The organism is Marinobacter sp. Hex_13 (assembly GCF_001566815.1).
GTDB lineage: Bacteria > Pseudomonadota > Gammaproteobacteria > Pseudomonadales > Oleiphilaceae > Marinobacter > Marinobacter salarius.
In genome coordinates this window covers 1-57,671 of the sequence record NZ_LSMM01000029.1, presented here as the reverse complement: position 1 = coordinate 57,671, position 57,671 = coordinate 1, and the positions used below count along the sequence as shown (strand labels likewise).

Sequence of the window (57,671 nt, the reverse complement as noted above, 5' to 3'; positions counted from 1 at the left end):
TGATGAGTATCTGCCGCAGGCGCTTTTCATCCGTGGTCACCAGTTCGGGTAAGCGGGTAGGGCCGTGGTAACTGAAAGCCAGCCCTTTCTCTTCCGCTTGCAGCCGGAACATGTGCACCAGTTGCTCCATCAGCAGGTCAATACGCACTTCGTCCCGGTGCAGGTCCAGCCGCCCGGCTTCGATCTTGGAGATGTCCAGCAGGCCTTCGATTAGGTCTGCCAGATACTCACCGCTGCGGCGTATGACACCCAGTGCGTCCTTGCGGTTGTCGGGGATAGCGGTGTCGTTCTCCATCAGCTGGGCGTAACCCAGGATTGCGTTCAGCGGTGAACGCAGCTCGTGGCTGATGCCAGTCAGGTAGCGGCTCTTTGCGCCGTTGGCCGCTTCTGCGTGCTCCTTGGCCTGTTGCAGGGCCTGATCCGTGCGCTCGTGGGCCACGATTTCCTCAGTCAGAAGACGGGTCTGTCGCTGGGACTCCTCCTCGGCCACCACGCGGCTTTCATGGGCCAGCACAAACAGCCAGCACACCACGCCGGTGATAATGATCAGCACGAAGAACACCTTCCACAGGGTGATCGACAGCAGCGCGGCTTCGGTGGGCGAGTTCACCGGTGTCTTGGCGTATATCAGTGCCAGAAGAAGCCCGGACAGACCGTTGATCAGGAACAACAACGTCAGGAAGTGGCCAATGCGCGAGTGTAGTTTTGAGAGCACTGACTCGGGAATAAACAGGCCAAAAAACTGCTGCAGCTGATGCCGATAACCTGCACCGGGTTTACAGAAATCGCCGCAGCGGGCATCAAGGGAGCAGCACAGCGAGCAGATATTGCCGGCATAGGCCGGGCAGCCAGTCACGTCTTCCGGCTCGAATTCGTGTTCGCAGATACAGCAGGCGACAAGTTGTCGGTCAGTGGCGATGGGCACGAATGGGCGTGCGGTATAGAAGCGCCCACGAGTACGCCAGGCAATGACGGGCGCGATCACCAATGCTGAACCCAGGGTAATGAAGTGTGACAGCGCCTGGGGTACGTCGCCAATGGCGCCACCGTGGCACACCATACCAATGACCGAGGCCAGTATCATGGCACCGACACCAACGGGGTTGATGTCGTACAGGTGTGCCCGCTTGAACTCGATGTGCTTCGGGCTGAAGCCCAGTGGTTTGTTGATCACCAGGTCGGCCACCAGGGAGCCCACCCACGCCACCGCTACGACGCCATAGAAGCCCAGAGTCTCTTCCAGGGCGCGATAAACACCCAACTCCATCACCAGCAAGGCAATGGTCACGTTGAAGACCAGCCACACCACACGGCCCGGATGGCTGTGCGTCAGACGTGAGAAAAAATTCGACCAGGCAATGGAGCCTGCATAGGCGTTAGTGACGTTGATCTTGACCTGGCAAAGAATGACAAAGATGCCCGCGATGGCCAGCGCCACTTCCGGAGACGACGAGAGATAGCCGAATGCCACCATGTACATGCGGGTGGGGTCGGAGGCATCCAGTGCCGACACGCCATGGTTCAGGGCCAGTACAGCCAGGAACGAGCCCGCCAGGATTTTCAACGCACCAATGACGATCCATCCAGGCCCACCGGCCATCACCGCCGTCCACCACCGCAAACGCTGCCCTTGCTCAGGCTCAGGCACAAAACGCAGGAAATCGACCTGTTCGCCAATCTGTGCAATCAACGAGAACACCACGGCCGACGCTGCCCCAAAAAGCAGCAGGTTGAACTCGCCGCCCTGATTGGGGGCAGTGCCCTCAAACTGCGTCCAGTCTGACACCGAGCCGGCGTCCATGTAGATGATGAAAACAAACGGCAGCAGCTGCAGCACAATCCACGCCGGTTGGGTCCAGAGCTGGAACTTGCTGATGGCGGTTATGCCGTGGGTGACCAGGGGGATAATCACCACCGAACAAATGAGATAACCGATTACCAACGGTATATCCAGCAGCAGCTCCAGCGCCATGGCCATGATCGCCGCTTCGATTGCGAAAAAGATAAACGTAAATGAGGCGTAGATCAGCGAGGTGATGGTGGAGCCGATGTAGCCGAAGCCGGCGCCTCGAGTAAGCAGGTCTATATCAACACCATAGCGAGCGGCGTAGTAGCTGATGGGTATAGCGGTCAGAAAGATGATCAGCGCTACGGCGCAGATGGCCGCGACTGCGTTGTTGAATCCGTAGTGGATAGTGATGGCCCCACCGATGGCTTCCAGCGCCAGAAAGGAAATCGCTCCCAGAGCCGTATTAGTAACGCGGGCGGCGGACCAGCGCCGGGCACTCTTTGCGGTAAACCGCAAGGCGTAGTCTTCGAGCGTCTGGTTAGCCACCCACTGATTGTAATTGCGCCTTACACGGAAAATGCTTTGTCGTGCGGCCATCGTTGTGTTGCCTGTGTCGCTGGATAAGGAGTGCCCGAAAATAAGTGCGGTTGCGTGGCGCGGTGCACCGGACCTGAAAACACCAACAATTTTCGTGCCATGGACAGGAACGCAAGAAAAAGCGGACACATTTAAATCGTGTACCCGCGTTTTAGCCTGTATTGCCGGAATCAGGAATGCGTCAAATGACGTAGTGTGCTGGGGTGATTGCCGAATGGGCTCCCTTAAAGGGCGCAAGCAGAATGTTTGATGTGGACGCTGTGCTTTCGATGAAAAGCGCGGTACCGGATTTCAAACACTGCGAGGAATCACCATGGGTACGACAGATAAAAACGCCAGCATACGATCGCCTGGCAAGAGGCCAGGGTTTAGAAAAAGTCTGATGACACTGGCGGCGTCCGTTATGCTGGCTACCTCCGCGCAAGCGGCGACACCCAGTACGGCAGAAGTCAATACAACCGATCTGGCGGTGACGGATGACACCGTTACGGTTGGTATACTGCACTCTATCACCGGCACCATGGCAATCAGTGAGATTGGCTCGGTGCAGGCGGAAAAGCTGGCGATTGAACAGATAAACGCGTCTGGTGGTGTTCTGGGTCGCCAGATAGAGTTTGTTCAGGAAGACGGCGCCAGCGACTGGCCAACGTTTGCCGAAAAGTCCCGCAAGCTTCTGCGTCAGGATAATGTGGCCGCGATCTTTGGCGCGTGGACCTCCGCGTCACGCAAGGCCATCCTGCCGGTGATCGAACAGTACAACGGCATGCTGTATTACCCTACCTTCTATGAAGGTCTTGAGCAGTCCCCGAACGTGGTTTACACCGGCCAGGAAGCTACCCAGCAGATTCTTGCGGGTATCGACTGGGCGGTAAAGGAAAAGGGCGCCAAGAGCTTTTACCTGCTCGGATCCGACTACATCTGGCCGCGAACCTCCAACAAGATCGCCCGCAAGCACATCGATAAGCTGGGCCTGAAAGTTGTGGGTGAAGAGTATTACCCTCTGGGCCACACCCAGTTCAACTCGGTGATCAACAAGATCAAGCTCAAGAAGCCCGACGTGATTTTCGCTTCCGTGGTGGGCGGTTCCAACGTGGCCTTCTACAAGCAGATGAAAGCCGCCGGTGTTGATTTCACCGACGAGAAACCGCTGCTGCTGACGATCTCCGTAACCGAGGACGAAATCCGCGGTATCGGCGGCGACAACGTGGAAGGTATCTACGCCTCCATGAAGTACTTCCAGAGCCTGGACAACCCCAACAACAAGGAGTTTGTTGCGGCCTTCAAGGAAACCTACGGCGATGACATGGTGATCGGCGACGTTACCCAGGCCGCGTATCTCGGTCCCTGGTTGTGGAAAGCGGCGGTTGAAAAGGCCGGCTCTTTCGACATCGACAAGATTCGCGAAGAGTTCGCAGGCATCGAATTCACCAAGGCGCCGGAAGGTTACGTACGCATCCACGAAAACCATCACCTGTGGTCCAAGACCCGGATTGGCCAGGCCCAGCTTGATGGTCAGTACAAGGTGGTTCACGAAACAGAAGAGCTGATGGAGCCAGACCCGTTCCCGGAAGGTTACCAGTAAAACGGAATGGCCGGCGCCACCGCGCGCCGGCCTTCATCGCCTCCGCAACGCAAAGCATGTTGGTTTGAAGGGGAGAAGGGTCATGTTCGATGGCTACACCAGCAGTGAATTGATGTCGATATTTGCCATGCAGGGGTTTGCCGGGCTCTCCCTGTTTTCAGTGTTCGTACTGATGGCAATGGGCCTGGCCATCATTTTTGGTCAGATGGGCGTGATCAACATGGCCCATGGGGAATTCATGATCCTCGGTGCCTACACCACCTACCTGACGTCGAGTTTTTTCCAGTCCTACCTGCCCGGACTGTTTGGCGGTTACTTCTTCTTCGCCATCATCCTGGCCTTTTTGATATGCGCTGCCTTGGGAGCACTCGTTGAGTGGCTGATGATACGGCATCTCTACCACCGGCCACTCGATACCTTGCTGGCCACCTGGGGGTTGAGCCTGATCATGCAGCAGGCCTACCGCTCCATCTTTGGTGCCCGCGAAGTGGGCGTTGATCTTCCTGAATGGATGATGGGCGCCTTCCAGGTGACCGATTTGGTGGAACTGCCGATCAACGGCTTGTTCGTGATGATCATCGCGCTCTCCATTGCAGTCGCCGTTTACTTGCTCATGTACCGCTCCGGCTGGGGCAAGAACGTGCGGGCTGTGGTTCAGAACCGTCCTATGGCTGAGGCTGTTGGTATCAACAGTGCTGGTATCGACCGCGCAACCTTTGCCCTCGGCTGCGGTATCGCCGGGATTGCTGGTGCCGCGTTCACCATGATCGGCTCCACCGGGCCGTCGTCCGGGCAGGCCTACATTGTCGATACCTTCCTGGTGGTGGTCTTCGGCGGCGCCCAAAGCCTGATTGGCACCATTATTTCCGCCTTCGGCATTTCCCAGGCCCAGTCCACCATGGAGTTTTTCCTGAGTGGTTCCATGGCCAAGGTACTCACCCTGCTGGTTGTCGTCGGCATTCTGATGCTGCGTCCAGAAGGACTCATGGCCCTCAAGGTCCGTCGCTAGGAGATTGTCATGAAGAGTTCATCCCCCCTGAAATGGTTCGGCTCCCGCGAGGGCCTGTATTACCTGGCGCTGGCGTTTCTGCTGGTTGTCATCCTGCCGCTGGTTCTGGACCCGTTCCGGCTGAACATGGTGGGTAAGTACCTGACATACGCCTTCGTGGCGATCGGACTGGTGATGTGCTGGGGTAAAGCCGGCATCCTCAGCCTGGGCCAGGGCGTGTTCTTCGGCCTGGGCGGATACTGCATGGCGATGTTCCTGAAGCTGGAAGCCTCCACGCCAGAGGCGACGGCGATCCAGTCCACCCCGGGCATTCCGGATTTCATGGACTGGAACCAGCTCACCGAGCTGCCGTGGTTCTGGGAACCGTTCCATAGCTTCTCGTTCACGTTGATCGCGGTTATTGGCGTGCCCGTTCTGCTGGCTTTCGTGATCGGTTTTGCAATGTTCACCCGCCGTGTAGGTGGCGTGTACTTTGCCATCATCACCCAGGCCATTGCCGCAATCCTGACCATCCTGATTATCGGACAACAGGGTTACACCGGTGGCGTAAACGGCATTACCGATCTGCAGACCCTGATGGGCTGGGATATCCGCACCGATGAGGCACGGACCGCCCTGTACTTCGTCTGTGTCGGAATGCTGTTCCTTTGCCTGTTCGTGGCACGGCTTGTCCAGAACCGGAAACTGGGCCGCATTCTCGTGGCGATGAATGCCCAGGAAATGCGGGTGCGCTTTTCAGGCTATGACGTGGCTGCCTTCAAGATTTTCGTGTTCTGCCTGGCGGCGGCCTTCGCTGGTATCGGCGGCGCAATGTTCACCCTGATTGTTGGCTTCATGTCGCCGTCCTTCATCGGCATTGTTGCCTCCATCGAGATGGTCATCTTCTGTGCGCTTGGAGGCCGGTTGTCCATTCTCGGAGCGGTTTACGGTGCCTTGTTGGTGAATGCCGCCAAAAGTGGCTTTTCCGAATCCTTCCCGGAACTCTGGCCTTTTGCCATGGGGGCTCTGTTTATTGGTGTGGTGCTGGCATTCCCGAACGGCCTGGCAGGACTTTACCGCAGCTATGTCATGCCCCTGGAAGAGCGCTTGTTCAAACGCAAAGCGCCTGTGGCTAACGCCACCGCCGAGCCTTCGGCCACCAAGCCTGGTGCTGAAAAGGCTGACGATTATGATCCGATGATCAATACCTACAGCCCGGAGAAATCCTGATGAGTGCAGCCAAAAGCAAAGGCACGGATTTTCTGCTGGCGGTTGAGGGCCTGACCGTATCATTCGACGGCTTCAAGGCCGTGGATGACCTGTCTTTCTACCTCGACCCCAAGGAAATCCGGGTCATTATCGGCCCCAATGGTGCTGGCAAAACCACCGTTCTCGATCTGATCTGCGGCAAAACCAAGGCGACTGCCGGTTCGATCAAGTTTGCCGGCAAGGAGCTGACCAAACTCAAGGAACACCAGATCGTTCATTCCGGTGTGGGCCGGAAGTTTCAGACACCATCGGTGTTTGAAGATCTGACTGTGTTTGAAAACCTCGAGGTGTCCTACCCGCAGGGCCACAGCGTGATGGGGGCGCTGGCCTTCAAGCGGGACCGGGCGGTAGTTGAGGCTGTGGAAGAGGTGGCAGAAACCATCTTCCTGACGGACGCCCTGAACGAACCGGCGGCCTCGCTCAGCCACGGTCAGAAACAGTGGCTGGAGATCGGCATGCTGCTGATCCAGAAGCCGGATCTGCTGATGCTGGATGAGCCGGTGGCCGGAATGTCGGTGGCCGAGCGCAAGAAAACCGCCGAACTGCTCCGGGTGATCACCCGGGACCATACGGTACTGGTGATCGAGCATGACATGCAGTTCGTTGGTGACATCGCCGACCGGGTGACCGTGATGCACCAGGGCAAGGTTCTTTCGGAAGGGTCCATTGAGCACGTGAAGTCGGACCCGAAAGTCATCGAAGTCTATCTGGGGCACTGAACATGCTGAGCGTCAAACATCATTCGGTGGCCTATGGCCAAAGCACCATCATCGGGGACCTGAACCTTGAGGTGGGAAAAAACGAGATTGTGGCCGTGGTGGGCCGCAACGGCATGGGCAAGACCACGCTGATGAAATCCCTGGTAGGCATGACCCCCACCAAAGGCGGTGAGGTCAGCCTGGATGGTTCCAACATTTCCAACCTGAAGAGCTTCCAGCGGGTAAGGGCTGGCATTGGTTTTGTGCCTCAGGGCCGGATGATTTTTCCAACCCTTACGGTAAGGGAAAACATTGAAACGGCCCTGTCCGCCGTGGGTGAAAAGAAGGTACCGGAGGATCTGTACGAGATGTTTCCGGTACTGAAGGAAATGCAGAACAGGCGCGGCGGTAATCTGTCTGGTGGTCAGCAGCAACAGCTCGCCATTGCCCGCGCACTGGCCACGCGGCCCAAGGTGCTGCTGCTTGACGAACCCACCGAAGGCATTCAGCCCAATATCATCAAAGAGATCGCTCAGACACTACGGCGTATCCGCGATGAGCGCGGTTTGTCGATAGTTGTCTCTGAGCAGGTCCTGAGCTTTGTGATGGACGCGGCGGACCGGATTCTGGTGATCGAGAAGGGAACCATCGTGCACGAAGAGAACAGGGCTGAAGCAGACCAGGAAAAGATTGCCAGTTACCTGGCGGTTTAACGAGGAGCGAATTAATGAGACACGGTGATATTTCCAGCAGTAACGACACCGTCGGTGTGGCGGTGGTGAACTACAAGATGCCCCGGTTGCATACCAAAGCCGAGGTATTGGACAACGCCCGCCAGATTGCCAACATGATCAAGGGTATGAAAGTGGGCCTGCCCGGCATGGACCTCGTGGTGTTTCCGGAATACAGCACCATGGGCATCATGTACGACAATGACGAGATGATGGAAACGGCTGCCACGATTCCCGGCGACGAAACCGCCATCTTCTCTGCCGCCTGCCGTGAGGCCAATACCTGGGGTATCTTCTCACTAACCGGCGAACGGCATGAGGATCACCCCAGTAAGGCACCCTATAACACCCTGATTCTCATCAACAATGAAGGTGAGATCGTCCAGAAATACCGCAAATGTATTCCCTGGTGCCCGATTGAAGGCTGGTATCCGGGGGACACCACTTACGTCAGCGAAGGCCCCAAGGGTATGAAGATCAGCCTGATCATCTGCGATGACGGCAACTACCCGGAAATATGGCGGGACTGTGCAATGAAAGGTGCCGAGCTGATCGTTCGCTGCCAGGGCTATATGTATCCGGCCAAGGAGCAGCAGGTGATGATGTCCAAGAGCATGGCGTGGGCCAACAACTGTTATGTGGCCGTGGCCAACGCCTCCGGTTTTGATGGGGTGTATTCCTACTTCGGCCACTCCGCCATTATCGGCTTTGATGGCCGCACTCTCGGAGAGTGTGGCGAGGAAGATATGGGAATTCAGTATGCCCAGCTTTCGATCAGTCAGATCCGCGACGCACGCCAGAATGACCAGTCTCAAAACCACCTGTTCAAACTGCTGCACCGGGGCTACACCGGTGTTCACAACTCCGGCGATGGCGACAAAGGCGTAGCCGACTGCCCGTTTGAGTTCTATCGCACCTGGGTGATGGACGCTCAAAAGGCACAGGAAAACGTTGAAGCAATGACTCGCAAAACCGTGGGCACCGCTGAATGTCCGGTGGGTGAGCTGCCATTCGACGGTAAAGAAAAATCTGCAGGCGCTTAATGCCGGGAGTTGCTGATGCCGTTTATCAACGAACGGCTGGAAGCCAACCGGGAGTCCATAGAACAAAACCGGGCTGCCTCAGGCCCGGTTCGTGCTTCCCGGTTTCGCTTTGAGCCAGATGCCGTCATGTCCCGCCTGCGGGAGAACATCGTTGGCCAGGACGATGCCCTGACAGCCATGGAATCCATGCTGGTGCGAGTGAAAGCCGACATCGGCGAGGAAAACCGGCCACTCTCGGTGCATCTATTCCTTGGGCCCACAGGTGTGGGTAAAACCGAAACCGTTCGGCTGATTGCAGAAGCCATTCATGGCAGCCGGGATGGCCTGTGCCGCATCGATATGAACACCCTGGCTCAGGAGCACTATACCGCCGCTCTTACCGGCGCGCCGCCGGGCTACGTGGGCAGTAAGGAAGGCTACAGCCTGTTTGATCTAGACAAAGTACAGGGCTCGTTCAGCAAGCCCGGCATTGTGTTGTTTGATGAAATCGAGAAAGCCAGCCGGGAAGTCGTCCGCGCCCTGTTGAACGTTCTGGACACCGGTCGGCTGATGTTTCCCTCCGGTAACCGGGAAATCGATTTCAGCAACACTCTGATATTCATGACCAGCAATGCCGGGGCTCTGGATGCTGAGGCGCACCAACAACGTTATCAGAAAGGTTGGCGCCGCTGGCTCGGGTTGTCGGCCGGTGAGGGTGGGTACTTGCGAGATGTTGCTCTGCGTCGGCATTTCGACCCTGAGTTTCTGAACCGTATTGATCAGATCCTTACCTTCAACAGCCTTGCTGATAACTGGCTCGAAGCACTGTTGGACATCGAGTTGGTGGGGCTCAACCGGCGGCTGGGCAAAAAACACGCAGTGCTGTCACTGTCAACTAAGCTTAGGGGCGAACTGTGCTGTGGCTACGATGCCCGTTATGGAGCCCGGGAGATGTTGCGGGCTTTTCGCCAGCGTCTGGAGCCCGCGGTAGCCAGAGCACTGTTGGCGCATCCTGACTGTCAGCGGTTTGAGGCCGATGCGCAGAATGGGGCGGTCACCGTGCACCAATACGTCGAATGACGTAGGTGTGGGGGGCATTTCGCGAATACCTCCGGGGCGCGGGATCTCGGATAGTAAAACCGTTACCAAATTGTGCAAGCCAACACCAAGGAGCGCCCGTTATGGCTGAAACCATTATCAAGATTGATCTGAACAAGTCGGCTTACGAGAACGACAAAATCCACAACCGCTGGCACCCGGATATTCCGCTGGTGGCCACCGTTAAACCCGGTGATGACTTCATCGTGGAATGCTATGACTGGACCGGTGGCCAGATCAAAAATGACGACAGTGCAGACGATGTGCGCGATGTAGACCTCAGCCAGGTGCACTTCCTGTCTGGCCCGATCGGGGTGGAAGGCGCCGAGCCGGGTGACCTGCTGGAAGTGGATATTCTCGACATCGGCACCTTTGAAGAAAGCCAGTGGGGGTTCAACGGCTTCTTCTCCAAGCAGAACGGCGGCGGCTTCCTGACCGAACACTTTCCGGACGCCCAGAAGAGCATCTGGGATTTCAACGGCATGTTCACCAAATCGCGCCATATTCCCAACGTGGAATTTGCCGGCCTGATTCACCCGGGGCTGATAGGCTGCCTGCCCTCTAAAGACCTGCTGGATACCTGGAACAAACGTGAAGCAGGACTGGTTGCGACAGACCCGGAGCGGGTGCCGGAACTGGCCACCTTGCCCAACGGCGATACCGCCCACATGGGCCAGCTGAAAGGAGACGCCGCCAAAGCGGCCGGCGCTGAGGGCGCTCGCACCGTACCGCCCCGGGAACATGGTGGTAACTGCGATATCAAAGATCTTTCCCGCGGCTCCAAGGTTTACTTCCCGGTCTACGTGGATGGTGCGGGCCTGTCGGTTGGCGACCTGCACTTCAGCCAGGGCGATGGTGAAATCACCTTCTGTGGTGCCATCGAAATGGCTGGATGGATTCACCTGCGGGTGAACCTGATCAAGGATGGCGTTAAGAAATACGGCATCAGGAACCCGGTGTTCAAACCCAGCCCGATCAAACCCCGTTACGACGATTACGTGATCTTTGAAGGGATCTCGGTTGATGAAGACGGTGGCCAGCATTACCTGGACGTGCATGTGGCCTATCGCCAGGCCTGCCTGAATGCCATCGAATACATGACCAAGTTCGGCTACACCAAGGCCCAGGCCTACGCGATTCTTGGTTGCGCACCGGTAGAGGGCCACATCAGTGGCGTGGTGGATATTCCAAACGCCTGCGCCACGCTTTGGCTGCCCACAGGCATCTTTGATTTCGACATCAATCCATCCGCAGAGGGTCCGAAGAAAATGACCAGTGGCGGAATGGACGTACCTCTGTCGAAAGACAAGGAGTAGTCACCATGCCCGTATACGACTACAAATGCCGGGAACACGGTTTGTTCCACACTCTGGCAACGATAGAAGACAGCGCAAAACCGATGGCATGTCCCACTTGCCAGGTGCTTTCGCCACGAGTGATTGTGCTACCCCCGGAAATCGCAAACATGGACCCTGCCAGGCGCACTGCCCAGGACCGCAACGAAAAGTCCCGCCACGAACCGGTGTTCTCCACCGCCGATCGCCGGGAGCAGGACCCTGAGCACAGCCGCAGCTGTGGCTGTGGCTCACCAAAACCCGGAAAGTCGATGCTGTTCTATACCGCTGACGGGAAGAAAATGTTCCCCTCCATGCGGCCCTGGATGATCAGCCACTAACTTCGGACCAAACCGAAAGTCACTGTCACGTGTTTGCCCCCACTTCGGGGGCTTTTTTCGAGCGAACGACCGTACCGATATCGCCTAACGGATTATCCAGGAGCTTGTTATACAAAATGACCAGGGAATTCAGGGCCTGGCTTTTTGTGTAGCTGCCGCAAAATTGCGATTCACCGCTAGCCAAGCCAGAAACTCAATAACATCCCGAGGACCCATGTCCCTGGGATGTTTCATGTTCTGGAAGCGAATGAAATAGCGGATCCAGTACCAGTACGTCTTTTCAGTTCGGATGCTGTAATGATCCACCCGAATGAGCGTACGGACCTGGTCACGCAGGCAGGGCTGCTTTCCTTGCATTCGAGAGGCTCCTTGCCAAAACGAACCGTATATTTAAACAGTGTTTTTGGTGGCGTATATCTCAGATCTCTAATGATTACATGGCATGGTGTATGTGGTGGGCTAAACTGTTGATTTATAAGTTTCTGCAATCACTGAGACGTCGATCTAACTGCTGTTAGGCCCTTATGAATCGAAACTTCGAAATAGTAGACGGAATCTACCTCGTGCAAGAAAGTCACGAGCTTGATTTGCATAATAATTTTGACTTCAAGGACTTAGATTACTCCGTGGAGGAGCGTTCGCTTGTATTACACTGGCAACGATCGAATGGGGGTTGGGTGAGCTTCGATACGCCCAAGGCATTAACCATCGAGTTCAGAGGAGTTAGCGAATTTCGATTTATGCCGCGAGATTCTGAAGCTCCCTTTACTGAAGACGATTGCATCAACTCCTTTGGATACTGGGTAGACGAGGATTGGGCGGAAGGTGTCATTATGGTTGAGCCCGAGCAAAAGGCTGAGCCTCAATGGCTTACAGCAATTGGTTTTATGTTTGGTGCAATTCTGGCTGTCCAGGCGGAGAGTGCCGATGCCAACGTCTTGGCCTAACAAGGCCTATTCCTACAACATTGCTCATTCGGTAACCTCCTTTCCCTACTTTTCACTGCATGAAGGAAACACGAATGCTTATAGACCTTGAGTCGATCGAAACAAAGCACATCCACCCTATCCTGACCCAGACCGTCATTCCGCGGCCGGTGGCGTGGGTGTTGTCGCAGAACCCGGGGGATGACTACAACCTGGCTCCTTATTCGTTCTTTACCGTGGTTACCGGTAAGCCGCCAATTCTGATGGTGTCTGTGGGCAAGAAGCCCAGCGATGGTAGCTTCAAGGACACGCGGGTGAATATTGAGGCTCGTAAGCAGTTTGTGGTGCACATTGGGAGCCGCAGCCAGGCTCAGGCCATGACGGAGTCGTCCCGCCATCTGGACCACGGCCAGTCTGAACTGGACCGACTGGATATGAAGTTGGTGCAGGAAGAAGGCTGGCCGATGCCCCGGGTCGAGGGGTGCCTGGTGGCGTTTTACTGCGAGTTGCGAGAGGTCATTGAAATGGGTGACACGCCGCAGTCGCTGGTGTTTGGCAATATCAAGAAGGTGTTTGTGGACGATCAGGTTGCCAGCATTAACGATCAGGGGCGTTACGTTATTGATGCCAAAGGCATCGACCCGATCTCACGGCTGGGTGGCAGCGAATACGGCACCCTGGGCGATATTCTCAACGTGCCGCGCCCGGACTGAGGCAGACTGCAACAGGCTCAAACGAGCTGACAGAACTGACCGAAACGGCGCCGAATTCATCGCATGGGGCCAATTTCGGCGTTTTCCCTCCTGGGCTATTCTCATCCTGTTGGCGTGTGATCCGCGCTGAAATGTTGATAAAACAACGGCAGATGCCGACAGGGTGGTTATGAGCGAACAACATGTAGACGTACTGATTGTCGGCGCCGGCGTTTCCGGCATTGGCATGGCCTGTCACCTCAAACGAGAGTGCCCGGGTAAGTCTTTCACCATCATTGAGCGCCGTGAGTCCCTTGGAGGCACCTGGGATCTGTTCCGCTACCCGGGTATCCGTTCCGATTCCGACATGTACACCTTTGGCTACAACTTCCGCCCCTGGACCGGGGGCAAGGTGTTGGCGGATGGCCCGTCGATCAAGCAGTACGTTCACGATACAGCCAGGGAAAACAACGTTGAACAGCATATCCAGTATGGCCTGGCGGTTGTTTCCGCTGAGTGGTCAGGCGCAGACAAGTGCTGGACACTGACGGCCCGCAAGGAAGCCACCGGCGAAACCGTTACCTTTACCGCCAGCTTTCTGGTGGGCTGTACAGGGTATTACAACTACGATGCCGGCTATAAGCCTGACTTCCCTGGCGAGGCCGATTTTGGCGGCCAGATTGTGCATCCGCAGCACTGGCCTGAGGACCTGGACTATACCGGCAAACGTGTGGTGGTGATTGGCAGTGGTGCCACGGCCATCACCCTGGTGCCAACGATGGCGGAGAAAACCGCACACATTACCATGTTGCAGCGTTCGCCCACCTATCTGATGCCGCTGCCATCCCGGGATGCGGTGGCGCAGGGCTTTCAGAAAGTCCTGCCCGCCAATGTCGCCTATCGGTTGACCCGTGCCCGTAACGTCAGCATTGCACGGCTACTGTTCAATCGTTCCCGCAAGAACCCCAAGGCCATGCGACGACTGTTCCTGGCCATGGTGCGCCGGCAACTGGATGGCAAGGTCGATATGCGCCATTTCTCACCCAGCTACAACCCCTGGGATCAGCGCCTGTGTGTGGTGAAGGACGGTGATCTGTTTGAGTCTATCAAGGCGGGCAAGGCATCGGTGGAGACGGACCATATCGAACGCTTTACCAAGAACGGTATTCTGCTGAAATCCGGCAAGGAACTGGAGGCCGACATCATCATTCCGGCGACTGGGCTGGATATCCAGATGCTGGGTGGCATGGACCTGGTGGTGGATGGTCATTCGGTCACGTTGCGGGACAAGGTGATCTACAAGAACGTAATGGTGGAGGGTGTCCCCAACGCCGGTATGATTTTCGGGTACACCAACATCTCCTGGACCCTGAAAGCCGATATCGCGGCTGAATACCTGTGCCGCCTGTTCAATCATATGGACAGCAAGGGGCAGAGCGTCTGTATACCCCGTGACACCGGCGACAGTCGCGCCGGAGACACCATGATGGGCGGCCTGGATTCCGGTTATATCCGCCGGGCTGACGACAAGTTGCCAAGGCAGGGAACCCATGGCCCCTGGAAGGTCAGCCAGAACTATCTGGAGGATGTGAAAACCCTCAGGTTTGAGCCTATCGAGGATGGTTACCTGGAGTTCGATGGTCGCCGGCCGGTTCAGCAATCCAAACCGAAACGCGGTTTCATGAGGCCGTTGCGTTCAGCGCTGTTTGGCTCTTGAAGGTGTGACACAGCTCGATCATTGATGAATGCAACTACAAATCTGCCGCAAAATATGGCAGTCTCATTGCCCGTTTTTGAACAGGCAATGATGTATGTCCGGCCGTAAAAATAAGAAGAATATGCCGTTGTGGCATCCGGTTCTCTGGCCTTCGTGGCTTCTGGTCTTCACGCTTTATCTGCTTGCCCTGCTGCCAATGTCGGCCAAGCAGCGTTTTGGCCGGCGGCTGGGCTGTTTTCTGGAAGGCAAGCTGACGTCACGGGCCAAGGTGGCCAATACCAATATTGCGACCTGTTTTCCGGAGCTTGATGACGCCGCTCGTGAGCGATTGGTGCGGGATAACTTTGTGGCCTGTACCCGTGGTTTCCTGGAAAGTATTCACGCCTGGTGGCGGGATATGTCGGGCTTTTGCGAGGGCGCCGAGGTTCAGGGGCTGAAGCACCTGCGAGAAGCCCAGGCCAGAGGTAAAGGTGTGCTGTTAATCGGCGGGCACTACAGTATTTTCGACTTTGCGCTTCCGCTGATTGCCTGTCACCTGAAGAAACCGGGGTATATGTACCGCCCCAACAATAATCCGGTGATTGACCGGATGATTGAAAACGGTCGCCGGCGTCACTTCGGTATCCGCCCGTTCACCAAGCGTGAGTTGAGGCCGTTGGTGTCGTTCCTCAAAAAAGGCGGGGAAGTCTGGTTTGCCTGCGATCAGGACTTTGGCAAGAAAACCGAGCTATTTGTGCCGTTTTTTGGCACCGAGGCCGGGTGTATTACCTCACCCAGCTACATTGCTCGAGTGTCCGGTGCCTCAGTCATCTGTGTGAGCCATCTGCGGATGCCTGATGGTCGTTACCGGGTGATATTCTCGCCAATCCAGGAGGGATTTGGTGTCTGCAAACAGAGCGATACGGAAACCTGGAGTCGCTACATCGAAGACACCGTTCGTGAACAGCCAGACCAGTACCTATGGCTGCACAAGCGCTTCAAAACCCGGCCCGAGGGGTGTGCCAAGGTCTATTGATGCCTCGGGCTGTTTTCAGGATTACTCGCGGCCCAGGTAGCGCCGGACAATGTCCTTCCAGCCTGATGATTCCGTGACCTCAAGAATCTGCTCGGACACCGGCCCACGCAATGGACTTTCGGACGGCAGGGCCAACCCATAGAGTTGCTGCTGGAAAATACCGGGCAGCAGGGTCAACCTCTTGTCCCCCAGTTGCAGGTTGCGGTATTGCAGCAGGGCCCTGTCGTAGACCACGGCATCGGTTTCACCATTGGCGACTGAGAGCATGGCGCTGGTCAGGTCTGGATAGAGTTGGTGCCGAATGCGCTGATCTTGCAGATACTGCTCGCTGGCGGTGTTAGCGATGGTGGCTACGTTGGCGCGGTTGAGGTCGTCGGGGCCCTGAATCTGATATTGCAGGTTGCTGACGGTGAGCGATGAGGTAATCGCTGCGGTAAAACTCGCCACCATGATCAACCCGGCAAACATCCACACTAACGCAACCATTCGGCCCGCCAGCGACACCGGAGCCTTGTCACCATAACCAACAGTGGTCATTGTCACAGCCGCCCACCAGAAGCTCGCTCCTATTCCCTGTACCGCGGTGCCACCAAACTGCTCCGGATTGCGCCGACGCTCAAACAGCCACAGCACAAATCCCACAGCCAGAAGCAAGCCACCCAGGGCGATAACCACGCTCATAAATTGCCAACTGATCAGCGCGCGAAGGCTGGCGAGCAGCCCCTGCTCCGGCGCCGGAGGTACTGCGATGGACAGGCCTGTCTGGTAGAAGGGGTGGGTGAAGTCGAATGCCGCTTCCCGTTCGGCGGTCATGGTGAGAGCTCCCACCGCCACGTCGACTTGTCCGCTTTCGACCTGCGTCAGTAGATCACTGAAGGAGAGAGGAACGAATGTGTATTCCCGGTCCAGGCCTTCGACAACCTGGCGCCACAGATCGATACTGATGCCTTCCCACTCGCCGCTGTCGGTTTCCATGACAAAGGGCGGGACAGTGGTGATGCCGACTTTGATCGGCTCCGGTTGCCCCGCCGCCTGACTGGTAAACAGCAGCAGGAGGGGCAGGGCAAGCCGTGAGATCCATCGTTTCATGGGTAAGTCCGTGTTGTCAGGAAGTTAGTCAAACGCTGAGCTGATCACATCACGGTAGTTCCGGATGCGCTGTACATAGTGTACTGGTTCGTAGCCACGGGCGTAGCCGTAGCGGGTACTCGGGTAGTAGCGCTTGTCGGCTTTCAGCGGCAGGACTTCTTTCATATCGTCCCAGGAGTCAGGGTTTTTGCCCAGCTCGCGCGCAAGCTGGCGGGCATCCAACAGGTGACCACGGCCAATGTTGTAACTGGCCAGGGCAAGGAAGGTGCGGTCTGGCTCGGGAATGGTTTCGGGTAACCGGCGATGGCGATCCGCCAGGTAGCGGGCACCGCCATCAATGGCCGCCACGGGGTCCAGACGGTCCATTACGCCAAGGGATTCGGCGGTGTTCCGGGTCAGCATCATAATGCCGCGAACGCCGGTGGGTGATACGGCAGCCGGGTCCCAGTGGGACTCCTGATAGGACAGCGCCGCCAGCAAGTCAGCCGGCATGCCGGTTGTGGTTTCTGCTTCGGCGAAGCGATCAATAAAGTCGGGAAGCCGCTCATCTATCCGGCGGTTGAGGGCGCGCAGGTCGACGAAATCGAATTCGCCGATGTACGCGTAATAGCGGCTCTCGATATAGCCGATGGCTTCGTCACCGTCGGTGCTGTTCATCCATTCCCGGGTGGTTCCCGCCAGATCGTCGGAACCGGCTGGCAGGTACCAGCCCAGGTTATTGCCCTGGGTGAGGTTCATGGCCACTTCCAGGTGGGGGAAGTGGCGGCGCATGACCTGAACGATGTTGGAGTCAGCGACGGTGCAGTCGATGTCCTGCTCAGCGACTTCAGAAAGCAGAACTTCGGTCGTTCTGCTGTCATCTTCGGTGAACGTGATACCTTCGTGTTCGCTGGCGAGCTTGTTCAGAGTTTCTACGTAGCTGGAATCGGCGGTGACCGCAATGCTGACCTCAGGCATGCTTTCCGGTTTTCTGGGCATGGGTCGCATGTCGCGATGACACACCAGTTGCTCGGTGATTTCGGTGTGCGCGGGCCCGCGTGTGAACCGTTCTGTCCGTGATGGCAGGTGGGTCAGCCCGGCGGCCGCCAGATGCGTGTTGCCAGCCTCCAGCGCCTGCAAGACCTCGGCGGTTGAATCGTGCATGGTCCAGTTGACGGTCCAGCCTTTGCTTTCGGCGAAGCGTGACACCAGGCTGAACTCTGGGCCAATGGGGTTCTGGTGGCGGTCGAGATAGTAGGTGGTGGCGCCGTTGCGAGTTGCCACCTCCAGTACGCCGGTCTCTTGCGGCGGCGCGAGTTGTTCGGCCGGTTTATGGGTGGATGCGGTTTCAGATTCGCCCTGGCTACAACCAGCCATGATGGCAATGAGCGGAAGCAGGGCTCCCTTCAGCGCATGAGTCATAAAGACCTCGGTTTTTGGATTTATAAAATTATAAGGGTTTCTACGTACTTTGTGTGGAAACGTATCACTTTGATTTTGAGCGGCCTGTGCAGGCCGGAGTTAACTGGCCTATGCTGGAGTGGTTCGATATTCCAAGGAGATGCGTAATGAAAGTCTGGACCAGAATCCCGATTCTTGCAGCTTTGCTGATTCTGCCACTGGCCGCGATCGGTGCCGATGGGGCTGATGGAATGGTAACGACGCAAAGTAATTACAGCGTTGCGATGACGGCGGACAAGCTGGTCTCGACCCTTAGAAGCAAGGGTATGACGGTGATGAACCGCATTAACCACACTGAGGGTGCCAACAAGGTGGGGCTGGAATTGCGCCCAACCGAGGTGGTGATTTTTGGCAACCCGAAGGTGGGGACACCCCTGATGCAATGCGCCCAGAGTGTGGCGATTGATTTGCCGCAGAAAGCGCTGATCTGGGAAGACAGTGAGGGAACGGTCTGGTTAGGCTATAACGACCCGGAGTATCTGAAACAGCGTCACGATATTGAAGGCTGTGATCAGGTCATCAAAAAGATAGAGGGAGCACTGGCCGGTTTCGCAAAAGCGGCAACGGAATAACGTTTACTGATGCCCGGCAGTCACGTGTGGACGTGGGTTGGTATCAGAATCCGACGGCCAGGCTGGCGGTGACGGTGTGGCGATCGTAGCTGTAGCGATCGATGTTGCTGTTGTTGTCGATACGGTCCAGATCCAGACTGAGAGATGTTCGACGAGAGAAACGATACGTGGTGCCAACGGACAGTGTATGACGCTTGTCTTCACGACGTATCGTTTGTCGGCCCTCGGGAACAATCATTTGGTGTGGCGTACGATAGTAACTGAAGCGAAAGCCCGCCCCTGCTTCAACACTCAGTTGGTCAGTCAGGTCGTACTCAATGCCTGCATCAAGGCCATGTCGCTCGGGCGACACACTGAAGAACTCCTCTCCGGTATCCAGATTGTCCCGGTCATTGTAGTCAGCCCGGTATTTGAGTTCCGCTGTCCAGTTCCCGGGCCGGAGACGGTAATGGGCATCAAGCCGGTACATCTGGCCCCGATAGGCATCGAATCCAGGTAACGGAAAAATCTGGGTGGCCTCTGCTCTAACCAGGCATCGCGCGCCGGGGCCTGGGCAGTCGAGGGTGGTTATGCCGGCCATCAGGCGAGCGCGACGTTCCCTTGATCGCCGATCCCGCCATATATAGTCGCCGCCAAGGCCTACGCTGATCACTCCCGGTGCGGTTTTCTGAACCCATTTTGCACCCGCCTGAATCACCTGCAGGTCAAACGTGTGCTCGGAAGGGTACTGACGCGAATAGAACTTGATGTCCGAACGCAGTCCCGCCGAAGAGTCGCCATAGAGGTAATAGGAGGCAGCCGCCAGAGTTTCCACAAAGCCGCTGTCGAGCTTTCGGGGGGCGGTATCCGGGAACAGCGCAACGTTGTCTTCATAGCCACCCCCGATGGAAACCAGGCCAGCCCAACGTTTTCTGGGTGAGACAGCATGCATCGTTGGATCGAGGCGTTCAAGTTGACGGGTGGCGAGCGATATCAGGTTGTCGTCAGGATCGGACGCAAGCACGTTCTGGAACGCTTTTGTTGCGGCGTTCTGATTTTCACGGGCCAGGGCGGTCAACCCGATGTTGTAGTAGGCAAGCGCTTTCTGACGGGTGGGGATAAGGGTCCGGAAGGTTTGCTCCGCCTCCTCGTAAAGCCCGAGTTTGTAATAGACAACGCCCAGGTTGTAATTGAGTGAGCGGGAGCTCAACCCCTTCGAGACGGCGGACTCAAGTAAGCGGCGAGCTTCATCCAGGTCACCGGCGTTAAACGCCTGGATACCCGCACGGAAGAGCGTCTTAGCCTCGGTCGTATGCTCCTGAGCATGGGCGGTTGACAGCGCGAGACACAACACCAGTGCGATGGTCAGAAGACGGCGCAAATACTCTCTCCGGAATAGTCTGAACTCGGACTCAGAGTATAACAGCCATTGGACGGGCGAGCGCCAGTCCTGAAGGGATCAGGTGTGACGTCTGTATCTAATCTACTGCTGTCCGGTTTCCTCCAGATTCAGGCCGTTGTCGTTTAACAGGTCCAGATCGGTATCGCCGGTGCCAGGCAGGTCCAGTCCAGGGTCCTCGATGCCTGGCAGATCCAGTTCTGGTTCGTCTTGGATGATCTCGCCAGGCAGTTCGATGCCGAGCGCGTCACGAGACTCCCGTGACTGTTCGGAGAGAGTGCTCTCGATATCCAGCATGTCTTCCCGGGTATCGGAAGCGAAGTCGCCGGAATCCGTCTGCATATCACCGAACCCGTTTGCGCCGGCGGGCGCGTCCACGGACTCCGGAAGCTCAAGTTGTTGCACAAAGGAATCGTCCAGCTCCTGATCGTCCGCGACCATTCTCATGGTCACATCAAGATCGTCCTGAGCCCAGGACAGAGCCGGTGTAGCAAGCAGAAGGCCGAGCATGGCCGGAGCAAGCCAGCGTATATGGATATGTCTTTTCATGATGAAGGCTCCGTGTTTCCTGGAATGGCGGTGCTGAACGTTTTGCGCCGGGTTCCATCGTCCAGGTGCGCAACCAGTTTGCCGGAACCAGGGAACAGTACGTTGATGGGCAACGCCAATACGTTATCGCCTTGCTTGAGATCCACCGTCCAGCTGATGGTCTGGCGCCCCGGGAAGGGTGCCAGTTCTGCATTGGGCGGCAGTTCCAGGGTCAGGGTGACGTTGTCCATCGCCTTGCGGGAATTGAACGCCAGCCTGACGGTTTTCAGTTCCGCTCCACTTTCGGGTTCAGCAACGGTTTCTGTTGCTGTCTGCCCGGGAGCATCTGCGATGTCTTCGGGCAATCCCGTATCTGCCGGGCCGACCTGCATACCGATGAAGATACCGAGTGCCAGCACGGCGGCAATTGATGAAGCCCAGAGTGACGTTTTGCGTAACGTGGAATTCCGAGGTGTCTCGCCAGCGAGTGCCATTGCACGAACGCGGGATTCGAAATCGTCGTTGGGCTCTGGAACGGTCTGGGCCATGATGCCTTTTTGCAGGCGTTGTTCATCCTCCCAAAGTTCTGAGCAACTGGCACACGTCGATGCGTGAGCTTGGAGGGCTTCCTGTTCATGCAGCGGAAGATCGCCGCGAACCAGGCTGTCGACCTCCTGATGGAACTGACGACACGTCATGGCATTCACCTCTTCACCCTTCACGTTGTTGCTTTTCGAAAGGTTCCATTTGTTTTTTCAACCGTTCCCGCATAAACGCTCTGCTGCGATGCAGGCGTGATTTTATCGTACCGACAGGCACATCCAGAACCGTTGCAATGTCCTCCTGGCGCCAGCCATCCGCGTCGTGAAGCAATAACAGGGTTCGTTGGTCTGGTGGCAGGGTATTCAGTAACCGCTTGACGGTTTCGCCAATGCGCGTTTGGTCGATACCGGCGGACGCATCCGGGCTTGCCTCGCCGAGGGATTCTATGAAGGCGGTCTGGCTCTCCGCAGCGACCAGTGTACTGACGCTGATTTCTCTTTGGCTGGATTGTTTTCGGGTGAGGTCAACAAAGTGCCGGTACAACACACGGTTGAGCCATGGCTGGGGTTGCTGCACGTTTTCCAGTTCGTCCAGCCGGGGGTACATCTTGACCACGACATCCTGCACCAGATCCTCTGCGTCCTGTTTCTGGCCAGTCAGGCGGTAGGCGAAAATATACATGCCTTTCATGTAAGGCAGAATCAGCCGGTCAAATCGCTTTGACGACGACGAACGAAATGGGAGCAAAGCCAATCTGATTCCCTCGGTCTGTGGTTGGCACGGTTTGGCGGGTGCCCCGTCCTCAGGCCATTCTTGTAGGTGTTCGGATGTCAGATTCTGAACATACCATCATTATTGCCTTTTGTTCGAGACAAATTTCTCGCTACAAGAACCAGTTAGCCCTTCCTTTTGCGATTTCTCGTCTATTCGGGAAAATTTTTTTGGAACCACCGCAATTAGACTTCCGTGTTAGGCCGAAAGACACAGGACGAGTCTCGAACTACAAAAAAACGTACAGAGGTAAACAAGTATGTTCATGCGCCAAACGCGACTGATGTCGATGGTCATTTTGTCGGTCAGCCTGACGGGTTGTTTTGAAAGCAGCAGCCAGACTACAAAGAATGCGGACCCAGACTACGACATTACCAATCCGGCCGTGGAGCGGGGAACTCACCCATTATTTGACCCGTTGACCACCCAATTCCCGATTCCAAGCGATTCCCTTTTCTATCTCAGTGAGGTTGACGACGGCACCATGCTGAACGGCAGCGCTCCTGCCAACCCAGTGACCACGGGCATTGGATTTCTCGATGGAAATTCAGTACTGGCACCCATTGATATCAAGATCAGTGGCAGCCTGGACAGCCAGCAGACCCTTGATGCGCGTGACTTTATCTCCGTGGAGGGCGAAGTTGTCCCCAACCCGGATCAGAATGTGTTCCTGATTCCCCTGGAATATGCCGGTGGCGATAGCCTCCGTCAAACCTCCGGAGAGGTCGCCGGAATTTCATCGGCGATTCAGTACCGGCGGGCACTGGCGCTTGAGGAAAGCGGTAATACCGCCGAAGCCGATGCGATTTTCGATGCCCTGGTTGAGGACAGACTTCGGGTTGAGCTGCTGGATATCGATGGTGGCCAGAACAATATGATCCGGATTCTGCCGGTCAAGCCACTGGCTGAGAAAACCCGGTACGCCCTGGCCATCACCGACGACATTGTAGACACCAACGGCGACCCGCTCGTTGGCGCTCCGACCTACCAGTCGGTGGCGGACCCGGAAGCGGTACTTTCCAATGTTGCGTTCGAGCCATTCCGCGAGGCGTTGTTACCTGCCCGCCGACTCGCTTCCGACTATTTTGAGTTCAAGCAGGCGTTTTCCATCGCTGGATTCTCAAAGACGTTCGATGACGTTGTGTTTTCCACAACGATCACCACAACGGCGGTAGACGACGTGCTGCTGGCAAATACAGCCCCGGTGACGTTCTTCCGCAACAGCCTGGGTATAGCTGCCCGACAGGAAGGGCTCCAGCAGTTGATCTCCGGATTCTACAACCTGACTCAACAGCCGCTGGAGGGGGCCGCGACGGCGGAACAGCAGAACATCAACGATGAAATCCATGCAACGCTGACGGACACAGATTTCCGCCTCTACGACGCCGAGCTCGCCGGCCTGCTCAGTGATGCCCGGGACGCTGGCATGGTCGTTCAATATCAGGACCTTGTCAGCAATGATCAGGCGGACCGCAGGGTCGCCTATGCTTTGCAGGCCGCAACAGCAATGGCCGTCGATACTGTCGCCGACAACGAGGGTGAAGCGCAGGCGCTTGCAACCGCCGCTGACAACCTTATTGATGCCCCGAAGCCGCGAACAGTAAGAATGTTCAACCAGCGCGACGGTGGTGAGATAAATCCGGCGTTGGCTCAGGAAGTTCAGGGCACCCCTCTTAATATCCATGTCTATGAGGGCGAGATTACCCTGCCGTATTTTCAGGGCGTGCCGGAGGCGACGGATGGGTCAGCCCTGCGCTCGGCCAGTTGGCTCCCGGCGGACTTCAGTGCCGAGGAGTCACTCGATCAGGCGCCCTCGGATCGCGTGACCTACCGCTTCCCGTTTGCTGAAAAGTCCAGTGAAACAACGGTTCCCATTGTGGTTGCCGCGCCCGACACCAACCAGGCCTTGATTGCCCCGCAGACCCCGGCAAATGGTTTTCCGGTGATCATCTATCAGCATGCCGTGACCACCGACCGTTCGGCGATCCTCCCTCTGGCGACAGCCGCTGGGTTGTCCTGCGCAGACCCTGGCAATACCTTTGACTGCTTCGTCACCATCGGTATCGATCAGCCGCTGCACGGTATTTTCGGAGAGGGCGTGGTTGGTCTTAATCCCATCACCACTCAGGATGGTGCTTCGGCGGACGCCGTCGAGCGTCACTTTGGCTTCGCCGCTGACGCGGATCTTAATCCGGTACCGGCGGGTGAACTGCAGGAGCCCGAATCGGGAAGTCTGTACCTGAATTTCACTAACTACGCCAACACCCGTGACAACATGCGCCAGGGAACCCTCGACCTGCTTAACGTGAACGCCTCGTTGCAGGCGATCGAGGACGCCATCAACGCGTGTCAGGCCGCCGGCGATTGTGCCCAGGGCCTGAGCATTGATCCGAGCCGGGTCTATTTCATGAGCCATTCGCTCAGTGGTATGGGTGGCGCGGCCTTCCCACCAGTTAACAATGCAGCGAGTGCTGCGGGCAACTCCAATCTCAGCCCGGTTCTGGCCTCTAATCTGCTGAACACCGGCGGTCAGTTCACACGTCTGTTCGAAAACTCGCAGTCACTGGCACCACAGCTTCTTCCCGTGCTGGACGCCGCCTCTGATGGCGTGCTGGCGCAGGGACGTACGGAGCTCAACATCTACTTCAATGTGTTCCAGTCGCAGCTGGATTCGGCAGACCCTGTCGCCTATGCCGGCTTTTATCAGAACACCAACACGTTGCTGACTGAAATCGTTGGTGTTGATGATGACCCTGAGCGCCCAACTGACGACACGATTCCCAATGCCGCGGATGATCAGCTTTACGCCATGGGGCCCCTTGAAACCACGGTTCCGGAAACCGGATTTGTGATCAGTAGTGAGCGCGCACCTCTGGCGGGTACGGATCCCCTGGCTGCGGGTATGGGCGCTGAGTCAACGCCGCTGGCAAGTGGCCTCCCAGCCATAACCCGCTATCTGGAAGGGTCGCATGGCAACCCCGTGTCTGCCGGTCAGAAAGCGGCGGATGCCTTTTCTTCACGTGCGGTCTTCGACGAGATGATCGCGCAGATGCTGGAGCTGTTCAGTGATGGCACCGTTTCTGTCAGCAACCCCTGTGTCGTAGAGGATGCCGATACCTCAGGTACGGACTGCTCCGCCGAGGGCAACACCGATCCAGGCAGTGAGCCGGACGGCGGCGGAGATGGTGGGGGTGATGGAGGTGATGGTGGCCTGATTGGTGGCGGCCTGATCTAGAAACCCAACGGCCAGACAACCAGCGCTTCGGAGATCCCGGAGCGCCCGTTCCCGATAAACACGTGTATGTCGATGGCGATTCTCTCCATCAATGGGGAAGCTTTGCCTGAAAAACTGGAGCTACAGACCAATGACAACAAAAAACCGAGACCATAAACGCCTGGCGCTGGCTATCGGCGCAATCGTATCCACAGCCCCGGCGATGGCATTCGATTTTGACATCTACGAGATCGACGCCTCGCTCTCAACGACCGTGACGGCGGGGATTGCCTATCGGTTGGAAGATCAGGACAAAGATCTGATCTCCCAGGGCAACCTGGGCCCGGAATTCGCATTCAGTAACACGGGCGCCTCGTCCAACAACTTCGACGACGGCAACCTGAACTTTGAAAAGAACGAGCCGTATTCCCAGATCCTGCGTGGCCGTAGTGAACTGTTCCTGGACTACACCCCCGACAGTGACACGCTGACACGGGTCGGGGCGCTGGTGCGAGGCACCTATTATTACGACCATGAACTGAAGGATAACCGTCGCGCCAAGGACCCGGTCGGCCAGCGACGTGAACTGAACGATGAGGCCAAAGATAACGCCTCCGGTGTGGATCTTCTCGACGCCTACGTGTTTACGGACTGGTACTTCGGCGATACGCCGGTGTCGATCCGTTACGGCCGTCAGGTGGTGAACTGGGGCGAAAGCACGTTCATCCTGGGCGGTATCAACGCGGTCAATCCGATCGACGTTCCCGCGTTTCGTGCTCCCGGCGCGGAGCTCAAAGACGTATTGTTACCGGTGGAGATGTTGTATACGTCGGTTGGCCTGACGCCTGAAATCACCATGGAGGCGTTTGTTCAGACCGACTGGGAAAGCTTCAGGATTGACGATTGTGGCACCTATTTTTCCTCCGCCGACGTGGCGGCCGATGGCTGTGGCCCGGTATTACTGGCGGGCCAGGTGCCGGACTCCCAGGCGCTGGAAGAGGGATTCGTGTCTCCGCGCCTGGGCGATCGCGAGCCCGGGGACAAGGATCAGTTCGGTGCCGCGTTGCGTTGGTATCTGACCGACCTGGGGGCCGAGCTGGGGTTCTACTACACCCGTTATCACAGTCGTCTTCCGTACATCAGTGGTGTGGTCAACAACCCCTCGGACCCATCGGCAAACCAGAAAAGCGACCCCAACCTGCCCAACTCCAGGTTTCCCAGCTATTTCATCGAGTATCCGGAAGACATTGATCTCTATGGCATCAGTATCAACACCACCCTGCCAACGGGCACTTCGCTGGGGGCGGAATACAGCTTCCGGCCAAACCTTCCCATCCAGTGGAACACGTTTGAGCTGATCTACGGAGGCTTGCAACAGCGTGGTCCGGATGGACAGGTAGTGAGCAAGCTGGAGCAACGCCAGCGTGAGAAGGATCCCAATTTCAACTATGCCGGTAAGGCTGTTGATGGCTACGACCGTTACAACGTTTCCCAGGCCCAGGCCACATTCATTCACTTCATTGACCGGGTAATGGGCGCCGCCCGTTTCATCATTGTTGGTGAGGTTGGTGCCACCTATATCCACGATCTGCCCAGCACCTCGGAAGCCCGCTACGGGCGATCGGGCATCTACGGTGTGGGGCCGGTGCCGCTGGAGGGTGACAACTTTACCGGTGACTACTGCAGCCAGGGCACAGACAGTGACCCGCGTTTGAACATCAACCCCAGCAACTGTGGAGGTGGTGGGTTTACCACGTCCTTCTCCTGGGGCTATCGCACGCTGTTTGTCTGGGACTATCCGGATGCCGTCGCTGGCGTCAACTTGCGCCCCCGGCTCTTTTTCTCTCACGACGTGAAGGGCTACGCACCAGATCCTGGTGGCAACTTCCAGGAAGGCAACAAGTCACTGGGCCTGGCCGTCGAAGCCACCTATCAAAACGCCTACAAAGCCAATCTGAGCTACACCAACTATTTCGGGGGTGATTACAACGTCATCAATGACCGGGATTTCGTGTCGGCCTCAGTGTCCTATTCATTTTGAACCATTGTCTGAAAACCGAGGAGTAATCCATGATTAACCGAAAAAACCTGCTTTACAGTGCATTAGCGTGCTCGATGCTGTATTCCGCATCAGCCGGCGCAGCAGTGTCGGCCCAGGAGGCCGCCAAACTGGGAGATACGCTCACGCCGATGGGCGCCGAGAAGTCCGGTAATGGCGATGAAATTCCTGCCTGGGACGGGGGGCTGCTTCAGGCACCGGGTGCCTACCAGGGCGACGGCCGATACGTGGATCCGTTTCCCAATGACAAAGAGCTGTTTCGTATTGACCAGAGCAACGTTGACCAGTACGCGGACAACCTGACGCCCGGCCAGATTGCGATGATCAAGACGTACGACAATTATTTTATGCCGGTCTACCAGACCCGGAGAACGGCGACCTATCCTGCCGACGTGCTGGAGAAAACCAAGGCCAATGCCACCGAAGTGGAGTTGGTGGAAAGCGGGAACGGTCTCAAGAACTACAAAACAGCGACCCCGTTTCCGATCCCCCAAAATGGCCTTGAGGTGATTTTCAACCATATCACCCGCTACCGCGGCGGTTCCTTTACCCGCAATGTGGCACAGGTAACACCGCAGCCAAATGGCGATTTCAGCCCGGTCAGGTTCACCGAATCGTTTACCGAGCGGGTGGTGCTGGAGGATTTCGATCCAAGCGAAGATCCCAATGTGATGTTTTATTTCAAGCAGGCCATCACCGCTCCGTCTCGCCTCGCCGGCAACGTACTGCTGGTGCACGAGACCATTAACCAGGTTAAGGAGCCCCGCCGCGCATGGTTGTACAACTCCGGGCAGCGTCGTGTTCGCCGTGCTCCCAATGTGGCCTACGATGGGCCGGGTACCGCCGCAGATGGCCAGCGCACGTCTGACAACCTGGACCTCTACAATGGCGCGCCAGACCGTTACAACTGGGAACTCAAGGGCAAGAAAGAGCTGTACATTCCGTACAATTCCTATCGCCTGACCGACGAGAGCCTGAGCTATGACGACATCATAAAGCCCGGCCATGTCGACCAGGGCCTCACGCGTTATGAGCTGCACCGGGTATGGCATGTAACAGCGACACTCAAGGATGGTGAGCGGCATGTCTACGGCAAACGGGACTTCTACATTGATGAGGATACCTGGCAGATTGCAGCGGTGGATCACTACGATGGTCGTGGCAACCTGTGGCGTGTTGCCGAAGCGCACGCGATGCAGATATACGATGCCAACATTCCGGCCTATGCCTTTGAAACCCTGTATGACCTGTTGTCAGGGCGCTATCTGGTGATGGGGCTGACCAACGAGGAAGACGAGCCTTACCAGTATGGTACCGAGCGTCGCTCCCGTGAATACACGCCGGCTGCGTTACGCCGGGACGGCGTGCGTTAATCGTTAATGGCGGACCGATAACCCTGCCTGGCCTGGCAGGGTTATCCCCGACGGGGGACCACATCAAAGATCCCTGCCCGGTAAAGTTCCTTATAGCTATTCCCGAACCACTCTGTTAGTGTGCCCAGCATCCTGCCTCTAGGGATTTCCGCAATTCAAGGCTTCAAGCCCGTGCGAACCATCCATACGACCTGTCAGAGGACGTCACCCCGTTAACGGTGTGTGGCCGTAGTCGTCTTTTATTCCATGAATCTTCATGGCATCTGCCCGCATTCGCCGAGATCGGTGTTCGTGGAGGCAGACTAATCAAGAGTTGATCCACTATGAGTTTTTCTTCACTCGGTTTGTCCGAGCAACTGGTCCGTGCCACTGCCGACCAGGGTTACGAAACCCCATCACCCATCCAGGCCAAGGCCATTCCCGCCGTTTTATCCGGCAGGGACGTGATGGCGGCTGCCCAGACGGGTACCGGTAAAACCGCAGGGTTCACCCTGCCATTGCTGCAGCGCCTGGCGGAAAACCCCCGCACTGGCAAAGGCCCGCGTGTACTGATCCTGGCTCCTACCCGCGAGCTGGCGGCCCAGGTACACGACAGTGTGGCCCTTTACAGCCGATACATGCCGACCAAGTCCGCCGTGGTGTTTGGTGGCGTAAAAATCAATCCGCAGATGATGAAGCTGCGTAAGGGCCTGGACGTGCTGGTGGCCACACCCGGCCGTCTGATGGACCTGTATCAGCAGAATGCAGTTCGCTTCAACGAAGTGGAAATCCTGGTGCTGGACGAAGCCGACCGCATGCTGGACATGGGCTTTATCCGTGACATCCGCAAGATTCTTGCGCTGTTGCCCGCCAAGCGCCAGAACCTGTTGTTCTCCGCCACCTTCTCCAATGAAATCCGCACCCTGGCCGAAGGCCTTCTGGATAACCCGGTGCAGGTGGAAGTGGCAGCCCGAAACACTGCTGCGGAAAGCATCAAGCAGTCGGTCTATCCGGTTGATCAGAGCCAGAAAACCGCCTTGCTGAGCAAGCTCGTGCGAGACAATGGCTGGGAGCAGGTGCTGGTGTTCACCCGTACCAAACACGGTGCCAACCGCCTGACCCAGAAGCTGGAGCGTGACGGTATTACCGCTGCTGCGATCCATGGCAACAAGTCACAGGGGGCTCGTACCCGCGCCCTGGCTGATTTCAAACAGGGTGAAGTGCGTGTACTGGTCGCAACCGACATCGCAGCCCGTGGCCTGGATATCAAACAGCTGCCCCAGGTGGTGAACTTCGAATTGCCGAACGTGCCGGAAGACTACGTTCACCGAATTGGCCGTACTGGTCGTGCCGGTGAAAGCGGCCATGCACTGTCGCTGGTCAGCGCCGATGAGGGCAAGATGCTTGCCGGCATTGAGAGGCTGATCAAGAAGCAGTTGCCGCGCAAGTCTGTTGAAGGCTTCGAGCCCCAGAACAACCTGCCATTGAAGCCAAAAGCCAAGGCAGACCCCAGCCGGGCCCGTGGTCGCGGCGGTAACGGTGGTGGCAATGGTAAGCCCGGCGGAAATGGCCGTAGTTTTGGCGGCAAGCCGGGTGGTCGCAGTGGCGGCCGTAGCCAGAATGGCAACGGTGGTCAGGCAAGGCGCTCACCCCAGCGCGAAAACGCGTAGTCCTGCCTACTCCACTGAAAACGGGGCCCCAGGGCCCCGTTTTGGGTATTGGATCAGGCTGACTTTTTGCCGTCCGGTGTCTTTTCCTCGAGGCCGGTGTCGGCGCCTTCCGGCACAAACACATCACGTACGGTCAGCGGCTTGCCGTCGGCATCCTGAACTTCAACCGGTAAAATGGCACGCCCGGTTTCGCGGTCCCTCAGGTCCAGCGGTGTTTGATCTGGCGCCGGATTCCATTTGTCACCCCACTGGCGAAGGGCGATCACAATCGGAAACAGGTCCCGGCCTTTTTCGGTCAGTCGGTACTCGAATCGTGAGCCGTGTTCGCCCACATCCACCTTCTTCAATACCTCGTTGTCCACCAGCCTCGCTAACCGGTCGCAGAGAATGTTGCGGGCAATACCCAGCTCTTGCTGGAAGTCCACAAAGCGGCGGGTGCCATACATCGCGTGCAGCACTACAAGCAGAGACCACCAGTCACCCACCTCGTTAAGGGCGCGGGCGACGGAGCAATTGGAGTCATCAAAACGTTTTCTGGCCATGTTTCGGAGTGTACCTAATAGGGTTGCATTTTAAAACCAGATTCAATATGGTTGCTTAAAGAAACCAGATTAGTAAGGTTGCGATCTACCATGAGCATGAATCTTGGCCCTTTGTTTGAACCCTTTGAACTCCACAACCTGACCCTGCGCAATCGCGTGGCGATGGCTCCGATGACCCGCAATTTCTCGCCGGGCAACGCCCCGAGCCAGGATGTGGTGGACTATTATCGCCGCCGCGCTGAAGGCGGTGTTGGTTTGCTGATTACCGAAGGCACTACAGTGAATCATCCTGGCGCCAACGGTTATCCGAATGTGCCGTTCTTTCATGGCGACACAGCTCTCGCCGGCTGGAAGGATGTGGTTGATGCGGTCCACGAGGCTGGCGGGGCCATTTTCCCGCAGTTGTGGCACGTGGGTGCCGTACGCAAGGAAGGCACCGAGCCGGACCCATCCGTACCCGGTTACAGCCCGTCCGGTCTGTTTTCACCGGGCAAACCCAACGGCAAGGCGATGAGCAAGGACGACATTGACGACGTCATCACGGCGTTTGCCGACGGTGCTCAGGATGCCAAAGCGTTGGGCTTTGACGGTGTGGAGATTCACGGCGCCCACGGTTATTTGCTGGATCAGTTCCTGTGGGAAGGCACCAACCAGCGTGATGACGAATACGGCGGCAGTATGGAGAACCGTCTGCGCTTCGTGGTTGAGATCGTTGAAGCTGTCCGCCATCGGGTAGGCCCGGACTTCCCCATCATGCTGCGTTTTTCCCAGTGGAAACAGCAGGATTATGAGGCGAAGCTGGTGAACACACCCGAGGAACTGGAGCAGTTTCTGAAACCGTTGGTGGATGCCGGTGTGGATATCTTTCACGCCTCCACGCGCCGCTTCTGGGAGCCCGAATTCGAAGGCTCTGACCTGAACCTGGCAGGGTGGACTCAGAAACTGTCTGGCAAGCCGACCATGTCCGTTGGCAGTGTGGGCCTGACGGAGGACTTCATCAGCGGTACTTTCGCCAGTAAGAAGGAAGCGGTGGAGCAATCTGGTATCGACGAGCTGGTTGAGCGCATGAACAACAGCGAGTTCGAATTGATCGCCGTTGGCCGTGCATTGCTGCAGGACCCGGAGTGGCTGGTGAAAGTGAAAGATGGCCGCATTGGCGAGGTGGAGCCCTTCGCGAAGAAGTCGCTGGCAAAGCTCTACTGATCAGACAAGGCGTTGACGATAGGCCCCGGCGAGACACCGGGGCTTTTTTGTGTCTGTCCGGGCTGTAATTTAACCTGTTGCCGAAACCCGTATGATTAATGCTCTTGTTATCAACTAAAGGGATACACCATGAAGTCTGTAACTTCTCTTTCAGCCATTGTCCTGCTTGCGTTGACGCTGGTTATGGCCGGCTGCGCCACGGTCGGCCAGGACTTTGCCACCCATAACGTTGACCAGATCGAGATCGGCGATACCACCCGCGCCGATATCCAGGAGATGTTTGGTGAGCCCTGGCGCACCGGTATCGAGGATGGCAAGCGCACCTGGACCTACGGCAAGTATCGCTGGTCTGCTTTCGGTGACGCCGAGACAACGGACCTGGTGGTGCGATTCAACGAAGATGGCACAGTGTCTTCCTACGTCTACAACACCACCAAGTAACGATCAGATTTCCGGAGGCTGGTGAATGGATGACCAGGGTGATCCGGCGGATATCGAACAGTTACTGGACCGCATAGAAGCAGGGGCCGCTGGTCGTTCTCACGTTTCCATCGGTGAAATGATGGATGCAGTCGGGCGCCGGACCTTTGGGCCGCTGGTGCTTCTGGTTGGCCTTATTCTGGTGACGCCCCTCAGTGGCGTGCCGGGAATGCCGACCCTGTTGGGCCTGCTCACACTGCTGACGTTGGGGCAGGTTCTGTTGGGTCGGACCCAGTTCTGGCTGCCCAGCTTGTTGCTCCGGCGTCAGGTTCCCCGCCAGAAGCTTGTACAGGGGCTCCATTTACTGCGCCCGGCCGCACGGCGGATCGACCGCCTGATACGCCCAAGATTCACTTTCCTCGTCAAGGGTCCTGGCCTCTACGCCATGGCGCTTGCGTGCATGGTGATTGCGATCGTGATGCCGGCGACGGAGCTCGTGCCATTCAGTGCCAGTATTGCTGGCGTGGCGCTGATGACATTCGGCCTTGCGATGATTTCGAAAGATGGTCTCCTTGCCGTGCTTGCCTGGGGTGTTTCGCTGGCGGGGCCGGTGATGTTGGTGCGAACCATCGGCAGCTGAATAAGGCCAGATTACGTAAAGTCGGGGGTTATGAACTAAATTGTCAGTAGAAGAACGCCTCATTCACAGGCGAAAGAGGAGAAACACCATGATACGTTTATTCTATCTGGTATCTTCGATTGACAGTGCAAAAGAAATCTCCGACGACCTTCACGAGCATGACGTCACTGACTGGCGCTTCCACATTGTCAGCAAGGACGAAGCCGGCCTGTACACTCACCAGTTACACACCGCGTCCATCCTGGACCGAACGGATCTGCCCAGGTATGTGGAGCGCGGCGCCATAGCCGGCTTTGTGCTGGCGCTGGCCTTCATTGTTCCGTTGGCCTTGCTGGAGGTTCTGAACATGCCGGCGGCCGCCTGGATCGCCCTGTTTATCTTTGTGGTGGTAGCGGGCGCCTGGGTTGGTGGCTTTGGTGGTATCCAGAGTGAAAACTACCGTATCGAGCCGTTCCACCATGATATTGAGGCAGGGAAGTACCTGATCATGGTGGATGCCCCGAAGGACCACATTCCCAAGGTCAAGGAATTGATGGCGAAGAACCACCCCGAGGCCAAGTTGCAGGGCAAGGATTCCAGCATTAACAATCCGTTTGCCGGCCGGCGTCGGCATAAGATCAAACAGGCCTGATGCGAGGCACTGTTCAAAACGGAATGGCTTCATGACAAAGAACGGTGTCATTCTCACCGGCGGTGGCGCGCGGGCGGCGTATCAGGTCGGCGTGCTTCGCGCTATCGCTGACATGTATCCGGACTGGAACCACCCGTTCAATGTCATTATCGGTACCTCGGCCGGGGCGATCAATGCCATGGCCCTTGCCGGTAACCGGGGGCTGTTTCGCCACAGTATTGATCATCTCGATAAAGTCTGGTCGGAACTGACCATGGACCGGGTATTCCGGGCGGATACCTTTAGCCTGATGCGCAGCTTCAGCGCCATCGCCCGCAAGATGATCAGTCGCCCCATTGAGAGCGGGCCGGTTTCCTTTCTGGATAATTCGCCACTGCGGGAATTGCTGGAGCGGGAGATCGACCTGCAGAGCATTCGGCAAACCATTCAGGAGGGCCACATCGACGCTGTGGGCCTGAATGCCTGCGGTTACGCGACTGGCCAGAATGTGTGTTTCTTTGAAGGGGCTGAAGGGCTGCAAGGCTGGTCGATCGGACAGCGTGGCGGCACCCGCACAGAGCTGGCAGTGGACCACATCATGGCGTCTGCGGCTATTCCCACTCTGTTTGCGCCGGTGAAGATCAACCGCGAGTACTTTGGTGATGGCGTGACCCGCCAGATGGCCCACATCAGTCCGGCATTGCGACTGGGTGCACGCAAGGTGCTGGTGATCGGGGTTAGTGCCAACGCGATGTGCCCGTCCAGGCGCCCGGAAAAACCCGGTATGCCAACGCTGACTCAGGTACTGGCCCACGTGTTCAACGGCATGTTCCTGGATACGCTGGACTACGACATCGATCGCTCACGGTTGATCAACCAGTTGCTGGAACTGATCCCCGAGAAGAAACTGAAGGAATCCGGGCTGGACCTGAACCCGGTGGATATTCTGGAAATTTCCCCTTCCGAGCCCATCAACGAAATCGCCATGAAATACATTGACGCCATGCCGCTGGTGTTGCGACGGTTGACCGGTGCTTCGGACAACGCGCCTTTTTCCAGCGCCAATCTCGCCAGCTTCCTGCTGTTCGACAAACGCTTCTGTCGCGATTTGATTGAGCTGGGCTACCGGGACGGCCAGAGCCAGTCCCGGCAGATTGAGCGGTTTTTTGAGAAGGAATCCGGGGCTGAAGAATCAGCCCCTTAACCCACCAACCAGCTTGTCGATGCTTTCCTTGGCATCGCCAAACAGCATGCGGGTGTTGTCTTTGAAGAACAGCGGGTTTTCCACGCCTGAGTAACCCGTGGCCATGCCCCGCTTGAGGACAACCACCTGGCGCGCTTTCCACACCTCAAGCACCGGCATACCGGCGATCGGGCTGCCCGGGTCTTCGGCGGCGGCCGGGTTTACGGTGTCGTTGGCACCGATAACCAGCACCACATCGGTACTTGGGAAATCGTCGTTGATTTCGTCCATTTCCAGCACGATGTCATAGGGCACGTGGGCCTCGGCGAGCAACACGTTCATGTGTCCGGGCAGGCGACCCGCCACAGGGTGAATGCCGAAACGCACGTTGACGCCACGGTCCCTCAGGATTTTCGTCATTTCGCTGACGCCGTTCTGGGCCTGCGCCACAGCCATGCCGTAACCCGGCACGATGATCACTGAATCGGCATTGCGCAGTTCCTCGCACACATCATCCGCGGAGGACTCATAGACAGACTGGTCAGTATCGGCCGCGCTTGAGCTGCTGCTGGTCTGGCCGAAGCCGCCCAGGATGACGCTGATAAACGACCGGTTCATAGCCTTGCACATGATGTAGCTGAGGATGGCACCGCTGCTGCCTACCAGGGCACCCACCACAATCAGCAGGTCATTACCCAGCATGAACCCGATAGAGGCCGCCGCCCAACCGGAGTAGCTGTTGAGCATGGACACCACTACCGGCATGTCGGCGCCGCCGATGGCCATGATCAGGTGAATGCCGAGCACCGAGGCGATGACCGTCATGATGACAAGGGATGTAAGCCCCAGCGCCATGCTGTCGGTACCGAGGAACCAGGCACCCAGCAATACGCAGGCAATGATGGCCACCAGGTTCATCAGGTGTCGGCCCGGCAGGGTCAGGGCCTTGCTGTCGATGCGGCCATCCAGTTTGCCGCAGGCCACCAGCGACCCGGTGAAGGTCACGGCGCCGATAAAGATACCGACAAACACTTCCACCAGCTTGATGGTGTGTTCGGCACCCGTGGTGGCTACCAGGGGCTCAATATAGCCCGAGAAGCCGACCAACACCGCCGCCAGGCCCACGAAACTGTGCAGCAGGGCCACCAGCTGCGGCATCTGGGTCATTTCCACCTTGTTGGCGATGGGGATACCAATACCGGCGCCCAGCAGCACCGCAATCACGATCGCGATAACACCACCGTCCACGCTGGCCAGGGTGGCGCCAACAGCGATGATGATGCCGGCGACACCATAAAGGTTCCCGCGCCGGGCGGATTCCTGATGGCTAAGGCCACCCAGGCTGAGGATAAAACAGATACTTGCGACCACGTAGGCCACGCTCACCAATCCTGTGCTCATATCGGGCGCCTCCTACTTGCGAAACATTTTGAGCATGCGATGGGTGACCCGGAAGCCGCCCCCCACGTTGATGCTGGCAATCAGCACCGCGAAAAAGGCCATGATGCCAACGGCCAGATTCTCCGCCTGGGCCAGGTGGAGAATGGCACCGATCACAATGATGCCGCTGATGGCGTTGGTCACGCTCATCAGAGGCGTATGCAGGGACGGCGTCACGTTCCAGATAACCTGCCAGCCGATAAAGCAGGACAGGACAAACACCGTGAAGTGCTGCAGGAAGCTTTCCGGCGCATGGGCACCAACCCCGTAGAGCGCCAGGGCCGTGACCAGCAGCAGCGCGCCCTTGCCAAACTGGCTGCGGCGTTTGGCGTCTTGCCTCGCGGCCTCCTTGTCGGCAGCCGTGGGTTCTTCAGTGCCGGGCGCCGGCTTGGGGCTGACCGGCGCTTCCGGTTGAGGTGGTGGCCAGGTAACGTCGTTCTCCCGCACCACCGTCAGGCCACGGATCACATCGTCTTCCATGTTGACCTGGGGCTGGCCGTCTTTCTCTGGTGTCAGTTCAGTGATCAGGTGTACCAGGTTAGTGGCATAGAGATCGCTGGCCACCTTGGCCATACGGCTGGGCAGATCGGTGTAGCCAATCAGCGTTACGCCATGATGGTGAGCGACCTTGCCGGGCTCCGTCAGCTCGCAGTTGCCCCCGCGTTCCGACGCCAGATCGACAATCACACTGCCGGGTTTCATGGATTTCACCATATCGGCGGTGATCAGCTTGGGCGCAGGCTTGCCGGGAATCAGGGCAGTGGTGATGATGATATCCACCTCTTCGGCCTGTTCCGCGAACAGCGCCATCTCCGCCTTGATGAACTCGTCGCTCATCTGCTTGGCGTAGCCGCCGCCACCGCTGCCGTCCTCGTCGTCGAAATCCAGCACCAGGAACTCGGCGCCCATGCTTTCAACCTGTTCTTTCACTTCCAGACGGGTATCAAACGCCCGCACAATGGCGCCCATGCTGTTCGCGGCGCCGATCGCGGCAAGGCCTGCGACGCCGGCCCCGATTACCATGATTTTCGCCGGTGGTACCTTGCCAGCCGCCGTCACCTGGCCGGTAAAGAACCGCCCGAAGTTATTGGCCGCCTCAATCACCGCGCGGTAGCCGGCAATATTGGCCATGGCGCTCAAGGCGTCCATCTTCTGGGCACGACTGATGCGGGGCAGGCTATCGATGGCGAAGGAAGTAATCTTTTTGGCCGCCAGTTTCTCCAGCAGCTCGGGATTCTGCGCTGGCCACAGGTAGCTGACCAGGAACGCCCCTTCCTTCATCAGATCCACTTCGTGTTTCTTGAGCGAAGGGTTTTTCATCGGCGCGCGAACCTTGAGGATAAAATCCGCGTCCTGCCAAAGCGATTTGGTGTCCGCCGCAATGGTAGCGCCCACTTTTTCGTAGGCGTCGTCCGTGTAATTCGCGGCCTCACCCGCACCGGCTTCGACCATCACCTCATAGCCAAGGCCTATCAGCTTATGCACCGAGGGCGGCGTTGCCGCTACCCGTCGTTCATCCTCGAAAATCTCCCTGGGGATACCGATCTTCATTGTAAGTACGTCCTCCGGAATGACCGATTCACTGAAAATCTCGGTTTTTACTTATAGGTAGACGCTAACAGATTTACAAAGGTTTTCCTAAAAACGAACAAAGCGAAAAAACGGAAAGGTAAAACGAAAAAAATAATAAGCCCGTTAGAGGTCCTTCTCTAACAGTGCCTGTACCTCACTTTCGGCCAGCCCATCCAGCATTGCCCCCCGAAACTGGCGGTTGATAAACCGCTCGGTTTCATGTTGGATCATTGCCCGCTGCGCCGGTTTCTCGATGTAATCCATTGCCCTGAAAAGGATATAGCGAATGGTCATGCGGGAGATCTCATGAATCGTCTCCGTCGGCACAGCACTGACCAGCCGCCGCTCGATAATATCCTCCGCCATCTCGCGCGCGCTGGCATCCAACTGCGCCTCAAGCGCCCTGCGCAACAAAGCCGACGGCCCGTGAAGCTCCCGCACCGCCACGGTCGTCGCTGCCGGGTTGGCCAGGAAGTAGTGGTAAACAAACGTCACCGTATCGTGGGACGCCTGCTCCGACGACTCCGCCATCCGCCGCAACTCCCGCACGCCGGCTTTCATGTCTTCGGCAATGTACCCAAGTACCTGCAGACCGAACTCGTCCAGATTCTTGAAGTGCCGATAAAAAGTATTGGGATTCAGTCCGGCCTCACGGGCCAGTTCCCGGAGACCGAGAGATGTCAGGCTGCGGCTCTGGGTAATCAACCTGAGCGCCGCCTGAATCAGCTTCAGTTTTCCACCACTTAAAACATTCATGAAGCATCACCAAAGTTCGAAGGGGTAATTGGGAAGGCTTTTCCGAAACTGTGCGGAGCCATGGATGGCGGAGCCCAAGCGCCACATGGATGTGCTCGAGCGTGTTTCGGAAAAGCCTTCCCAATTGCCCCAGCCCCCGAAGTTTGATCTGGGGGACAGTTAGTTATCAAACGAGGCCAAACAGCCAGATCCAGATGTTTGGAAGTATACAACTGTCTACTCTGTTGGGTATACATGTGTCTACCGCCAATCATCATGACGAAACAGACAACAACAGGCAAGGCCAAAAGGCCAGCGAACAACGAGGTGGAAAACATGAGTCAGACAGCAAAAATCGCCATCATCGGCACCGGATTCTCCGGCCTGGGCATGGGGATCAAACTCAAGGAAGCCGGATACGACAACTTCGTCATCCTCGAACAAAGCGACGACGTCGGCGGCACCTGGCACGAAAACCACTACCCCGGCTGTGCCTGCGACGTCCAATCCGCCCTCTACTCCTTCTCGTTCGAACAAAACCCCAATTGGACCCGCATGTTCGCCCAGCAGAAAGAAATCCAGGCCTACCTGCGAAGCTGCGCCGAAAAATACGACCTCATGAAACACGTGCGCTTGAACACCCACGTGGCGGGTGCCCGCTTTGACGAGAAAACCCAAAGCTGGACCGTCGAAACCTGCGACAGCCCCAAACTCTGGGCCTACATGCAGGACAAGGGCCTGAACCCCGGCGACAAACTCAACCGCAAAGACAAGGGCCTGCCCAAATTCAGCACCTTCAAGGCGGATGTTGTGGTTTCCGGCATGGGCGGCCTTAGCACCCCGGCATACCCCAACATCAAAGGCATCGACACCTTCACCGGCAAAAGCTTCCACTCCCAGGACTGGGACCATGACTACGACTTCAAGGGCAAGCGCGTAGCGGTGATTGGCACCGGCGCCTCAGCCATTCAGTTCGTACCGGAAGTGGCCAAAGACGCAGCTCACCTCGACCTCTACCAGCGGACTCCACCATGGATCGTACCCAAGCCTGACCGCGAGATCCGCTCGCTGGAACGGATGATGTTCCGCAAGTTCCCGCAGACCCTGAACGCCTTTCGCCAGAGCATCTACTGGATGTTGGAAGCACGGGTACTGGGCTTTGTAGGCAATCCGCGAATCCTCAAAATCGGCGAATTACAGGCACGCCGCCATATCCGAAACCAGATCAAGGACAAGGAACTGCGCAGGAAAGTTACCCCGGATTTTCACTTCGGCTGCAAGCGGGTGCTGATTTCAAACAACTATTACCCGGCGCTGGCCCAGGATAACGTCGACGTGCTGACCGACGGCATCCGCGAAGTGCGCGGCAATATGATCGTGGATAACAACGGCCATGAGAGGGAAGTGGACTGCATCATTTATGGCACCGGCTTCAAGGCCCAGGACCCGATACCCGCAGGCATGGTACATGGCCGTGGCGGCCAGGACCTGCTGGACGCATGGAAAGGCGGTGCCGAAGCCTACAAGGGTAGCGCCATTGCCGGCTTCCCCAACTTCTTCATGCTCATGGGCCCCAATACCGGCCTCGGCCACAGCTCCATGGTCTATATGATCGAAAGCCAGATCCAGTATGTGCTGGATGCCCTGAAGAAAATGGACAAGCACGGCTGGAAGAGCGTGGAAGTGAAGGAAGACGCCCAAAGCCAATACAACGCCTCTATTCACGCCAAGCTCGGCGACTCCGTGTGGCAGACCGGCTGCAAGAGCTGGTATGTAAACGAGAACGGCAAGAACACCACGCTGTGGCCGGGCTTCACCTGGCAATTCCGCCAGCAGACGAAGCGGTTTGACGCGGGGCAGTATGTGTGTGAGCCAGAGGCTGTTGAAGCGGGCGAGGCTGTTGTGACTTGATCGCTGGCCCCAATGGGGCCATGGTTTGGTAATGGGAGCAAATGGAGCACGCACCATGACCAAACCAACCCTTCCTGACCTATCCCGAATTCAGGCAGCAGAGCAGCGCATTCGACCGAAGCTGGGCGAAACACCGCTCCTGACTGTGCCTGACCTGAACGCCGCAATCGGCCAGCCACTGGGTCTGAAATGCGAGAGTCTTCAGCGCACCGGCAGCTTCAAGGCCCGGGGTGCCCTGAACTGGCTGCTGACCGCCAGTGCTGACGAACTCAAGTCCGGCCTAGTGACGGTTTCCGCCGGGAATCATGCAATCGGCCTGGCCTGGGCGGCGGCCATGCAGGATGTTCCGCTCACGGTGGTGATGCCGGAAGGTTCCAGCCCGTTGAAGATTCACCGCACCCGGGCGCTGGGTGCCGAGGTTATTGTGCACGGTAATATTCAGCAAGCGGTGGCCCGGTGCCACGAATTACGGGACAACAGCGGGTTAACATTGGTCCACCCTTATAACGACGTTCGAATTATGGCCGGGCAAGGCACCGTTGGTCTGGAATTGCTGCGCCAGCAGCCGGATGTGGATCGGATACTGTGCCCCATCGGAGGCGGCGGTTTGATTTCCGGGCTGGGGCTGGCCATTAAGGCACAAAAGCCGGAGGTGGAACTGATCGGCGTGGAGCCGGAAGGCGCGGCCACCATGTTCAACGCCTGGCACAAGCAGGATGCCAGCGCCAGCCTCGACTCGGTGGATACCTGGGCCGCCAGCCTGGCACCGGCAGTGGTCGGTGACTGCACCTATGCCGCGTCCCGTCAGGTGGTGGACCAGATCGTGACGGTTACCGAGTCGGCTATCCGGGAAGCCACACGTCGCCTGCTGACTGAAGCCAGGCTCTATGTAGAGCCTGGTGCCAGTGTCGGGCTGGCGGCGTTATTGGAAAACCAGGTTGCGCCTGATCCGGACAGGGCCACGGTTCTGATTATTACTGGTGGTAACCTGGACCCGGAGCAGGTTAGTCAGTGCCTTTAACAGACGAGAGGGGCATGCTTAACTAACCAGCGTGCCGCCATCCACTGCCAGGCATTGCCCGGTAATGTGTCGTCCGGCTTCAGACGCCAGCAACACCGCTGCACCTTTCAGATCTTCTTCGCCACCAAAGCGCTTGAGCGGAATACGCTCAAGCATTTTGTCGCCTTGTGCATCCAACAGTCCCTGAGACATCTTGGACGGGAAGAAGCCTGGACAAAGCGCGTTCACATTGATGTTGTAATGACCCCATTCGGACGCCAGGGCGCGGGTGAAGTTCACCATGGCGCCCTTGCTGGTGTTGTAGGCGATGGTCTGCATGCCCTCCGGGTTGCCAGATAGCCCGGCAATGGAGGCGATATTGATCACCTTGCCGGTCTTGCGCGGGATCATGCAGCGCTTGCCGACGGTCTGGGTGAGGAAAAAGCTGGCGTTCACATTCAGGTTCATTACCTTCATCCAACCCTCGGGCGGATAGTCCTCCGCTGGGGCTCCCCAGGTGGCGCCGGCGTTGTTCACCAGAATATCGATGTCGCCGAGCTGCTCGACCACCTGATCCACCACCTTGGGAATACCTTCCAGATCGCCCAGATCGGCCGCGATGGTCACCACCGTCACGCCCTGGCTTTCCAGGTGTTCTTTGGCCGCATCCAGCTCGTGCTGTTTGCGGGCGCTGATGGCGATTTTCGCGCCCAGTTCACCAAGCGCCTCGGCCATTTGCAGGCCCAGGCCGCGGGAGCCGCCCGTGATGAAGGCGACTTTGCCGGACAGGTCCAGTAGTTGTTTTACACTCATAGTCGATTCCTTGTTATCAGTCCGTAGGTTCAGGCGCTGGCGGACAGTAGACCGTCGCTGACCTGGGCCAGATGATGATCCGCGTCGCCGAACAGCAGGTTGATGGTGGTCAGCCGCTTGAACAGGTGCGCCGCGAACATCTCGTCCGTCACGCCCATACCACCGTGCAGCTGAACACCTTCCTGGGCCACATAACGGGCACCCTGGCCGACCAGGGTTTTAGCCATGGACAGCGCGTTGCGGCGCTCGTCGGTGTCGTCGGAATCGGCGGTGTTGGCCGCCAGAATTGCCATGGATTTGGACTGCTCTGCCTGGACAAACATATCCGCCATCCGGTGTTGCAGCACCTGGAATTTGCCGATGGGCACGCCGAACTGTTTACGGGTTTTGATGTAGTCCAGCGTGGTTTCGTTCATGGCTTCCATGGCACCTACCGCTTCGGCACAGACCGCTGCAATGCCCAGATCGATGGCTTTCTCAATGTGCGGGAACGCTTGATCCAGCTCACCCAGCAGATTGTCGGCGCTGACGGCGACATTGGAGAAACTGATGCCTGCGATGCGGTAGCCGTCATGGGCGGCGTAGTCGTCAATTTTCACGCCTTTGGCATTGGCATCGATGACGAACAGGGACAGCCCGGCCTCGTCATTGGCGTTGCCGCTGGTGCGAGCGGAAACCACCAATTGGTCTGCCTGACCGCCATGAATGACGGCCGTTTTCTGGCCGCTGACCATAAAGTGGTCGCCGTCCTTGCGGGCAGTGGTCTGTACCTGGCTCAGGTTGTAGCGCGCGCCGGGTTCGTAATGTGCAAAGGCCATCTTGCGCTCGCCGGAAGCGATCGCCGTCAGGTACTCGTCTTTTTGGGAGTCGTTGCCCACATCACGAATCAGCCCGCCGGCCAGAACGACCGTAGCCAGATAGGGCTCAACCACCAGGCCGCGACCGAAGTTTTCCATCACCACCATGGTGTCGACGGCGTTGCCATCCAGACCGCCAAAGGCTTCGGGGAAGGTGAACGCCAGCAGGCCCATATCCGCCAGGGCGGCCCAGGTGTTCGGGTCGGTGCCCTTGCCGGATTCGATGAAGGTGCTGCGCTTTTCAAAGCTGTACTCGTTGGTCACAAAGCGGCGCAACGAGTCGTTCAGCATTTGCTGTTCGTCGGTAAGATCGAAATTCATAAGACCGCCTCCTTTAAAGACCAAGCACGAGCTGGGCAATGATGTTGCGCTGGATCTCGTTGGACCCGCCAAAGATCGACAGCTTGCGCATGTTGAAGTAATCGCCGGCCGCCGGGGTAGCATCGATGGACCCGGCACGGGGGCCGTTGTAGTCCAGTTCCAGGGCGTCCGGAATGTGCGCAATGGCATCCTGTCCGGTGGCTTCCATCAGCAGTTCAAACAGTTTTTGGCCGATCTCTGTGCCACGGATTTTCAAAATCGATGCCTGGGGGCCGGGGCCGCGCTTGTCGGTCAAAACCCGCAGCACGGTCAGCTCCAGCGCGCGCAGCTCAATATCCAGTTGCGCCAGACGATCGCGGAAACGGGTATTTTCGATCAGCGGCCGCTGGCCGTCCTGCTCCTCGTTGGCCACGACTTTCAGGCGCTTCATCAACGCTTTCCACTGCCCGACGTTCGCCAGCCCGGTACGCTCGTGCCCAAGCAGGAACTTGGCGTAGGTCCAGCCCTGGTTCTCTTCGCCGATCAGGTTCTCGGCGGGCACTTTCACGTTATCGAAATAGACTTCGTTAATCTCGTGCTCGCCATCCAGCATGATGATGGGCTTCACATCAATGCCAGGGTCGTTCATGTCGATCAGCAGGAAGGAAATGCCCTGTTGCGGCTTGCCTTCGTTGCTGGTGCGCACCAGACAGAAGATCCAGTCGGCGTGCTGGCCAAGGGTGGTCCAGGTTTTCTGGCCGTTGACGATGTAGTGATCGCCTTCGCGCTTGGCGGAGCAGCGTAGTGACGCGAGGTCGGAGCCGGAGCCCGGCTCGGAATAGCCCTGACACCACCAGTCTTCGCCGCTGAGGATGCCCGGCAGGAAGCGCTTTTTCTGCTCGTCGTTACCAAAGGTCATGATCACCGGGGCAACCATGCGCAGGCCGAAGTCTAGCTGGCGGGGTGCGCCGGCGAGGGCGCATTCTTCTTCAAAGATGATCTGTTCAATCGGGCTCCAGCCCGGGCCGCCGAATTCTTCCGGCCAGGTGGAGGCGCCCCAGCCTTTTTCATACAGAATTTTCTGCCAGCGCTGGGTCATGTCTTTGTCGTGGCGCAGGCGTTTCTGGACGCGTTCGCGGATGTCGTCCGGGAGGTTGTCCTCCAGGAACTGGCGAACGTCGGCGCGGAAGGCCTCTTGTTCCGGGGTGTAATTCAGGTCCATGTTGCACCTCTTGTCTGATGGCTGAGGTTAATGGTTTTAACTTGTGAGTGGCCTTTTGATTTTTGATGCCGGGCCTACGAACTCGGGGGCGGCGCCGAATGGGTATCCCCTTTCAAAACACGCTCCTTCGGCCCATCCATGGGGCGCTTGGACTCCGCCATCCATGGCTCCGTACAGTTTTGAAAGGGGATACCCATCCGACGCTTTGACTCCGCGCTTGCCTGTTATTGAAAAAGCTTTAACGAGCACTCGCACTGCGTTTAATGGTTGCACCTGTTTGCCTTTGCACACAGCTCTGGGTGGCCGTTGGGAGTGGGTGTCCAAAACCGTGCGGAGCCATGGATGGCGGAGCCCGAGCGTCACATGGACGTGCCGTAAGGAGCGTGTTTTGGACACCCACTCCCAACGGGCACTTTCACCCAAGCCAAGGGCAACCGAGGCTTCAGGCAGCAACCAAAGCCTTAGGCAACCTCAAACAATCCAGCAGCACCCATACCGGTGCCGACGCACATGGTGACGACCACATATTTTACGCCCCGGCGTTTGCCTTCGATCAGGGCGTGGCCGACCAGGCGGGAGCCGGTGGTGCCGTAGGGGTGGCCGACGGCGATGGCGCCGCCGTTGACGTTCAGGCGGTCCATGGGGATGCCAAGTTTGCGCTGGCAGTACAGAACCTGCACGGCGAAGGCTTCGTTGAGTTCCCACAGACCGATGTCGTCGACGGACAGGCCGGCGCGTTTGAGCAGTTTGGGAACCGCGAAGACCGGGCCGATGCCCATTTCGTCGGGTTCGCAACCAGCAACCGCGAAACCACGGAAGATGCCCAGCGGAGTGGCGCCGCGCTGTTCGGCCACTTTGCTGTCCATCAGAACGCAGGCAGAGGCGCCGTCGGAGAACTGGCTGGCGTTGCCTGCCGTGACCACGCCGCCTTCCATTGCTGAGCGGATCTTGCTGACGCCTTCCAGGTTGGTTCCCGGACGGATGCCTTCGTCCTGGCTGACGGTCACTTCCTGGCTGCTGAGCTGGCCGGTGGCTTTGTCAGCGACGCCCATGGTGGTGGTGATGGGTACGATTTCGTCGTCGAACTTGCCGTCCTGGCGGGCCTGATCGGCCAGGTTCTGGCTGCGAACACCGTATTCGTCCATGTCTTCTTTCTTGATGTCGTAGCGCTTGGCCACGGTTTCAGCGGTGTCTAGCATGGACCAGTACAGCTCCGGCTTGTGCTTCGCCAGCCAGGGTTCCATGAAGTAGTTCTGGTTCACGTCGGCCTGCACGGTGGAGATGGATTCAACACCGCCGGCAACCATCACGGGTACCTTGTCGACCGCAATGTGCTGTGCGGCCATGGCGATGGCCTGCAAGCCGGACGAGCAGAAGCGGTTAATGGTCGCGCCGCCAACAGTGACGGGCAGACCGGCGCGAATGGCACCCATACGGGCCACGTCGTTGCCGGTGGAGCCTTCCGGCAGGGCGCAGCCCATCAGCACGTCTTCGATCTCGTTGGGGTCGACCTTGGAGCGCTCGACCGCGTGCTGGATGGCGTGACCGGCCAAAGTTGCGCCGTGGGTCATGTTCAGGCCGCCGCGCCAGGATTTGGCCAGGGGCGTGCGGGCGGTGGATACGATGACAACATCATTAGACATAACAATTCTCCTTCGTTCGAAGCGCCTGTTTATCGATAAAGGGCAGGCGCCCCGAGGGTATTTGTGGACCGGTTATTTGGCGTCGAAACCTTTGCCTTCCTCAGCGCGCTTGGCCAGCAGCGCTGCGGGCTCCCAGAAACCAGGCTGGGTGTGGCGGTCTTCGGTGAAGGCCTGCATGGCGCGCACCACGTTTGGCAGCCCGACTTCCTCGGCGTAGTGCATGGGGCCGCCGCGGAACACGGGGAAGCCGTAACCGGTCAGGTACACCATGTCGATGTCGGAGGCCCGCTGGGCAATGCCCTCGTCCAGAATCTGGGCGCCTTCGTTCACCAGTGCATAAACGCAACGTTCAACGATTTCCTGATTGCTGATCTTGCGTGGTTTGATGCCCAGTTCAGCGCGGACTTCGTCCACCACTTTGTCCACTTCCGGGTCGTGCAGGGCGTTGCGGTTGCCCGGCTCGTAGCGGTAGAAACCGGCACCGGTCTTCTGGCCGTAGCGGCCCATTTCGCAGATGCGGTCGGCCAGCACCATCTTCACCATGTCCGGGTTTTCCTCGTACTGGCGTTTGCGGATGGCCCAGCCGATGTCGCCGCCGGCCAGGTCGGCCATGCGCAGCGGGCCCATGGCAAATCCAAATTTTTCGATGGCCTTGTCGATCTGTTGCACGCTGGCGCCTTCTTCCAGCATCAGCAGGGCTTCGCGCTGGTACTGGTTGATCATGCGGTTGCCGATAAAGCCGTCGCACACGCCGGAGACCACGGCGGTCTTCTTGATGGTCTTGGCGAGTTTCATGGCGGTGGCCAGTACGTCCTTGGCAGTTTTCTCGCCACGGACGACTTCCAGCAGCTTCATGATGTTGGCCGGACTGAAGAAGTGCAGGCCGATGACGTCTTCCGGGCGCTTGGTGAAGCTGGCGATCTTGTTCACATCCAGGGTGGAGGTGTTGGAGGCCAGAATGGCGCCGGGCTTGCACACCTCGTCCAGTTTTTCGAAGACGGACTGTTTCACGCCCATTTCCTCGAACACCGCTTCGATTACCAGGTCGGCGTCTTTCAGGTCGTCATAGCTCAGCGACGGCTTCACCAGAGCCATCTTGGCCTTGGCGTCGTCCTCGCTCATGCGGCCTTTTTTCACGCGGCCTTCGTAGACCTTGCGAATGGCTTCCACGCCACGGTCCAGGCCTTCCTGCTTCATCTCGACCAGCGTCACCGGGATGCCGGCGTTCAGGAAGTTGATGCTGATGCCGGTGCCCATGGTGCCGCCGCCAATCACGCCAATGGATTTGATGTCTCGGGTCGGGGTGTCGGACGGCACGTCGGCAATCTTGCTGGTCAGGCGTTCGGAGAAAAACGCGTGACGCAGGGCGCGGGATTCCGGCGTTTGCATCAGATTGACGAACGCTTCGCGCTCAACCTCCATGCCCTTGTCGAACGGCATGGTGACGGCGGCTTTCACGGCTTCGACGCACTTCAGCGGGGCCGGGTAGTTCTTGGCCATGGCACCAACGGTGTTGCTGGTGAACATGAAAAAGCCTTCCGGATTGGGGTGCTTGGCTTTCAGGTCGCGCACTTTTTTCAGTGGCAGGTTCTCGCTGACCACCTTGGTGGCGTAGGCGATGGCCGCGTCCAGCAATTCGCCGTCGATAATCTCATCGAACAGGGCGCTGCCCTTGAACTGTTTGGCAGGTACGACGCTGCCGGAGACGATCATATTTACAGCGTGCTCAGCTCCGATGACTCGTGGCAGGCGCTGAGTACCGCCGGCGCCTGGCAGCAGGCCCAATTTTACTTCCGGCAGGGCGATTTGCGCGTCCGGCTTGGCGATGCGGTAGTGGCAACCCAGGGCCAGTTCCAGTCCGCCGCCCATGCAGGCGCCGCTGATGGCCGCGATCACCGGCTTGCGGCTGCTTTCCACGTAGTTGACTACCGTGTTCAGGTTGGGTTCGGCAAAGGCTTTGGGAGAGCCGAACTCGCTGATGTCGGCGCCGCCGGAGAAGGCACGGTCGGAGCCGATCAGTACCACGGCTTTCACTGCATCATCGGCTTCTGCCTGCTGGATACCGTTAACAATACCCCGGCGGAGTTCAAGGCCCAGGCCATTGACGGGCGGGTTGTCGAGTCGGATGACGGCGATGTTGCCGTTCACATCGTAATGGGCAGTACTCATGTAGCAGCTCCCTGATACTGGCATTGGATAGTAGGCGGTGTACGGAAGACCTGTTGAATTATCCATACACTGGTGTATTGTTTGTCCATACACTAATGTATGTTTTGGGCGGGGTCAACGCTTTCAAACATGGCTCCGCTGTTGATGTAGAATTCACACCCAACAGCCAGTAGCAGGACCAGATTCCACCATGACGGATGCCAAACCTCAGAAACGCCGCAGCCGCAAGACGCCGGAAAAAGCACAGTTGACCCGCGACGACTGGCTGGATGCGGCCGCCGGCGAGGTTGCAGCCGGTGGTTTCAGCAACCTGAGGGTGCTGACCCTGGCAAAAAAGCTCGGTGTGACCCGTGGCAGTTTTTACTGGCACTTCAAGGACCACGAAGACCTGATGGTGCGTTTCCTCAACCGCTGGCGGGACCGGCGTCTGCACGAGCTTCAGTACTGGAAACCCAAGGGTGGGGATGTCGAAACCGAATTGCGGCAAATTCTGGAACTGTTGCTCACGGATGCCTCCCGTAATATCCGTCGCCTGCAGGTGGAGCTGGCGGTGCGGGATTTTGCCCGCAGAAATGACTACGCGGCTGATCTGGTCACGCAGGTGGACGAAGCGCGCATCAATCAGAATTGCGAGTTGTATGAACGGTTGAGCAGTGATCCCCAGCGCATTCGCGATCTGTCGCTGCTGATGTACGTGGCCACCATCGGCTCCCAGGTGGTGCTTACGGGGAAGAAGGGCGATGCTGAAACCATACGCCGGGTGGAAGACTTGATGGCGCGCGTGGCGTTGGGGCAGCGTGATGACGGTTAGATGGCTGGCCCTGATCCTGCTGGGGCTCTGTGCCGGCGCCGTTCATGCAGCCGGAGATGAATGTATGGACGGCGCCACCACTGAACTGGAACAGATGTATTGTCGCGTAGTGAGCGAAGGGCTTGGCGGGGGCTTGCCGTCCCCCACGGATTTCAAGCGCAACGATCCGCAGGTGCAGGCATTGCTTCTGCGTCGCCCTGCCGGGCGACTGGGCCTGGAAGTGCCTGAGCCGGGTGCTCCCGCGCAAGCCGACTCCAGCCCCAGATCGTCTGGCGCGGAACCGGAACCCGCTCGCACCGGGCCTGAAGAAGACCCGCCGCAAAGCGGGTTGCTTTCGGATTGCCAACTGGAAGGCCAGCGCATTGCCTGTCCCCGGCAGCGCTATGATCTGGTCTCAAACCAGCCCAACAGCCAGCTGGCGGAAGGAGCCCTGGGGGAGGATAACCGCCTGGGCCTGCGTCCGTTCGAGGGCAATCGCGATGATTCAGAGGGCGTGCGCCGATACCTCTCCAAGGCGTACGACCGCTACATCCCCGCGATGGTGGACATCGGCCTGGGCGCCAACACCATGAGCTTCACGGCGTTCCACAACGCCTTTCACACCATTGAGGATGGCGGCGTCGACTTTGCCCGGCGTATGGAGCAGACCTTCACCTTGCTGAAGCAGGACAAGAAAAAACTCGCGGTAAAAGCCCGTTACCACAACGAGCTTCCGCAGGACCTGTCCCTGTGCACGGTGATCAACCGCGAGATCGTGGTGTGTGACAACGTCGGCACCAACTGGGTGTACGTCAGCCCGTCGAGGTAATAGCTCAGGCTGTGTCCAGGAAATCGTTGAGATACCCGGCGACGGCTTCGGGTTGCTCTTCCTGCAGGAAGTGGCCAGCCTCCACCTCCTTCACTCGCAGGTCTGCGAAGCATTCCTCAATATGATTGAGGTACTCCGGAATGATCACCTTGTCCTTGTTGCCGTAGATATACAGGGCGGGCATGGGCCACGTATGGTCTGCCGTGGTGGCCCAGCGTTTGGCGTCTTCGTGGAAGGTGCGGTAGTAATTGGAGCTGGTACCCGGCGTTCCCGGAATCCGGAAGGTGCGCACGTATTCGTCGAATGCGTCCCGTGGAAACGGGTCGCGGTTCCAGGTGCGCAGGAAATGCCCCAGCCAGGTCTCTTCGGCGCCCGGAATCATCGCTTCAGGCAGGCCTGGCGTCTGCATGAAGTGCTGATACCAGTAGGCTGCACCGCTGCTGGCGCGGACCTTCTCGATCACTTCCTGGTTGCCCTTGAGGTTGTTGATGATGGCGATGTTCATGATCACCAACCTTTGCACCCGGTCGGGGATGGCCAGTGCGACTTCCTGGGCGACGATGCCGCCCCAGTCGTGGCCCACCAGTTGAAACTCATCAATACCGAGCTGGTCCAGCAGGCTGATCACATCCTGTGCCATTTCCTGCTTGCGGTAGTGTTCGATGTCCGGGCTGCGTTCACTGTCGCCCAGTCCTCTCAGGTCGGGGGCGATTATGCGAAAGCCCGCCTTCAGATACGCTGCCACGTGCTCCCAGCAGTAGGAGCTCTCCGGCCAGCCGTGGATCATCACCAACGCCTTGCCACCGGGTGCCCCGCCTTCTCGCCAGGCGAAGCGTCCCCGGGGTGTTTGTCGTTGTTTTGGTTCAGACAGGTGCATGGCTGGGCTCCGTGAATGCGAATGGTACTGCTGCCAGACCATAAACGGACTGACGCAATCGCGCAATCAGAGGGTGTCCACCGGCCTGCCCAGATCCCGAAGCACCGTGTCCACAACCATGGGGCTCCATAGCAGGCGGTGGTGGCCCAGGCCACGGGTGCGGAGCACGTTGGCGTTTTCCCAGTTGTTGAAAACCCGTTCACTTTCGTCTGGCGAAATGGAGGTGTCATCGTCATCAATGACCATCAGGCCCCGCTGGGTGAGGGTCCGTGACAGGGCTTCCAGGTCCAGTTGCTCCCAGACGGATTTGCCGAAACGCTCCTCCATCAATTGCAGATGAACCGCCAGAACGTCCTGGCTCAGGCCGAGTTGACGGACCAGGTTATCCATCACCGCCGTGAGGCTGACGGGGGGCGCCAGCATGACCAGATAATCAGGCTGAAGGCCGTCCGCGATTGCGCGGGCAGCGGCAATGCAGCCAATGGAATGGGCCAGCACCCCGTGGACCCGGCCGACGCTGGCCGCCACCCTGGCAACGACTTCGGCCATTTCGAACAGGTTGGTGCTCTCGCCCTGGGCACGGCCGTGGGCGGGGGCGTCGAATAGGACCACGCGATAGCCGGCTTCCACCAGCGGGTTGACCCAGGCGCCGAACTGGATGCCGGCACCGGCCCAGCCGTGAACGCCCAGAATCACAGGCCCCTGGCCCCAGGAATACACCGGAATGGTCCGGGCGCCGTGCTGCAGCTGGGTATAGCTGTCAGCATTGTCCAGCAGGTATTCATAGCGGGATGGCATGGGCAGGCGCGAGGGCCTGAACGCCATGCGGTTAACCAGCCGGCCGGCTTTCTCAGGGGCCATTCGACCGTAGAGTTGAAGTGCCAGGCGGATGGGCGAAAACCCCTTCGGGCCTTCAACCTTGTGGGTTGTCGGTCGCTCGAAGATCACTGATTGAGTGTTCAGTTGTGAGGTCATGGTGAAAGTCCTTCTTCCAGTGGTAGTGGATGACAGGTTCAGGTTAGGGCTTGCGGGTTGCCAGCAGGAGTGTCATATTTGACATATAAAGTGCTGAAAGGGCCATTTCCATGTTCAATGTTGCCATTGTTGCCTTTCCCAACTGCCATGCCTCCGGTGTGCACGGCATCATGGATTTCTTCACCGTTGCCAACTTCTGCGGCCGCGCTCCGGCTGGCCGCAGCGAGCCCCTGTTTAATTGCCAGGTGGTGACGGTGGACGACCAGCCAGTCCGCGGGTACAGCGGTGCGGTGGTGACGCCAACCTGCAAGCGTGGGGATTTCGAGCCGGACCTGATCGTGGTGGGCTCCTCGGTGGAAGCCGCCGTGGGCGCGGAACGGCTGGAGAAGACGCTCGCACCCTCAAGACCGCTTTACGGCTGGTTGCGGGAAGGCCTGGAGAGGGGCGCCGTGCTGGCGAGCGTCTGCACCGGCAGTTTCGTACTGGCGGAGGCGGGTTTGCTGGACGACCAGGTGGCCACCACCCACTGGCGGGCAGCGCCGCTGTTCCGTGCCCGCTATCCGCACCTGCGCCTGGAGGAAGACCAGTTGCTGGTGGATAACGGCCGCATCATCTGTGCCGGCGGCGCCACTGCGTTTGTGGATCTGTGTAGTTACCTGGTGGAGCGCTTCTCGTCACCGGCGGTTGCCCTGGCCTGCAGCAAGATGCTGGTGCTGGACGGCCGCCGGGCGGAGCAAACGCCCTACATGGCCTTCTACAGCCAGAAAGCCCATCAGGATGACGCTATCCGCAAGGCACAGTCCTGGCTTGAACAGCACTACGCCGATGCACTGACCATCGACGAAGTGGCTGCCGTAGCGGGCCTCGGCACCCGCACCTTCAAGCGTCGTTTCAAGGAAGCCACTGGCGAAACCCCGATCGGCTACCTGCAGCATCTTCGGATCGAGGCGGCCAAGCACCTGCTGGAATCCAGCCGCGAACAGACTGCACGCATCATCTGGAGTGTGGGTTACGAAGATGCCAGTTCGTTCCGGAGGCTGTTTAAACGCACGGTAGGCTGTACCATGGAGCAATACCGCAAGCGTTTCAGCTATGTATCCCCAAAAGTGGCCTGATGCCCCGACGATCCCCGACCGAAGACAGGACTCCCATGCCCGGCAAAAACTCCACCCGCCTCAACAAATACATCAGCGAGAGTGGCATGTGTTCCCGGCGGGAGGCCGACCGCTATATCGAGAACGGCAACGTTGCCATTAATGGCAAGGCGGCCCAGGTGGGCGATCAGGTGCTGCCCGGCGACAAGGTCACGGTGAACGGCCAGTTGATCGAGCCGCGAGACGAAGAGGACCTGATCTTTATCGCCCTCAACAAGCCCGTGGGCGTGGTCAGCACCACCGACCCGGCGGAGCGCCGTAACATCGTCAACCATGTGGGCCATGGTGAGCGGATCTTCCCCATTGGCCGACTGGACAAGGACTCCCAGGGGCTGATTTTCCTCACCAGCAATGGCGATCTGGTGAACAAAATCCTGCGCGCGGGCAACAACCACGAGAAGGAATACCTGGTCACCGTCAACAAGCCGGTGACCGCAGAATTCGTGCAGGGTATGAGCGCCGGGGTACCGATACTGGGCACGGTCACCAAACGCTGCCAGGTCGAAAAGGTGTCCCGTTTCGTGTTCCGTATTACCCTGGTTCAGGGCCTGAACCGACAGATTCGTCGCATGTGCGAGTTCTTTGATTACGAAGTAACAAAGCTAGAGCGTGTGCGCATCATGAATATCAGCCTCAAAGGACTAGCAGTCGGAGAGTGGCGGGATCTGGGGCCGAAGGAGTTGGCCGGGTTGTTTGACATGATCCGCGATTCGTCCTCGGAAGTGAGCCCCGAAACCCGTAGCGAAACGAAAAAGCCGGCGAGCAAGCGGCCTGGCAAAAAGCCCGGGACATCGCCGTCAGGACCGCGTGGAAAGGGCGCAAAGGCAGGACAGCCCGGTAGGCCAGGAAAGCCCGCTGGAAAACACGGCAAACCCTCGCGCCCGGGAAAACCCGGCAAGCCGGGAAAGCCGGGAAAGCCAGGAAAGCCACGCAAACCCAGGCAAAGCAGCGTTAAGCGCTAGGATACGTTCAGTTCCGTACGGCACGAAGGCGCCACTGTCGCTATGCTATACCGCTTTTACCCCTGACCGGATATTCCGAATGTTTGAAGCGTTTATCAGTACCTACATCAGCAGCACGATCCGCTTTATGTTCCTGCTGGCGCCGTTTTTCGTGGTCACCATGTTTCTGGCGTTAACCCGGGGGCTGCCGGCGTCTGAGAAGCGTTCGATTATCCGCCGTTCCACCGTATCCGCAATGATTCTGGGGTTGGTACTGTTCTTTGCCGGCCCACTGTTGTTCAGTGCCATTGGCATTACCCTGAACTCGTTCCGGATCGGTGCTGGCAGCCTGCTGTTCCTGACTGCCATCAGCCTGGTCACCAGCGGTACCCGCAACCACGCCACCGGGCTGCCGGATGAAGACCGCGATGACATTGCCGTGGTGCCACTGGCGATTCCGGTGATGATAGGCCCTGCGACCATCGGTGCCATCCTGGTTTACGGGGCCGAGCTGAACGCTGTGCCGGAAGTGGCCGGAGGGCTTCTGGGGCTGGTGTCGGGGCTGGTTATCCTGGCGGTTCTACTGCACTTGTCTGGATACCTGGAAAAGGCGCTGGGTAAGACCGGGCTGAACATACTCTCCAAGATCAGCGGCCTGATTCTGTCTGCCATGGCGGCGGAAATTGTATTAACGGGCATCGCTGGATTTATTGCTTCCACGTCGGCCTCCTGATGTCTTTCGATACCGTAGCGCACAATCGCAGTCGCCAGCAGTTTGACGGAGTGTCCTCCGTGTGGCTGTTCGGCTATGGCTCGCTGATCTACAAGGTGGACTTCCCCTTCCTTGAGCAGCAGCCGGCGACGATTGAAGGCTGGGCCCGGCGTTTCTGGCAGGGCTCCCATGATCATCGCGGTACTCCGGAGGCTCCCGGGCGTGTGGTCACGCTGGTCAGCCAGCCTGGTGCGACATGCAAGGGCATGGCCTATCGGGTATCACCGGACGTGTTTGAGCACCTGGATGTACGTGAGAAGAACGGCTACCTGCGCTTCAGCACGACCATGACATTTGATGACGGTAGCAATGCGGAAGGCCTTGTTTATATTGCCACCGAGGACAACGCCGCTTTTCTGGGGCCCGCTTCGACGCTCGACATTGCCAGCCAGATTGCGCGTTCGTCCGGGCCAAGTGGCCCTAACAGCGAGTATCTGCTGAAGTTGGCGGACGCTTTGCGGGCACTGGGGGATCATGATCCCCACGTGTTCGAGTTGGAATCCCACCTGCGTTGATTCTGTCGTGACGGTCAGCCGGCCACGGCAACTGTAAAGACTGTCCGCGCCTGCGTAAAAGAAGTGCAAAGCCGCCGCCGATCGCCTGACTTTCCCCGGCAATTCCGTACTCTGAAGTGAGGGAGCAGCCACAGAGTGTTCGTGGATGCTAATCCGGGATCTGAAAAGATCGGGAGAAGAACGATGAAAGCATTTCTGATTGGCAGTTGTCTTGTTGGCCTGATAATGGCCACCAGCCCGGCTGTGGCAGATTCTGACAGGCGGGAGAACCACAGGGCAGGGTTCCACCAGAAAGTGGACCACGACAGGGGCATACCCCACCACAAGAAGCTTCTGTCATCCCGGCACCGCGATGCGGATGCACACCACGGCCACCGGGATCGCAAGTATGGCTGGAAAAACAAGGCTCACAACCGACACAAACACGGTTGGAAGCATAAGAAGTACCACCAGAAAAGGCATGGTTACCATGGCCACAAGCGCCATTGGAACAAACACCGTCACCATTACCGGGATGATCGTGGCACCCGTTTCCGGTTCTACTACAACAACGGCACCTACCCTATGGAGTATCAGGTGCTGCAGGGCGCTCAGCTACTGATTGACGTAACTCGTTGATTGCTTGGGTTAAAGCCTCTCGCTGGCGCCTGTGAACGGCGCCGGCTCTTCAGTCCGATCATTATCAGCGGGGATTCTGCCTCAAAAAAAGACCGCTTCTAAACAAAAGCGGACACTGCTCTAAGCGGAGTTTATGCCCGTAACGGGCTCCTTTGTAGACGCCAGTCATAGGGCGGGCTACTTGCATAGACGTTAAGTATTATTCAGCCCGTCGTTCTCTTTCCGAGCCTAGTAATGCCCGTTTTCGCTCCAATCCCCAGCGGTATCCGCCAAGACTTCCGTCACCCCTTAAGACCCGGTGGCAAGGAATGAGCACGCCTATACGGTTTTTTGCACACGCCGAAGCAACTGCCCTGACCGCTTTTGGCTTGTCGATTTGCTGAGCCACCTCGCTATAGCTGAGAACGTCACCTTCTCGGATGCTCAACAGGAATTGCCATACCTTCATTTGAAACGCGGTTCCCCGCATATCAAGCGGTAAGTCAGGCCTTGGGGCACCTTTGCTGATATGCTGATCCAAGGCTTCCATCCAGGCATCAAGTTCGGGGGCGTCTTGCGCAGGTGAAATGCTCAATTCGGCACTAGGGAATTCCCCTTTCAGGTTGGTGACCAGTGACACTTCATTATCACCGAATTGGACAAAACAGACTCCCTTATCCGTCGCTGCCATGGCCATCAGGCCAAGAGCGGTGTTTCGGCAAGCGTAGGTGATGACTTCACCAGCACCGCCTGCTCGGTAGGCCTTGGGCGTCATCCCGATATTGCGTGTCGCTTCACCGTAGACGCGGCTAATGGAGCCAAATCCCGAAGAAAAAATTGCATCGGTTACGCTGTCGCCTTCTTTCAAGGATTGCTTGAAATGCCGCATGCGAACCGCATCTTGATAGGCTTTAGGTGAGACGCCAAAGGCTTTTTTGAATATTCTTTGTAGCCTTGAAGGAGACAGCCCTGCTATCTCAGCCAAGTTAAATAGTGTTAGCCGCTCGTCGGCATATTCCTCAATATGACGGGCTACCTCCACCAATCGAGCTACTCGTGGAGTGCCTTCCGTCGCTTGGCAACGCTTGCAAGGCCTGAAACCAGCCAGCACGGCGCTTGCAATAGTTGGAAAAAATCTTAGGTTTTCGGGCTTGGCTGGGCGAGCGGAGCAGGATGGTTGGCAGAATACGCCCGTCGTGATAACGCCATAGAAAAACTGTCCATCGAAGGACTTATCCCTTGCTTGTATTGCTACTCGCATCAGCTGTTCAGATGGCATCGACATGACGTAACCCTTTGCTCGAATTTGACAATATGTAGTTGAACTGACTTTGCGAGGCGTATCTATCCGATTATTGCTGAGTAATTTCAAATCGAGCAATTTATTGCGTTAGGACACACTGAGCAAGACAGAGCAGCGAAAGTGAATTAGAACGCAATAATTGCATATTCCGGCCCATCGTGACCGCCCATTCCGTTTGAACGTGACCGCCTGTTCCGGGTGATCGTGACCGCTCATTCCGTTTTATCGTGACCGATTTTGGAC

At 57.8% G+C, this 57,671-nt stretch carries 52 protein-coding genes (1 of these 52 running past the window's edge); 32 read left to right on the top strand and 20 right to left on the bottom strand.

Going from position 1 to position 57,671, the window contains the following annotated elements; translation table 11 throughout:
- Positions 1–2,386, bottom strand: partial view of a hybrid sensor histidine kinase/response regulator gene (locus tag AXW11_RS07480; protein WP_007153044.1) — the 5' portion only. The gene continues 995 nt to the left of window position 1, outside the view; 2,386 of the gene's 3,381 nt are visible here — the first part of the coding sequence; its start codon is at positions 2,384–2,386; its stop codon lies off the left edge, out of view.
- 382 nt (positions 2,387–2,768) lie between these two features.
- Between AXW11_RS07480 and urtA the strand changes: the two genes are divergently transcribed.
- The 9 genes from urtA to AXW11_RS07435 all read left to right on the top strand — a co-directional run bounded on the left by urtA (position 2,769) and on the right by AXW11_RS07435 (position 11,449).
- Positions 2,769–3,968, top strand: a complete 1,200-nt coding sequence (gene urtA / locus AXW11_RS07475; RefSeq protein ID WP_007153045.1) for an urea ABC transporter substrate-binding protein — start codon at positions 2,769–2,771, stop codon at positions 3,966–3,968.
- An 82-nt stretch (positions 3,969–4,050) separates the two neighbouring features.
- Entirely contained in the window at positions 4,051–4,977 is a 927-nt protein-coding gene (gene urtB / locus AXW11_RS07470) for an urea ABC transporter permease subunit UrtB (protein WP_007153046.1), read from the top strand.
- Positions 4,978–4,986: 9 nt separating this feature from the next.
- Complete coding sequence (urtC, locus tag AXW11_RS07465; RefSeq protein ID WP_091644007.1) at positions 4,987–6,186, top strand: urea ABC transporter permease subunit UrtC; 1,200 nt, start codon at positions 4,987–4,989, stop codon at positions 6,184–6,186.
- The gene (gene urtD, locus AXW11_RS07460; RefSeq protein WP_007153048.1) at positions 6,186–6,944 is read left to right on the top strand and encodes an urea ABC transporter ATP-binding protein UrtD; all 759 of its coding nucleotides are present in this window, start codon (positions 6,186–6,188) and stop codon (positions 6,942–6,944) included. The genes urtC and urtD overlap by 1 nt, the downstream gene beginning before the upstream one ends.
- Before the next feature lie 2 nt (positions 6,945–6,946).
- Positions 6,947–7,636 carry an urea ABC transporter ATP-binding subunit UrtE gene (gene urtE / locus AXW11_RS07455; protein ID WP_075194623.1) on the top strand — a complete coding sequence of 230 codons (690 nt, stop codon included), beginning with the start codon at positions 6,947–6,949 and terminating at the stop codon, positions 7,634–7,636.
- A gap of 14 nt (positions 7,637–7,650) precedes the next feature.
- Entirely contained in the window at positions 7,651–8,697 is a 1,047-nt protein-coding gene (locus tag AXW11_RS07450; protein ID WP_075194624.1) for an aliphatic amidase, read from the top strand.
- Between the two features lie 15 nt (positions 8,698–8,712).
- A complete protein-coding gene (locus tag AXW11_RS07445; protein WP_091644009.1) occupies positions 8,713–9,756 on the top strand; it encodes an AAA family ATPase in 1,044 nt (347 codons plus the stop codon).
- Between the two features lie 101 nt (positions 9,757–9,857).
- Positions 9,858–11,090: a formamidase gene (gene fmdA, locus AXW11_RS07440; protein WP_091644012.1), complete on the top strand. Its 1,233-nt coding sequence runs from the start codon at positions 9,858–9,860 to the stop codon at positions 11,088–11,090.
- A gap of 5 nt (positions 11,091–11,095) precedes the next feature.
- Positions 11,096–11,449: a zinc ribbon domain-containing protein gene (locus tag AXW11_RS07435; protein ID WP_091644014.1), complete on the top strand. Its 354-nt coding sequence runs from the start codon at positions 11,096–11,098 to the stop codon at positions 11,447–11,449.
- A gap of 129 nt (positions 11,450–11,578) precedes the next feature.
- Here the strand turns inward: AXW11_RS07435 and AXW11_RS07430 are convergent, their stop codons facing one another.
- On the bottom strand, positions 11,579–11,806 hold the full coding sequence (locus tag AXW11_RS07430) for a site-specific integrase (protein WP_258955225.1): 228 nt from the start codon (positions 11,804–11,806) through the stop codon (positions 11,579–11,581).
- Positions 11,807–12,012: 206 nt separating this feature from the next.
- Here AXW11_RS07430 and AXW11_RS07425 point away from each other — a divergent pair, with 206 nt between their 5' ends.
- From AXW11_RS07425 to AXW11_RS07410, 4 genes are all read left to right on the top strand, one after another.
- A complete protein-coding gene (locus AXW11_RS07425; protein WP_143071172.1) occupies positions 12,013–12,396 on the top strand; it encodes a hypothetical protein in 384 nt (127 codons plus the stop codon).
- 74 nt (positions 12,397–12,470) lie between these two features.
- A complete protein-coding gene (locus tag AXW11_RS07420) occupies positions 12,471–13,088 on the top strand; it encodes a flavin reductase family protein (protein WP_091644020.1) in 618 nt (205 codons plus the stop codon).
- Between the two features lie 169 nt (positions 13,089–13,257).
- Entirely contained in the window at positions 13,258–14,784 is a 1,527-nt protein-coding gene (locus AXW11_RS07415) for a flavin-containing monooxygenase (RefSeq protein WP_091644023.1), read from the top strand.
- 94 nt (positions 14,785–14,878) lie between these two features.
- Positions 14,879–15,799 carry a lysophospholipid acyltransferase family protein gene (locus AXW11_RS07410; RefSeq protein WP_085678304.1) on the top strand — a complete coding sequence of 307 codons (921 nt, stop codon included), beginning with the start codon at positions 14,879–14,881 and terminating at the stop codon, positions 15,797–15,799.
- A gap of 21 nt (positions 15,800–15,820) precedes the next feature.
- On the opposite strand, the gene AXW11_RS07405 is transcribed toward AXW11_RS07410, so the two are convergent.
- Both AXW11_RS07405 and mltF read right to left on the bottom strand, forming a co-directional pair.
- On the bottom strand, positions 15,821–16,888 hold the full coding sequence (locus AXW11_RS07405; protein ID WP_091644026.1) for an amino acid ABC transporter substrate-binding protein: 1,068 nt from the start codon (positions 16,886–16,888) through the stop codon (positions 15,821–15,823).
- A 24-nt stretch (positions 16,889–16,912) separates the two neighbouring features.
- Positions 16,913–18,289 carry a membrane-bound lytic murein transglycosylase MltF gene (gene mltF / locus AXW11_RS07400; RefSeq protein ID WP_091644029.1) on the bottom strand — a complete coding sequence of 459 codons (1,377 nt, stop codon included), beginning with the start codon at positions 18,287–18,289 and terminating at the stop codon, positions 16,913–16,915.
- Between the two features lie 146 nt (positions 18,290–18,435).
- Between mltF and AXW11_RS07395 the strand changes: the two genes are divergently transcribed.
- On the top strand, positions 18,436–18,900 hold the full coding sequence (locus tag AXW11_RS07395) for a DUF302 domain-containing protein (RefSeq protein WP_091644032.1): 465 nt from the start codon (positions 18,436–18,438) through the stop codon (positions 18,898–18,900).
- Between the two features lie 43 nt (positions 18,901–18,943).
- Here the strand turns inward: AXW11_RS07395 and AXW11_RS07390 are convergent, their stop codons facing one another.
- From AXW11_RS07390 to AXW11_RS07375, 4 genes are all read right to left on the bottom strand, one after another.
- Positions 18,944–20,260: a tetratricopeptide repeat protein gene (locus tag AXW11_RS07390; RefSeq protein WP_143071173.1), complete on the bottom strand. Its 1,317-nt coding sequence runs from the start codon at positions 20,258–20,260 to the stop codon at positions 18,944–18,946.
- Positions 20,261–20,362: 102 nt separating this feature from the next.
- Entirely contained in the window at positions 20,363–20,827 is a 465-nt protein-coding gene (locus AXW11_RS07385; protein ID WP_091644037.1) for a hypothetical protein, read from the bottom strand.
- Complete coding sequence (locus AXW11_RS07380) at positions 20,824–21,504, bottom strand: anti-sigma factor family protein (RefSeq protein ID WP_075194717.1); 681 nt, start codon at positions 21,502–21,504, stop codon at positions 20,824–20,826. Before AXW11_RS07380 ends, AXW11_RS07385 begins: the two co-directional genes overlap by 4 nt.
- A 13-nt stretch (positions 21,505–21,517) precedes the next feature.
- Positions 21,518–22,096: an RNA polymerase sigma factor gene (locus AXW11_RS07375; RefSeq protein ID WP_075194718.1), complete on the bottom strand. Its 579-nt coding sequence runs from the start codon at positions 22,094–22,096 to the stop codon at positions 21,518–21,520.
- Positions 22,097–22,379: 283 nt separating this feature from the next.
- On the opposite strand from AXW11_RS07375, the gene AXW11_RS07370 reads away from it, so the two are divergent.
- The 4 genes from AXW11_RS07370 (at position 22,380) to AXW11_RS07355 (ending at position 30,415) form a co-directional block, all read left to right on the top strand.
- Positions 22,380–25,355 carry a hypothetical protein gene (locus AXW11_RS07370; protein WP_091644039.1) on the top strand — a complete coding sequence of 992 codons (2,976 nt, stop codon included), beginning with the start codon at positions 22,380–22,382 and terminating at the stop codon, positions 25,353–25,355.
- A gap of 130 nt (positions 25,356–25,485) precedes the next feature.
- Complete coding sequence (locus AXW11_RS07365) at positions 25,486–27,375, top strand: DUF1302 domain-containing protein (protein ID WP_091644042.1); 1,890 nt, start codon at positions 25,486–25,488, stop codon at positions 27,373–27,375.
- Between the two features lie 29 nt (positions 27,376–27,404).
- Positions 27,405–28,766, top strand: a complete 1,362-nt coding sequence (locus tag AXW11_RS07360) for a DUF1329 domain-containing protein (protein ID WP_091644045.1) — start codon at positions 27,405–27,407, stop codon at positions 28,764–28,766.
- A 323-nt stretch (positions 28,767–29,089) separates the two neighbouring features.
- A complete protein-coding gene (locus AXW11_RS07355; RefSeq protein WP_036211594.1) occupies positions 29,090–30,415 on the top strand; it encodes a DEAD/DEAH box helicase in 1,326 nt (441 codons plus the stop codon).
- A 53-nt stretch (positions 30,416–30,468) separates the two neighbouring features.
- Here the strand turns inward: AXW11_RS07355 and AXW11_RS07350 are convergent, their stop codons facing one another.
- On the bottom strand, positions 30,469–30,957 hold the full coding sequence (locus tag AXW11_RS07350) for a winged helix-turn-helix transcriptional regulator (RefSeq protein WP_075194637.1): 489 nt from the start codon (positions 30,955–30,957) through the stop codon (positions 30,469–30,471).
- Positions 30,958–31,047: 90 nt separating this feature from the next.
- On the opposite strand from AXW11_RS07350, the gene AXW11_RS07345 reads away from it, so the two are divergent.
- From AXW11_RS07345 to AXW11_RS07325, 5 genes are all read left to right on the top strand, one after another.
- Positions 31,048–32,160: an NADH:flavin oxidoreductase gene (locus AXW11_RS07345; RefSeq protein WP_041332930.1), complete on the top strand. Its 1,113-nt coding sequence runs from the start codon at positions 31,048–31,050 to the stop codon at positions 32,158–32,160.
- A 129-nt stretch (positions 32,161–32,289) separates the two neighbouring features.
- Positions 32,290–32,601 (top strand): outer membrane protein assembly factor BamE domain-containing protein, encoded by a 312-nt coding sequence (gene bamE / locus AXW11_RS07340; protein WP_041332932.1) that lies wholly within the window; start codon positions 32,290–32,292, stop codon positions 32,599–32,601.
- Between the two features lie 25 nt (positions 32,602–32,626).
- Positions 32,627–33,220 (top strand): exopolysaccharide biosynthesis protein, encoded by a 594-nt coding sequence (locus tag AXW11_RS07335; protein WP_075194639.1) that lies wholly within the window; start codon positions 32,627–32,629, stop codon positions 33,218–33,220.
- A gap of 88 nt (positions 33,221–33,308) precedes the next feature.
- Positions 33,309–33,851, top strand: a complete 543-nt coding sequence (locus AXW11_RS07330) for a hypothetical protein (protein ID WP_091644048.1) — start codon at positions 33,309–33,311, stop codon at positions 33,849–33,851.
- A gap of 31 nt (positions 33,852–33,882) precedes the next feature.
- Complete coding sequence (locus AXW11_RS07325; protein WP_091644050.1) at positions 33,883–35,034, top strand: patatin-like phospholipase family protein; 1,152 nt, start codon at positions 33,883–33,885, stop codon at positions 35,032–35,034.
- On the opposite strand, the gene pntB is transcribed toward AXW11_RS07325, so the two are convergent.
- The 3 genes from pntB to AXW11_RS07310 all read right to left on the bottom strand — a co-directional run bounded on the left by pntB (position 35,023) and on the right by AXW11_RS07310 (position 38,781).
- Positions 35,023–36,414, bottom strand: a complete 1,392-nt coding sequence (gene pntB, locus AXW11_RS07320) for a Re/Si-specific NAD(P)(+) transhydrogenase subunit beta (RefSeq protein ID WP_091644053.1) — start codon at positions 36,412–36,414, stop codon at positions 35,023–35,025. The genes AXW11_RS07325 and pntB overlap by 12 nt on opposite strands.
- Positions 36,415–36,426: 12 nt before the next feature.
- Positions 36,427–38,004: a Re/Si-specific NAD(P)(+) transhydrogenase subunit alpha gene (locus AXW11_RS07315; RefSeq protein WP_075194642.1), complete on the bottom strand. Its 1,578-nt coding sequence runs from the start codon at positions 38,002–38,004 to the stop codon at positions 36,427–36,429.
- Positions 38,005–38,148: 144 nt separating this feature from the next.
- On the bottom strand, positions 38,149–38,781 hold the full coding sequence (locus AXW11_RS07310) for a TetR family transcriptional regulator (protein WP_075194643.1): 633 nt from the start codon (positions 38,779–38,781) through the stop codon (positions 38,149–38,151).
- Between the two features lie 315 nt (positions 38,782–39,096).
- Between AXW11_RS07310 and AXW11_RS07305 the strand changes: the two genes are divergently transcribed.
- Both AXW11_RS07305 and AXW11_RS07300 read left to right on the top strand, forming a co-directional pair.
- The gene (locus AXW11_RS07305; protein WP_091644055.1) at positions 39,097–40,671 is read left to right on the top strand and encodes a flavin-containing monooxygenase; all 1,575 of its coding nucleotides are present in this window, start codon (positions 39,097–39,099) and stop codon (positions 40,669–40,671) included.
- A gap of 55 nt (positions 40,672–40,726) precedes the next feature.
- A complete protein-coding gene (locus tag AXW11_RS07300) occupies positions 40,727–41,692 on the top strand; it encodes a threonine ammonia-lyase (protein ID WP_091644058.1) in 966 nt (321 codons plus the stop codon).
- An 18-nt stretch (positions 41,693–41,710) separates the two neighbouring features.
- Here the strand turns inward: AXW11_RS07300 and AXW11_RS07295 are convergent, their stop codons facing one another.
- From AXW11_RS07295 to AXW11_RS07275, 5 genes are all read right to left on the bottom strand, one after another.
- A complete protein-coding gene (locus AXW11_RS07295) occupies positions 41,711–42,484 on the bottom strand; it encodes an SDR family oxidoreductase (RefSeq protein ID WP_091644061.1) in 774 nt (257 codons plus the stop codon).
- 29 nt (positions 42,485–42,513) lie between these two features.
- Positions 42,514–43,662: an acyl-CoA dehydrogenase family protein gene (locus tag AXW11_RS07290; RefSeq protein WP_091644063.1), complete on the bottom strand. Its 1,149-nt coding sequence runs from the start codon at positions 43,660–43,662 to the stop codon at positions 42,514–42,516.
- 13 nt (positions 43,663–43,675) lie between these two features.
- Positions 43,676–44,863: an acyl-CoA dehydrogenase family protein gene (locus AXW11_RS07285; protein ID WP_091644066.1), complete on the bottom strand. Its 1,188-nt coding sequence runs from the start codon at positions 44,861–44,863 to the stop codon at positions 43,676–43,678.
- A gap of 461 nt (positions 44,864–45,324) precedes the next feature.
- Complete coding sequence (locus tag AXW11_RS07280) at positions 45,325–46,506, bottom strand: acetyl-CoA C-acyltransferase (RefSeq protein ID WP_091644069.1); 1,182 nt, start codon at positions 46,504–46,506, stop codon at positions 45,325–45,327.
- Positions 46,507–46,578: 72 nt separating this feature from the next.
- On the bottom strand, positions 46,579–48,675 hold the full coding sequence (locus AXW11_RS07275) for a 3-hydroxyacyl-CoA dehydrogenase NAD-binding domain-containing protein (protein WP_091644072.1): 2,097 nt from the start codon (positions 48,673–48,675) through the stop codon (positions 46,579–46,581).
- A gap of 190 nt (positions 48,676–48,865) precedes the next feature.
- Here AXW11_RS07275 and AXW11_RS07270 point away from each other — a divergent pair, with 190 nt between their 5' ends.
- Positions 48,866–49,486 (top strand): TetR/AcrR family transcriptional regulator, encoded by a 621-nt coding sequence (locus AXW11_RS07270; protein WP_091644075.1) that lies wholly within the window; start codon positions 48,866–48,868, stop codon positions 49,484–49,486.
- Entirely contained in the window at positions 49,476–50,294 is an 819-nt protein-coding gene (locus AXW11_RS07265) for a hypothetical protein (protein ID WP_258955226.1), read from the top strand. The genes AXW11_RS07270 and AXW11_RS07265 overlap by 11 nt, the downstream gene beginning before the upstream one ends.
- A gap of 4 nt (positions 50,295–50,298) precedes the next feature.
- Here AXW11_RS07265 and AXW11_RS07260 read toward each other — a convergent pair whose 3' ends face one another.
- Positions 50,299–51,171 (bottom strand): alpha/beta fold hydrolase, encoded by an 873-nt coding sequence (locus tag AXW11_RS07260; RefSeq protein WP_041332957.1) that lies wholly within the window; start codon positions 51,169–51,171, stop codon positions 50,299–50,301.
- A 66-nt stretch (positions 51,172–51,237) separates the two neighbouring features.
- The gene (locus AXW11_RS07255) at positions 51,238–52,146 is read right to left on the bottom strand and encodes an alpha/beta hydrolase (protein ID WP_091644077.1); all 909 of its coding nucleotides are present in this window, start codon (positions 52,144–52,146) and stop codon (positions 51,238–51,240) included.
- Positions 52,147–52,256: 110 nt separating this feature from the next.
- On the opposite strand from AXW11_RS07255, the gene AXW11_RS07250 reads away from it, so the two are divergent.
- The 5 genes from AXW11_RS07250 (at position 52,257) to AXW11_RS07230 (ending at position 56,146) form a co-directional block, all read left to right on the top strand.
- On the top strand, positions 52,257–53,261 hold the full coding sequence (locus tag AXW11_RS07250; protein WP_041332961.1) for a GlxA family transcriptional regulator: 1,005 nt from the start codon (positions 52,257–52,259) through the stop codon (positions 53,259–53,261).
- A 35-nt stretch (positions 53,262–53,296) separates the two neighbouring features.
- Positions 53,297–54,262: a 23S rRNA pseudouridine(2604) synthase RluF gene (rluF, locus tag AXW11_RS07245; protein ID WP_091644080.1), complete on the top strand. Its 966-nt coding sequence runs from the start codon at positions 53,297–53,299 to the stop codon at positions 54,260–54,262.
- A 79-nt stretch (positions 54,263–54,341) separates the two neighbouring features.
- Entirely contained in the window at positions 54,342–54,974 is a 633-nt protein-coding gene (locus AXW11_RS07240; protein WP_036211528.1) for a MarC family protein, read from the top strand.
- Positions 54,974–55,528, top strand: a complete 555-nt coding sequence (locus AXW11_RS07235; RefSeq protein ID WP_091644083.1) for a gamma-glutamylcyclotransferase — start codon at positions 54,974–54,976, stop codon at positions 55,526–55,528. Before AXW11_RS07240 ends, AXW11_RS07235 begins: the two co-directional genes overlap by 1 nt.
- A 183-nt stretch (positions 55,529–55,711) precedes the next feature.
- On the top strand, positions 55,712–56,146 hold the full coding sequence (locus tag AXW11_RS07230; protein WP_091644086.1) for a hypothetical protein: 435 nt from the start codon (positions 55,712–55,714) through the stop codon (positions 56,144–56,146).
- A gap of 199 nt (positions 56,147–56,345) precedes the next feature.
- Here AXW11_RS07230 and ada read toward each other — a convergent pair whose 3' ends face one another.
- On the bottom strand, positions 56,346–57,410 hold the full coding sequence (ada, locus tag AXW11_RS07225) for a bifunctional DNA-binding transcriptional regulator/O6-methylguanine-DNA methyltransferase Ada (RefSeq protein ID WP_091644088.1): 1,065 nt from the start codon (positions 57,408–57,410) through the stop codon (positions 56,346–56,348).
- Between the last annotated feature and the right edge of the window lie 261 nt (positions 57,411–57,671).

Coding starts and splice junctions, on each gene's coding strand:
- AXW11_RS07270 (WP_091644075.1), top strand. CDS start 48,866: ATGACGGATGCCAAACCTCAGAAACGCCGCAGCCGCAAGACGCCGGAA.
- AXW11_RS07255 (WP_091644077.1), bottom strand. CDS start 52,146: ATGACCTCACAACTGAACACTCAATCAGTGATCTTCGAGCGACCGACA.
- AXW11_RS07415 (WP_091644023.1), top strand. CDS start 13,258: ATGAGCGAACAACATGTAGACGTACTGATTGTCGGCGCCGGCGTTTCC.
- AXW11_RS07295 (WP_091644061.1), bottom strand. CDS start 42,484: ATGAGTGTAAAACAACTACTGGACCTGTCCGGCAAAGTCGCCTTCATC.
- AXW11_RS07315 (WP_075194642.1), bottom strand. CDS start 38,004: ATGAAGATCGGTATCCCCAGGGAGATTTTCGAGGATGAACGACGGGTA.
- ada (WP_091644088.1), bottom strand. CDS start 57,410: ATGTCGATGCCATCTGAACAGCTGATGCGAGTAGCAATACAAGCAAGG.
- AXW11_RS07310 (WP_075194643.1), bottom strand. CDS start 38,781: ATGAATGTTTTAAGTGGTGGAAAACTGAAGCTGATTCAGGCGGCGCTC.
- AXW11_RS07435 (WP_091644014.1), top strand. CDS start 11,096: ATGCCCGTATACGACTACAAATGCCGGGAACACGGTTTGTTCCACACT.
- AXW11_RS07355 (WP_036211594.1), top strand. CDS start 29,090: ATGAGTTTTTCTTCACTCGGTTTGTCCGAGCAACTGGTCCGTGCCACT.
- urtE (WP_075194623.1), top strand. CDS start 6,947: ATGCTGAGCGTCAAACATCATTCGGTGGCCTATGGCCAAAGCACCATC.
- AXW11_RS07290 (WP_091644063.1), bottom strand. CDS start 43,662: ATGAATTTCGATCTTACCGACGAACAGCAAATGCTGAACGACTCGTTG.
- urtB (WP_007153046.1), top strand. CDS start 4,051: ATGTTCGATGGCTACACCAGCAGTGAATTGATGTCGATATTTGCCATG.
- AXW11_RS07450 (WP_075194624.1), top strand. CDS start 7,651: ATGAGACACGGTGATATTTCCAGCAGTAACGACACCGTCGGTGTGGCG.
- AXW11_RS07445 (WP_091644009.1), top strand. CDS start 8,713: ATGCCGTTTATCAACGAACGGCTGGAAGCCAACCGGGAGTCCATAGAA.
- AXW11_RS07350 (WP_075194637.1), bottom strand. CDS start 30,957: ATGGCCAGAAAACGTTTTGATGACTCCAATTGCTCCGTCGCCCGCGCC.
- pntB (WP_091644053.1), bottom strand. CDS start 36,414: ATGAGCACAGGATTGGTGAGCGTGGCCTACGTGGTCGCAAGTATCTGT.
- AXW11_RS07280 (WP_091644069.1), bottom strand. CDS start 46,506: ATGTCTAATGATGTTGTCATCGTATCCACCGCCCGCACGCCCCTGGCC.
- AXW11_RS07240 (WP_036211528.1), top strand. CDS start 54,342: ATGTTTGAAGCGTTTATCAGTACCTACATCAGCAGCACGATCCGCTTT.
- mltF (WP_091644029.1), bottom strand. CDS start 18,289: ATGACTCATGCGCTGAAGGGAGCCCTGCTTCCGCTCATTGCCATCATG.
- AXW11_RS07330 (WP_091644048.1), top strand. CDS start 33,309: ATGATACGTTTATTCTATCTGGTATCTTCGATTGACAGTGCAAAAGAA.
- AXW11_RS07405 (WP_091644026.1), bottom strand. CDS start 16,888: ATGAAACGATGGATCTCACGGCTTGCCCTGCCCCTCCTGCTGCTGTTT.
- AXW11_RS07260 (WP_041332957.1), bottom strand. CDS start 51,171: ATGCACCTGTCTGAACCAAAACAACGACAAACACCCCGGGGACGCTTC.
- AXW11_RS07365 (WP_091644042.1), top strand. CDS start 25,486: ATGACAACAAAAAACCGAGACCATAAACGCCTGGCGCTGGCTATCGGC.
- AXW11_RS07235 (WP_091644083.1), top strand. CDS start 54,974: ATGTCTTTCGATACCGTAGCGCACAATCGCAGTCGCCAGCAGTTTGAC.
- AXW11_RS07370 (WP_091644039.1), top strand. CDS start 22,380: ATGTTCATGCGCCAAACGCGACTGATGTCGATGGTCATTTTGTCGGTC.
- bamE (WP_041332932.1), top strand. CDS start 32,290: ATGAAGTCTGTAACTTCTCTTTCAGCCATTGTCCTGCTTGCGTTGACG.
- AXW11_RS07305 (WP_091644055.1), top strand. CDS start 39,097: ATGAGTCAGACAGCAAAAATCGCCATCATCGGCACCGGATTCTCCGGC.
- AXW11_RS07335 (WP_075194639.1), top strand. CDS start 32,627: ATGGATGACCAGGGTGATCCGGCGGATATCGAACAGTTACTGGACCGC.
- AXW11_RS07285 (WP_091644066.1), bottom strand. CDS start 44,863: ATGGACCTGAATTACACCCCGGAACAAGAGGCCTTCCGCGCCGACGTT.
- urtD (WP_007153048.1), top strand. CDS start 6,186: ATGAGTGCAGCCAAAAGCAAAGGCACGGATTTTCTGCTGGCGGTTGAG.
- AXW11_RS07230 (WP_091644086.1), top strand. CDS start 55,712: ATGAAAGCATTTCTGATTGGCAGTTGTCTTGTTGGCCTGATAATGGCC.
- AXW11_RS07430 (WP_258955225.1), bottom strand. CDS start 11,806: ATGCAAGGAAAGCAGCCCTGCCTGCGTGACCAGGTCCGTACGCTCATT.
- rluF (WP_091644080.1), top strand. CDS start 53,297: ATGCCCGGCAAAAACTCCACCCGCCTCAACAAATACATCAGCGAGAGT.
- AXW11_RS07395 (WP_091644032.1), top strand. CDS start 18,436: ATGAAAGTCTGGACCAGAATCCCGATTCTTGCAGCTTTGCTGATTCTG.
- AXW11_RS07345 (WP_041332930.1), top strand. CDS start 31,048: ATGAGCATGAATCTTGGCCCTTTGTTTGAACCCTTTGAACTCCACAAC.
- AXW11_RS07250 (WP_041332961.1), top strand. CDS start 52,257: ATGTTCAATGTTGCCATTGTTGCCTTTCCCAACTGCCATGCCTCCGGT.
- AXW11_RS07300 (WP_091644058.1), top strand. CDS start 40,727: ATGACCAAACCAACCCTTCCTGACCTATCCCGAATTCAGGCAGCAGAG.
- AXW11_RS07265 (WP_258955226.1), top strand. CDS start 49,476: ATGACGGTTAGATGGCTGGCCCTGATCCTGCTGGGGCTCTGTGCCGGC.
- AXW11_RS07325 (WP_091644050.1), top strand. CDS start 33,883: ATGACAAAGAACGGTGTCATTCTCACCGGCGGTGGCGCGCGGGCGGCG.
- urtA (WP_007153045.1), top strand. CDS start 2,769: ATGACACTGGCGGCGTCCGTTATGCTGGCTACCTCCGCGCAAGCGGCG.
- AXW11_RS07385 (WP_091644037.1), bottom strand. CDS start 20,827: ATGAAAAGACATATCCATATACGCTGGCTTGCTCCGGCCATGCTCGGC.
- AXW11_RS07360 (WP_091644045.1), top strand. CDS start 27,405: ATGATTAACCGAAAAAACCTGCTTTACAGTGCATTAGCGTGCTCGATG.
- urtC (WP_091644007.1), top strand. CDS start 4,987: ATGAAGAGTTCATCCCCCCTGAAATGGTTCGGCTCCCGCGAGGGCCTG.
- AXW11_RS07410 (WP_085678304.1), top strand. CDS start 14,879: ATGTCCGGCCGTAAAAATAAGAAGAATATGCCGTTGTGGCATCCGGTT.
- AXW11_RS07420 (WP_091644020.1), top strand. CDS start 12,471: ATGCTTATAGACCTTGAGTCGATCGAAACAAAGCACATCCACCCTATC.
- AXW11_RS07275 (WP_091644072.1), bottom strand. CDS start 48,675: ATGAGTACTGCCCATTACGATGTGAACGGCAACATCGCCGTCATCCGA.
- fmdA (WP_091644012.1), top strand. CDS start 9,858: ATGGCTGAAACCATTATCAAGATTGATCTGAACAAGTCGGCTTACGAG.
- AXW11_RS07380 (WP_075194717.1), bottom strand. CDS start 21,504: ATGACGTGTCGTCAGTTCCATCAGGAGGTCGACAGCCTGGTTCGCGGC.